Source organism: Rhodococcus sp. I2R (assembly GCF_020889545.1).
Taxonomy (GTDB): Bacteria; Actinomycetota; Actinomycetes; order Mycobacteriales; family Mycobacteriaceae; genus Rhodococcoides.
This window is the reverse complement of sequence record NZ_JAHUTG010000013.1, coordinates 1-56,837: the sequence shown is the minus strand read 5'-3', so window position 1 is coordinate 56,837 and position 56,837 is coordinate 1. Positions and strand designations below refer to the sequence as shown.

57 protein-coding genes, 2 tRNA genes and 1 other RNA gene (1 of these 60 running past the window's edge) are annotated in these 56,837 nt (G+C 62.8%); 24 read left to right on the top strand and 36 right to left on the bottom strand.

Annotation, left to right across the window (positions count from 1 at the left end):
- On the bottom strand, positions 1–109 hold the beginning of the coding sequence (locus KVY23_RS15210; protein ID WP_230557302.1) for a lipase family protein. The gene continues 1,211 nt to the left of window position 1, outside the view; the window shows 109 of its 1,320 coding nt (coding positions 1–109); it begins with the start codon at positions 107–109; the stop codon falls past the left edge of the window.
- A gap of 201 nt (positions 110–310) precedes the next feature.
- Positions 311–991: a TetR/AcrR family transcriptional regulator gene (locus KVY23_RS15205; protein ID WP_230557301.1), complete on the bottom strand. Its 681-nt coding sequence runs from the start codon at positions 989–991 to the stop codon at positions 311–313.
- A 104-nt stretch (positions 992–1,095) separates the two neighbouring features.
- Between KVY23_RS15205 and KVY23_RS15200 the strand changes: the two genes are divergently transcribed.
- Positions 1,096–2,616: an MFS transporter gene (locus tag KVY23_RS15200; protein WP_230557300.1), complete on the top strand. Its 1,521-nt coding sequence runs from the start codon at positions 1,096–1,098 to the stop codon at positions 2,614–2,616.
- Positions 2,617–2,665: 49 nt separating this feature from the next.
- Here KVY23_RS15200 and KVY23_RS15195 read toward each other — a convergent pair whose 3' ends face one another.
- Both KVY23_RS15195 and ffs read right to left on the bottom strand, forming a co-directional pair.
- On the bottom strand, positions 2,666–3,952 hold the full coding sequence (locus tag KVY23_RS15195; protein ID WP_230557299.1) for an aminotransferase class I/II-fold pyridoxal phosphate-dependent enzyme: 1,287 nt from the start codon (positions 3,950–3,952) through the stop codon (positions 2,666–2,668).
- A gap of 63 nt (positions 3,953–4,015) precedes the next feature.
- Positions 4,016–4,110, bottom strand: an RNA gene (gene ffs / locus KVY23_RS15190) — signal recognition particle sRNA small type.
- 332 nt (positions 4,111–4,442) lie between these two features.
- On the opposite strand from ffs, the gene KVY23_RS15185 reads away from it, so the two are divergent.
- Positions 4,443–4,530: transfer RNA gene (locus KVY23_RS15185), tRNA-Ser, on the top strand.
- 325 nt (positions 4,531–4,855) lie between these two features.
- On the opposite strand, the gene KVY23_RS15180 is transcribed toward KVY23_RS15185, so the two are convergent.
- The gene (locus tag KVY23_RS15180; protein WP_230557298.1) at positions 4,856–5,602 is read right to left on the bottom strand and encodes a 3-hydroxybutyrate dehydrogenase; all 747 of its coding nucleotides are present in this window, start codon (positions 5,600–5,602) and stop codon (positions 4,856–4,858) included.
- Positions 5,599–6,990: an MFS transporter gene (locus tag KVY23_RS15175; protein WP_230557297.1), complete on the bottom strand. Its 1,392-nt coding sequence runs from the start codon at positions 6,988–6,990 to the stop codon at positions 5,599–5,601. Before KVY23_RS15175 ends, KVY23_RS15180 begins: the two co-directional genes overlap by 4 nt.
- Positions 6,991–7,106: 116 nt before the next feature.
- Between KVY23_RS15175 and KVY23_RS15170 the strand changes: the two genes are divergently transcribed.
- The 7 genes from KVY23_RS15170 to KVY23_RS15140 all read left to right on the top strand — a co-directional run bounded on the left by KVY23_RS15170 (position 7,107) and on the right by KVY23_RS15140 (position 13,927).
- Complete coding sequence (locus KVY23_RS15170; protein WP_206508980.1) at positions 7,107–8,075, top strand: LysR family transcriptional regulator; 969 nt, start codon at positions 7,107–7,109, stop codon at positions 8,073–8,075.
- Positions 8,072–8,953: a tRNA glutamyl-Q(34) synthetase GluQRS gene (gene gluQRS, locus KVY23_RS15165; protein WP_230557296.1), complete on the top strand. Its 882-nt coding sequence runs from the start codon at positions 8,072–8,074 to the stop codon at positions 8,951–8,953. Before KVY23_RS15170 ends, gluQRS begins: the two co-directional genes overlap by 4 nt.
- 45 nt (positions 8,954–8,998) lie before the next feature.
- Positions 8,999–9,739 (top strand): queuosine precursor transporter, encoded by a 741-nt coding sequence (locus tag KVY23_RS15160; RefSeq protein ID WP_230557295.1) that lies wholly within the window; start codon positions 8,999–9,001, stop codon positions 9,737–9,739.
- Between the two features lie 143 nt (positions 9,740–9,882).
- Complete coding sequence (locus tag KVY23_RS15155; protein WP_230557294.1) at positions 9,883–10,719, top strand: SDR family NAD(P)-dependent oxidoreductase; 837 nt, start codon at positions 9,883–9,885, stop codon at positions 10,717–10,719.
- A 1-nt stretch (position 10,720) separates the two neighbouring features.
- Positions 10,721–11,641 (top strand): reductase, encoded by a 921-nt coding sequence (locus KVY23_RS15150; RefSeq protein WP_075838607.1) that lies wholly within the window; start codon positions 10,721–10,723, stop codon positions 11,639–11,641.
- Positions 11,638–13,146: an NAD(P)/FAD-dependent oxidoreductase gene (locus tag KVY23_RS15145; protein WP_230557293.1), complete on the top strand. Its 1,509-nt coding sequence runs from the start codon at positions 11,638–11,640 to the stop codon at positions 13,144–13,146. Before KVY23_RS15150 ends, KVY23_RS15145 begins: the two co-directional genes overlap by 4 nt.
- A gap of 34 nt (positions 13,147–13,180) precedes the next feature.
- Positions 13,181–13,927 carry a MerR family transcriptional regulator gene (locus KVY23_RS15140; protein WP_075838605.1) on the top strand — a complete coding sequence of 249 codons (747 nt, stop codon included), beginning with the start codon at positions 13,181–13,183 and terminating at the stop codon, positions 13,925–13,927.
- Here the strand turns inward: KVY23_RS15140 and tgt are convergent.
- From tgt to KVY23_RS15110, 6 genes are all read right to left on the bottom strand, one after another.
- A complete protein-coding gene (gene tgt, locus KVY23_RS15135) occupies positions 13,878–15,122 on the bottom strand; it encodes a tRNA guanosine(34) transglycosylase Tgt (protein ID WP_230557292.1) in 1,245 nt (414 codons plus the stop codon). The two genes, KVY23_RS15140 and tgt, sit on opposite strands and share 50 nt — an antisense overlap.
- Positions 15,123–15,201: 79 nt before the next feature.
- Positions 15,202–17,157 (bottom strand): ABC transporter ATP-binding protein, encoded by a 1,956-nt coding sequence (locus KVY23_RS15130; RefSeq protein WP_269418810.1) that lies wholly within the window; start codon positions 17,155–17,157, stop codon positions 15,202–15,204.
- Positions 17,154–18,884 (bottom strand): ABC transporter ATP-binding protein, encoded by a 1,731-nt coding sequence (locus tag KVY23_RS15125; protein WP_230557291.1) that lies wholly within the window; start codon positions 18,882–18,884, stop codon positions 17,154–17,156. Before KVY23_RS15125 ends, KVY23_RS15130 begins: the two co-directional genes overlap by 4 nt.
- Before the next feature lie 83 nt (positions 18,885–18,967).
- Positions 18,968–21,298, bottom strand: a complete 2,331-nt coding sequence (locus KVY23_RS15120) for an MMPL family transporter (protein WP_230557290.1) — start codon at positions 21,296–21,298, stop codon at positions 18,968–18,970.
- 3 nt (positions 21,299–21,301) lie between these two features.
- Positions 21,302–21,943 carry a TetR family transcriptional regulator gene (locus KVY23_RS15115; protein ID WP_083667529.1) on the bottom strand — a complete coding sequence of 214 codons (642 nt, stop codon included), beginning with the start codon at positions 21,941–21,943 and terminating at the stop codon, positions 21,302–21,304.
- A gap of 87 nt (positions 21,944–22,030) precedes the next feature.
- Entirely contained in the window at positions 22,031–22,492 is a 462-nt protein-coding gene (locus KVY23_RS15110; protein ID WP_075838603.1) for an Rrf2 family transcriptional regulator, read from the bottom strand.
- Positions 22,493–22,571: 79 nt separating this feature from the next.
- On the opposite strand from KVY23_RS15110, the gene KVY23_RS15105 reads away from it, so the two are divergent.
- Positions 22,572–23,480: a sterol desaturase family protein gene (locus KVY23_RS15105; RefSeq protein WP_230557289.1), complete on the top strand. Its 909-nt coding sequence runs from the start codon at positions 22,572–22,574 to the stop codon at positions 23,478–23,480.
- Here the strand turns inward: KVY23_RS15105 and KVY23_RS15100 are convergent.
- Positions 23,461–24,153 carry a YceI family protein gene (locus KVY23_RS15100; protein WP_230557288.1) on the bottom strand — a complete coding sequence of 231 codons (693 nt, stop codon included), beginning with the start codon at positions 24,151–24,153 and terminating at the stop codon, positions 23,461–23,463. The two genes, KVY23_RS15105 and KVY23_RS15100, sit on opposite strands and share 20 nt — an antisense overlap.
- A 136-nt stretch (positions 24,154–24,289) precedes the next feature.
- On the opposite strand from KVY23_RS15100, the gene KVY23_RS15095 reads away from it, so the two are divergent.
- Genes KVY23_RS15095 through KVY23_RS15080 form a run of 4 tightly spaced genes read left to right on the top strand, consistent with a single transcriptional unit; the run spans position 24,290 to position 27,370 of the window.
- A complete protein-coding gene (locus tag KVY23_RS15095; protein WP_230557287.1) occupies positions 24,290–24,976 on the top strand; it encodes a hypothetical protein in 687 nt (228 codons plus the stop codon).
- A gap of 9 nt (positions 24,977–24,985) precedes the next feature.
- The gene (locus KVY23_RS15090; protein WP_374108730.1) at positions 24,986–25,462 is read left to right on the top strand and encodes an RDD family protein; all 477 of its coding nucleotides are present in this window, start codon (positions 24,986–24,988) and stop codon (positions 25,460–25,462) included.
- A gap of 4 nt (positions 25,463–25,466) precedes the next feature.
- Complete coding sequence (locus KVY23_RS15085) at positions 25,467–26,471, top strand: PHP domain-containing protein (RefSeq protein WP_230557286.1); 1,005 nt, start codon at positions 25,467–25,469, stop codon at positions 26,469–26,471.
- Complete coding sequence (locus tag KVY23_RS15080; protein ID WP_230557285.1) at positions 26,468–27,370, top strand: S9 family peptidase; 903 nt, start codon at positions 26,468–26,470, stop codon at positions 27,368–27,370. The genes KVY23_RS15085 and KVY23_RS15080 overlap by 4 nt, the downstream gene beginning before the upstream one ends.
- 95 nt (positions 27,371–27,465) lie before the next feature.
- Here KVY23_RS15080 and KVY23_RS15075 read toward each other — a convergent pair whose 3' ends face one another.
- The 6 genes from KVY23_RS15075 to KVY23_RS15050 form a co-directional block, all read right to left on the bottom strand.
- Positions 27,466–28,446: a HEAT repeat domain-containing protein gene (locus KVY23_RS15075; RefSeq protein WP_230557284.1), complete on the bottom strand. Its 981-nt coding sequence runs from the start codon at positions 28,444–28,446 to the stop codon at positions 27,466–27,468.
- A gap of 8 nt (positions 28,447–28,454) precedes the next feature.
- The gene (locus tag KVY23_RS15070; RefSeq protein ID WP_230557283.1) at positions 28,455–29,069 is read right to left on the bottom strand and encodes a HEAT repeat domain-containing protein; all 615 of its coding nucleotides are present in this window, start codon (positions 29,067–29,069) and stop codon (positions 28,455–28,457) included.
- An 897-nt stretch (positions 29,070–29,966) separates the two neighbouring features.
- Complete coding sequence (locus KVY23_RS15065) at positions 29,967–30,641, bottom strand: HAD family phosphatase (RefSeq protein ID WP_230557282.1); 675 nt, start codon at positions 30,639–30,641, stop codon at positions 29,967–29,969.
- A 3-nt stretch (positions 30,642–30,644) separates the two neighbouring features.
- Complete coding sequence (locus KVY23_RS15060) at positions 30,645–30,908, bottom strand: phosphopantetheine-binding protein (RefSeq protein ID WP_230557281.1); 264 nt, start codon at positions 30,906–30,908, stop codon at positions 30,645–30,647.
- The gene (locus tag KVY23_RS15055; RefSeq protein ID WP_230557280.1) at positions 30,898–31,956 is read right to left on the bottom strand and encodes a beta-ketoacyl-ACP synthase III; all 1,059 of its coding nucleotides are present in this window, start codon (positions 31,954–31,956) and stop codon (positions 30,898–30,900) included. Before KVY23_RS15055 ends, KVY23_RS15060 begins: the two co-directional genes overlap by 11 nt.
- Positions 31,917–32,906, bottom strand: coding sequence for an AvrD family protein (locus KVY23_RS15050; protein WP_230557279.1), 990 nt, complete (start codon positions 32,904–32,906; stop codon positions 31,917–31,919). The genes KVY23_RS15055 and KVY23_RS15050 overlap by 40 nt, the downstream gene beginning before the upstream one ends.
- Positions 32,907–33,087: 181 nt before the next feature.
- Between KVY23_RS15050 and KVY23_RS15045 the strand changes: the two genes are divergently transcribed.
- On the top strand, positions 33,088–33,927 hold the full coding sequence (locus tag KVY23_RS15045; RefSeq protein WP_230557278.1) for an MBL fold metallo-hydrolase: 840 nt from the start codon (positions 33,088–33,090) through the stop codon (positions 33,925–33,927).
- Between the two features lie 71 nt (positions 33,928–33,998).
- On the opposite strand, the gene KVY23_RS15040 is transcribed toward KVY23_RS15045, so the two are convergent.
- The 10 genes from KVY23_RS15040 to KVY23_RS15000 all read right to left on the bottom strand — a co-directional run bounded on the left by KVY23_RS15040 (position 33,999) and on the right by KVY23_RS15000 (position 42,076).
- On the bottom strand, positions 33,999–35,468 hold the full coding sequence (locus KVY23_RS15040; RefSeq protein ID WP_230557277.1) for an MFS transporter: 1,470 nt from the start codon (positions 35,466–35,468) through the stop codon (positions 33,999–34,001).
- Between the two features lie 39 nt (positions 35,469–35,507).
- The gene (locus KVY23_RS15035; RefSeq protein WP_230557276.1) at positions 35,508–36,332 is read right to left on the bottom strand and encodes an ATP-binding protein; all 825 of its coding nucleotides are present in this window, start codon (positions 36,330–36,332) and stop codon (positions 35,508–35,510) included.
- Between the two features lie 28 nt (positions 36,333–36,360).
- Complete coding sequence (locus KVY23_RS25295) at positions 36,361–36,981, bottom strand: AAA family ATPase (RefSeq protein ID WP_363324677.1); 621 nt, start codon at positions 36,979–36,981, stop codon at positions 36,361–36,363.
- A gap of 86 nt (positions 36,982–37,067) precedes the next feature.
- Positions 37,068–38,162 (bottom strand): LLM class flavin-dependent oxidoreductase, encoded by a 1,095-nt coding sequence (locus tag KVY23_RS15030; RefSeq protein WP_230557275.1) that lies wholly within the window; start codon positions 38,160–38,162, stop codon positions 37,068–37,070.
- 371 nt (positions 38,163–38,533) lie between these two features.
- On the bottom strand, positions 38,534–39,379 hold the full coding sequence (locus KVY23_RS15025; RefSeq protein ID WP_075838622.1) for a helix-turn-helix transcriptional regulator: 846 nt from the start codon (positions 39,377–39,379) through the stop codon (positions 38,534–38,536).
- A gap of 220 nt (positions 39,380–39,599) precedes the next feature.
- Positions 39,600–40,379, bottom strand: coding sequence for a hypothetical protein (locus KVY23_RS15020; protein ID WP_230557274.1), 780 nt, complete (start codon positions 40,377–40,379; stop codon positions 39,600–39,602).
- A gap of 216 nt (positions 40,380–40,595) precedes the next feature.
- Positions 40,596–40,686 (bottom strand) — tRNA-Ser (locus KVY23_RS15015).
- A 57-nt stretch (positions 40,687–40,743) separates the two neighbouring features.
- The gene (locus tag KVY23_RS15010; protein WP_230557273.1) at positions 40,744–40,941 is read right to left on the bottom strand and encodes a CsbD family protein; all 198 of its coding nucleotides are present in this window, start codon (positions 40,939–40,941) and stop codon (positions 40,744–40,746) included.
- A gap of 110 nt (positions 40,942–41,051) precedes the next feature.
- Positions 41,052–41,504 (bottom strand): nucleoside deaminase, encoded by a 453-nt coding sequence (locus KVY23_RS15005; protein ID WP_075838592.1) that lies wholly within the window; start codon positions 41,502–41,504, stop codon positions 41,052–41,054.
- Between the two features lie 8 nt (positions 41,505–41,512).
- A complete protein-coding gene (locus KVY23_RS15000; RefSeq protein WP_075838591.1) occupies positions 41,513–42,076 on the bottom strand; it encodes a tRNA adenosine deaminase-associated protein in 564 nt (187 codons plus the stop codon).
- Between the two features lie 74 nt (positions 42,077–42,150).
- On the opposite strand from KVY23_RS15000, the gene KVY23_RS14995 reads away from it, so the two are divergent.
- Positions 42,151–43,137 (top strand): prephenate dehydrogenase, encoded by a 987-nt coding sequence (locus KVY23_RS14995; protein ID WP_206511783.1) that lies wholly within the window; start codon positions 42,151–42,153, stop codon positions 43,135–43,137.
- On the opposite strand, the gene KVY23_RS14990 is transcribed toward KVY23_RS14995, so the two are convergent.
- The gene (locus KVY23_RS14990) at positions 43,110–43,625 is read right to left on the bottom strand and encodes a putative glycolipid-binding domain-containing protein (RefSeq protein WP_139318032.1); all 516 of its coding nucleotides are present in this window, start codon (positions 43,623–43,625) and stop codon (positions 43,110–43,112) included. The genes KVY23_RS14995 and KVY23_RS14990 overlap by 28 nt on opposite strands.
- A 190-nt stretch (positions 43,626–43,815) precedes the next feature.
- Between KVY23_RS14990 and KVY23_RS14985 the strand changes: the two genes are divergently transcribed.
- Positions 43,816–44,139 carry a hypothetical protein gene (locus KVY23_RS14985; protein ID WP_230557272.1) on the top strand — a complete coding sequence of 108 codons (324 nt, stop codon included), beginning with the start codon at positions 43,816–43,818 and terminating at the stop codon, positions 44,137–44,139.
- A 28-nt stretch (positions 44,140–44,167) separates the two neighbouring features.
- Here KVY23_RS14985 and KVY23_RS14980 read toward each other — a convergent pair whose 3' ends face one another.
- Both KVY23_RS14980 and KVY23_RS14975 read right to left on the bottom strand, forming a co-directional pair.
- Positions 44,168–45,952 carry an ABC transporter ATP-binding protein gene (locus KVY23_RS14980; protein ID WP_230557271.1) on the bottom strand — a complete coding sequence of 595 codons (1,785 nt, stop codon included), beginning with the start codon at positions 45,950–45,952 and terminating at the stop codon, positions 44,168–44,170.
- The gene (locus KVY23_RS14975; protein WP_374108729.1) at positions 45,945–47,732 is read right to left on the bottom strand and encodes an ABC transporter ATP-binding protein; all 1,788 of its coding nucleotides are present in this window, start codon (positions 47,730–47,732) and stop codon (positions 45,945–45,947) included. The genes KVY23_RS14980 and KVY23_RS14975 overlap by 8 nt, the downstream gene beginning before the upstream one ends.
- Positions 47,733–47,949: 217 nt before the next feature.
- Here KVY23_RS14975 and KVY23_RS14970 point away from each other — a divergent pair, with 217 nt between their 5' ends.
- The 5 genes from KVY23_RS14970 to KVY23_RS14950 all read left to right on the top strand — a co-directional run bounded on the left by KVY23_RS14970 (position 47,950) and on the right by KVY23_RS14950 (position 51,150).
- A complete protein-coding gene (locus KVY23_RS14970) occupies positions 47,950–49,113 on the top strand; it encodes a DNA cytosine methyltransferase (protein WP_230557357.1) in 1,164 nt (387 codons plus the stop codon).
- Positions 49,110–49,937 (top strand): hypothetical protein, encoded by an 828-nt coding sequence (locus KVY23_RS14965; RefSeq protein ID WP_075838588.1) that lies wholly within the window; start codon positions 49,110–49,112, stop codon positions 49,935–49,937. The genes KVY23_RS14970 and KVY23_RS14965 overlap by 4 nt, the downstream gene beginning before the upstream one ends.
- A 10-nt stretch (positions 49,938–49,947) precedes the next feature.
- Complete coding sequence (locus KVY23_RS14960) at positions 49,948–50,352, top strand: very short patch repair endonuclease (protein WP_075838587.1); 405 nt, start codon at positions 49,948–49,950, stop codon at positions 50,350–50,352.
- Between the two features lie 74 nt (positions 50,353–50,426).
- Positions 50,427–50,651, top strand: a complete 225-nt coding sequence (locus tag KVY23_RS14955; protein WP_075838620.1) for a hypothetical protein — start codon at positions 50,427–50,429, stop codon at positions 50,649–50,651.
- A 10-nt stretch (positions 50,652–50,661) separates the two neighbouring features.
- Positions 50,662–51,150, top strand: a complete 489-nt coding sequence (locus KVY23_RS14950; protein WP_230557269.1) for a GAF domain-containing protein — start codon at positions 50,662–50,664, stop codon at positions 51,148–51,150.
- A gap of 7 nt (positions 51,151–51,157) precedes the next feature.
- Here the strand turns inward: KVY23_RS14950 and KVY23_RS14945 are convergent, their stop codons facing one another.
- From KVY23_RS14945 to KVY23_RS14935, 3 genes are read right to left on the bottom strand one after another with little or no spacing between them, the layout of a single operon-like run.
- On the bottom strand, positions 51,158–52,831 hold the full coding sequence (locus tag KVY23_RS14945; protein ID WP_230557268.1) for a dihydroxyacetone kinase family protein: 1,674 nt from the start codon (positions 52,829–52,831) through the stop codon (positions 51,158–51,160).
- A 29-nt stretch (positions 52,832–52,860) separates the two neighbouring features.
- Positions 52,861–53,505 carry a 3-oxoacid CoA-transferase subunit B gene (locus KVY23_RS14940; RefSeq protein WP_230557267.1) on the bottom strand — a complete coding sequence of 215 codons (645 nt, stop codon included), beginning with the start codon at positions 53,503–53,505 and terminating at the stop codon, positions 52,861–52,863.
- Positions 53,502–54,263, bottom strand: a complete 762-nt coding sequence (locus KVY23_RS14935) for a CoA transferase subunit A (RefSeq protein WP_230557266.1) — start codon at positions 54,261–54,263, stop codon at positions 53,502–53,504. Before KVY23_RS14935 ends, KVY23_RS14940 begins: the two co-directional genes overlap by 4 nt.
- A gap of 170 nt (positions 54,264–54,433) precedes the next feature.
- Here KVY23_RS14935 and KVY23_RS14930 point away from each other — a divergent pair, with 170 nt between their 5' ends.
- Positions 54,434–55,189: an IclR family transcriptional regulator gene (locus KVY23_RS14930; protein WP_230557265.1), complete on the top strand. Its 756-nt coding sequence runs from the start codon at positions 54,434–54,436 to the stop codon at positions 55,187–55,189.
- Between the two features lie 119 nt (positions 55,190–55,308).
- On the top strand, positions 55,309–55,986 hold the full coding sequence (locus KVY23_RS14925; protein WP_230557264.1) for a cutinase family protein: 678 nt from the start codon (positions 55,309–55,311) through the stop codon (positions 55,984–55,986).
- Positions 55,987–56,013: 27 nt separating this feature from the next.
- Here KVY23_RS14925 and KVY23_RS14920 read toward each other — a convergent pair whose 3' ends face one another.
- Positions 56,014–56,571, bottom strand: a complete 558-nt coding sequence (locus KVY23_RS14920; protein WP_230557263.1) for a gamma carbonic anhydrase family protein — start codon at positions 56,569–56,571, stop codon at positions 56,014–56,016.
- Positions 56,572–56,837: the final 266 nt, after the last annotated feature.

Genomic DNA, 56,837 nt, shown 5'->3' with positions numbered 1-56,837 from the left:
AACCGGTGGACGATCCCGACGGGGGCTGGGCGAGCGCGCCGGGCGTCGCCATGGTCGCCGTAAGCAAGGCAGCACCGATCGCTGCACCAAGAACCCGTGACACTCGCATGTAACCCCCGTTGATCTCTGTTCGGCGCCCGCGGACTTACCGGGCAGTAGTAACGCTCCGGAGGCACGTTACGTGAGGAAGCCCACAGCGCCAAGGCCAGGGTCGCGCCGATCACTACCGCACTGAGCACACTTGGGACCGTGCACAACGGGAGCGGCATGCACGATGAAAATCGGTCGTACTTGTTGTGCCGAACAACAATCAGCGACGGCAGCCGTGCATCGCAGCTTTGGTCTCCGCAATCTCCTCGCTCGTGAACGCTCGCCCCGGGAGCGGAGTGACGACCCCGGCCTCGGCGCGTAAACCGTCGAGCATGATCGTGAAGTAGCGCCGCCAGTTCGACGGTTCGATCACACAACTCAGTTCGGCGGCGGCGGCCACCATTGCGATGATCGCGAAGAAGTCGTTCACCTCGACATCCGCACGAAGGGCACCCGATTCACGTGCCCGAAGAACGATTCTCTCGATGAACGGGTCGATACGTTCGCGCATCCTCGCGATACCCATGCGCCCCTCGTCCGTGCCCATCAAGACGTCGTTGAGCCCCCGGTCGGCCGAGATCCCCTCACAGACCCTCTCGAGCAACATCGCGAGGCCATCCCAGGCGTCGTCGATCCCGAGACTTTCCTGAGCGATGAGCAGTACGTCCTCGAGACGCTGCTCGAAGACACCGTCGATGAGGTTCTCCTTGCACGCGAAACGTCGGTAGACCGTCCCTACGCCGACTTTGGCGTGGGCCGCTACCTCGTCGAGCGTGATGTCGATGCCGCGCGTGGCGAACAACTCGCGTGCCGCGTCGATGATGCGTCGGCGATTGCGTTCGGCGTCGGCCCGCAGCGGCTTGTCGACACCGATCGCCGATGTGTCCGCTCTCACAGTCATTGATGTCCGTTTCATCCGATAAGTGGAGGCGTCTCCTCCGGTTAGCTGCTACCTTCGTGGCATAAGCGGAGGATACACCTCCGAATAGTCGATCAGGGGACATCATGACCGCACTGACACCAGACGATGTGTCGTCGTCGGAACACACCGGGGACGACACCACCGCAGCCAAGTCGCACCGCAACCGCTGGCTCATTCTGGCCACCCTCGGCCTCGCCCAGCTGATGGTGGTGCTCGACGCCACCATCGTGAACATCGCACTACCGGCAGCTCAGCTCGATCTGGGCTTCGACGACAGCAACCGATCCTGGGTGGTCACGTCGTATGCCCTCGCGTTCGGAAGCTTGCTGCTCTTGGGCGGACGACTGAGCGATCTCTTCGGTCGCCGCAACACATTCCTCGTCGGCCTGGTGGGCTTCGCCATCATGTCCGCGGCCGGCGGCGCAGCGGTGAACCTCGGCATGTTGGTCGCGGCCCGCGCCGGCCAGGGCGTCTTCGGCGCTCTGCTGGCCCCCGCCGCGCTCTCGCTCCTCGCGACCACGTTCACCGACCCGAAGGAACGAGCACGAGCATTCGGTATTTTCGGTGCTATCGCAGGCGGCGGCGGTGCATTGGGTCTGCTGCTCGGGGGCATGCTCACCGAATGGGCGAGCTGGCGCTGGAGCCTCTACGTCAATCTGTTCTTCGCAGCCTTCGCTTTCGTGGCCGGGTTCATCCTGCTCGCCAAGCACAAAGTCGACGTCCGGCCGCGGCTCGACATCCCCGGCACGGTGACCGTCTCCGCCGCGTTGTTCGCCATCGTCTACGGTTTCGCTCACGCCGAATCCGACGGCTGGTCAAACAACGTCACCATCGCGTTCTTGGTCGCCGGTGTCGTGTTGCTCGGAGCGTTCTTCGCCATTCAGAGGCGCGTCGAGCACCCACTGTTGCCGCTGCGAATCATCCTCGACCGGACGCGCGCAGGGTCGTTCCTCGCCGTCTTCGTCACCGGGGCAGGAATGTTCGCAGTGTTCCTGTTTCTCACGTACTACCTGCAGAACACGCTCGGCTTCACCCCGATCAGCACCGGCTTCGCTTTCATGCCGATGATCGTCTCGCTCATCATCACCGCCACGCTGTCCACCTCGATCGTGCTACCGCGCTTCGGACCGCGTGTGCTGATGACCACCGGCCTCATCTTGGCGGCTGCCGGGATGGGATATCTGACGCAGATCGGAGTCGACAGCAGCTATACGACGCACATCCTGCCCGGCCTTATCGTGATGGGCGCCGGCTTGGGAGCCACGATGGCACCAGCCATGCAGGGCGCTGTCTCGGGAGTCGACCCCGACGACTCGGGAGTCGCGTCGGCGACCGTCAACACGATGCAACAGATCGGCGGCTCCATCGGCACCGCCCTGCTGAGCACCATCGGGGCCACTGCGGCAGCGAACTACGTCACCGACAACGTCGCGACGGCAACCGATGCGCTCGCGCTGCAGGCCAATGCCGAGATCGCCAGCTACACCACCACATTCTGGTGGGCAACCGGCATCTTCCTGCTCGGGGCTGTCATCTCCGCCGTTGTCCTCAAGCCGGGGCTACTACCTGAGGCCCCCGAGGGCGCAGTGGTCGTCGGGCACTAGGCGCTTCGCGCATGTGAGTGGAAATACATAGTGGGACACGTATTTCCACTCACATGCGAAGCAGCTTTTCCGTTGCGGCGAGGAGCACGCAGGTCGCCACCCCGTCCATCGACTTCTCGAGCTCATCGAGCGACGGGAAGCTCGGAGCCAGTCGGATATTGCGATCCTCGGGATCGTTTCGATACGGAAAGGCCGAGCCTGCCGCGGTCAGCGCGATGCCGGCGTCCTTCGCCAGCTCGATGGACCGAGTCGCGGTGCCTTCGAGCACGTCGAGGGAGATGAAATAGCCACCCTTCGGCTCGGTCCACGAGGCGATCTTCGACGCACCTAGGCGGTCGTCGAGGATTTCCAGTACCCGCGCGAACTTCGGCGCCAGGATCTCGCGGTGCTTGGCCATGTGCGCACGGACACCCTCGGCATCACCGAAGAATCGCAGGTGACGCAACTGATTGAGCTTGTCCGGACCGATGCTCTTCTTGCCCAAATGCTGCTGGTACCACTCGAGGTTCGCGTCGGAGCCGCCCAGGAAGCTGACGCCCGCGCCGGCAAAAGTGATCTTGGACGTCGATGCGAAGACGAATGGACGATTGGCATTGCCGGCCTCGGCGGCCCAACCGAGAATGTCGTACGAGGGCGCGAATTCCTCGGTCAGCGGGTGCACTGCATATGCGTTGTCCCAGAACAACCGGAAATCCGGTGCGGCCGCGGGCATCGTCGCCAGCGTGCGCACCACGTTCTCGGAGTACACCGCGCCTGTCGGGTTGGCGTAGTTCGGGACGGCCCACATCCCCTTGATCAACGGATCCGACGCCACCAGCGTGGTGATCTCGGCGATGTCCGGACCGTCGGGAAGCATCGGAATCGGGATCATGTCGATGCCGAAGCTCTCGGTGATCGCGAAGTGGCGGTCATAACCGGGGGCCGGGCACAGGAAGCGAATGTTCGGTTCGGCCGACCACGGCCGCGGGGAGTCGGGCACGCCATGTAGCAGCGCCCACACCACGAGGTCCTGCATGATCTCGAGGCTCGCGTTGTTGCCTGCCAACAGGTTCTCGACGGGAATGCCCAGGAGCTCACCGAAGATTGCGCGAAGTTCCGGCAGACCCGCCAGGCCACCGTAATTGCGGCAGTCGGTGCCCTTGCCGTCGCGGTAGTCGTCACCGGGGAGCGTCAGCAGGTCGGCAGCGAGATCGAGCTGCTCCGGCGAGGGCTTGCCGCGGGTGAGATCGAGAGCGAGGTTCTCGGACTTCAGCTGGGAGTACTTCGCCGTCTGGCGCTCATGCTCCGAGGCGAGCTCCTCATGGTTCATCAACCCCAATTGGGTTTGCGCTGACATGTGGAGCGGCCTTTCCGTGTCGGGGCAGTTCGTGCAGACCCCTGAGCGTCTGGTCCCTGAAAGTAAAGGGGACCCCGCGCACCCGGCAGAGCCCGTTGACCCTTGCTGCCTTCCGGCCCTGGGGGAGTTCACAGGATGCGCGCCGCGCGGGATCCATTGAAGAGTGTAGCCGTCCCCTCCCCGCGGCTCATCGGTCCCCCTCGGCGGCTGCACCCGTGCCGGTTCCCGCCCTACCCCGCCGCACCCGTCCTACCCCGCCGCACCCGTCCCATCCCGCCGCATGAGTCCCACCCCGCCGCATGAATGGCACATTCAAGCCGTCTGGGCGTATGAATGGACCATTCATGCGGTCGCGGCCACCCCCGATACGGTCGCGGCCACCCCCGATACGGTCGCGGCCACCCCCCGAAGCGGTCGCGAGCAGCACCGATGCGGTCGCCGGGTGAGCCCATTTGGGATCTGGAGGGGGTTACCCGGTATGGTGATCCACGGAGGATTCGCCTAGTGGCCTATGGCGCTCGCCTGGAACGCGGGTTGGGTTAACGCCCTCAGGGGTTCAAATCCCCTATCCTCCGCCAGAAACCCCCGCAACTCATCGAGTTGCGGGGGTTTTCTCATCCGCTGCTCTTGTCGGTGGCTGCGTCGACGGTCACCGGCGGCGGCATCCGAGCGTGCGGTCCCGAACCCGAGGCCTGGCAGTTCAAGTTTCAGCCAGGGGACGGAAGCTGTCGGAATTCGGTTCCGGCTGCGCGCCGCGCCGTCTGTAGACCCGCATGAATGTGCCATCACAACGCTCAGACAGTTGCAATGGTCCATTCATGCGGCAAACGGCAAACGGCAAACGGCAAACGGCAAACGGCAAACATCAAACCGGCCAACCGGCAAACAGCAAACGCCAGAACCTCAGCGCGCCGACCACCCTCCGTCCATGGTGTACGACGCCCCGGTGACCATCCCGGCATCCGAGGACGCCAGCCACCCGACCAGGGAGGCGACCTCGGAAGGCTCGACGAGTCGCTTGATCGCACTCTCGGTCAGCATGACCTGCTCGAGCACCTGATGCTCGTCGATCCCGTGTGCCGCGGCTTGATCGGCAATCTGTCTCTCCACCAAAGGCGTTCGGACGTAGCCGGGGTTGACGCAGTTGCTTGTGACACCGCGCCCGCCGCCTTCGAGGGCGGTCACCTTCGACAGTCCTTCGAGGGCGTGCTTGGCGGTGACGTAGGCGACCTTGTACTGCGAGGCTCGCAGGCCGTGCACCGAGGAGACATTGACGATTCGGCCGAACCCACGCGAATACATGCCAGGCAGCACTGCCCGAATCAGCAGGAACGGCGCCTCGACCATCAACGTCTGGATTCGTCGAAATGCTGCGGGATCGAAATCGACTATCGGCGCGACGGTTTGGATCCCGGCATTGTTGACGAGGACGTCGACGTCGAGCGTCAGCTCCTCCAGGGGGGCCGTTTCCAGCAGGTCCACCGCCCAGGCGTCACCGCCCAGTTCCGACGCGAGTTCTTTGGCTGCGACCTCGTCGACGTCGGCGATGGTCACCGTCGCGCCACGCGCAGCCAGTTCGCGCGCGCACGCGGCCCCGATACCGGACGCTCCGCCTGTGACCAGCGCGGAACGTCCGGAAAGGTTCGTCACTTGAGGCCCGCCTTCAACAATTCGGCTTCGGTTGCGAGGTTCTTGGCGTCGGCGAGGTCGATCGTTTCCAGCGCCAGGCCCTTCGTTTCACGCGCTGCGAGAACGGCTATTACGGTGATGGCGCAGGCCCCGGCCAGGTACCACGCGATCGGTACCGCGGAGCTGTACCTGTTCAACAGCCACACCGCGATGATGGGTGCGAGCGAACCGGCCACGATGGACGTCACCTGGTACCCGAGGGACACACCGGAGTAGCGCATCCGCGTCGGGAACATTTCGGCCATGATCGCCGGTTGCGTGGCGTACATGAAGGCGTGGCAGACCAGGCCGATGATGATCGCGGCCATGATGACGGCGTTGTGGCCGCTGTTGAACATCGGGTACGCGAAGAAGCCCCAGGTGCCGGCTGTGATGGCGCCGAACATGTAGACCGGTCGTCGGCCGATGCGGTCGGCCAGCTTGCCGACGAGCGGGATGACTGCGAAGTGCACTGCGTGCGCGACGAGCATCCACCACAGGATCGTCTGGGTATCCGTCCCGACCTCGACCTTGAGGTAGGTGATCGTGAACGTGACGACGAGGTAGTACATGACGTTCTCGCCGAACCGCAGGCCCATGGCCGTGAACACCCCGCGCGGGTAACGCTTGAGCACCTCGAAGACGCCGTACGACGCGGCCTTGATGACCTCGGCCTGCTTCTGCGCCTCGAGGAAGATCGGGGCGTCGGTCACCTTGGTGCGGATGTAGTAGCCGACGAAGACGATGACGGCGGAGAGCCAGAAGGCAACGCGCCAGCCCCAGCTGAGGAAGGCCTCGTCGGACAGTGTGGCGGTGAGGACAAGCAGCACGACGGTGGCGAGCAGGTTGCCGGCGGGCACCCCCGCCTGCGGCCAGCTGGCCCAGAAGCCACGTGATTTGTTGGGACTGTGCTCGGCCACCAACAGCACCGCACCACCCCATTCACCGCCGACCGCGAAGCCCTGGATGAAACGGAGCGCCACGAGGAGGGCGGGGGCCCAGTAGCCGATCTGGTTGAACGTCGGTAGGCAGCCCATGAGGAATGTTGCGCCGCCGACGAGGACGAGACTGAACTGGAGCAGCTTCTTGCGACCGTGTTTGTCACCGAAGTGGCCGAAGACTATTCCGCCGAGCGGTCGGGCGAAAAAGCCGACGGCGTAGGTGACGAAAGCGGCGAGGATGGCGTCGAGCTCGCTGGTGCCGGCTGCGAAGAACACCTTGGAGAAGACCAGGGTCGCGGCGGTTCCGTAGAGGAAGAACTCGTACCACTCGACGATGGTGCCGGCCATCGATGCCCCGACGACCTTCTTGAGCCCGGTGGGGGTGGCGTCCGGGTCCGGGCCTCCCGGTGTGTGTTGGTCGACGCTCATGCTGCTCCCTCAGTGATGTGGCTTCAGTGATGTGGATTCGCAGGCGTGGCGATTGTGACTGCGCCCACATCGAAATCGATAAGCCCGAGTATCGATGCATACAAGTGCGCACCACAATGACCAACAACGCACCCATGATCTGCAAGAATGCACACGTGACTTTCGGTCAGGCAGATTCCGGCAGGCTACCCAGCGCAGACGACCTGCTGATACTGCTCGCTGTCGGCCGTACGGGCAGGTACAACGCCGCGGCCGACATTCTCGGGCTCAACCACACCACCATTTCCCGACGGATCGCCGCCCTGGAAACGAGCCTCGGTGGCCGCGTCCTGGCCAGGTCCGGTAGCGGATGGGAACTGACCGCACGCGGCCGAGACGCGCTGACCGCAGCCGAGAACATCGAAGCGGCGGTCCGATCGTTGATCGGCCCGAACGAAGACGCCGAGGGTGTCGTGCGAGTCTCCGCGACGGACGGCTTCAGCGCGTTCGTGATCGCACCGGCCGTTGCGCAGGTCAGGCGTCGTCATCCGGGGATTTCCGTCGAGATCGTCGCCACCACGCGACGAGCCTCGCAGCAGCGCTCGGGAATGGATGTCGAGATCGTCGTCGGGGAACCACAGGTGCACCGGGCGGAAGCGGTCAAGCTCAGCGACTACTACCTCGGCCTCTATGCCTCGCAGACCTACCTCGACGAAAACGGCACGCCGGAATCCAAGGACGACCTACGCGCCCATCCCCTGGTCTACTTCATCGACTCGATGCTGCAGGTGGACGATCTCGATATCGCACCCGGTTTTGCGCCGTTCATGCGTGAATCGGTGACCTCGACCAATGTCTTCGTCCACGTCGAGGCGACCCGCGCGGCAGCCGGGATCGGCCTGCTCCCCTGCTTCATGGCCGACCGCCACGACGACCTGATCCGCCTGCTCCCACAGGAGGTGGCCGTGCGGTTGGACTACTGGCTGGTCTCGCGAGCGGAGACGCTACGACGACCCGAGGTGGCACACGTCGTCGACGCCATTCGGTCGTCCGCGGCGGCGCAGCAGTCCGCGCTACTCGGCCACCCGGAAAGGACACCGTCGTGACGTCAGGCCGCTTCGCTCCGAGTCCCTCGGGTGACCTGCATCTGGGCAACCTGCGCACGGCGCTGCTGGCATGGCTCTTCGCGCGTTCGACCGGCCGTCGGTTCCTGATGCGCATGGAGGATCTCGATCGCGTCCGCGAGGGCTCCGAGGCCCGGCAACTCGCGGACCTGCGGGCAATCGGGTTGGACTGGGACGGACCGGTGGTGCGTCAGTCGCAGCGCACCGCGCTCTACGAGAACGCGATCGCGTTCCTCACCGCAGCCGGCCTGACGTACGAGTGTTTTTGCACGCGTCGGGAGATTCTCGAGGCGGCGTCAGCTCCGCACGCTCCGGCCGGGGCTTATCCCGGAACCTGCCGGAATCTGACCGACGCGCAGAAATCAGCGCAGACCCGTCCGCCGGCCCTGCGTCTGCGCGCCGAGGTGACCGAATTCGCCGTCGACGACGTCGTGGTCGGAAGGTTTCACGGGCAGGTCGACGATGTCGTGCTCCGCCGTGTAGACGGCGTGCCCTCCTACAACCTCGCTGTCGTCGTCGACGACGGAGATCAGGGGGTTGACCAGGTGGTGCGCGGCGACGACCTGTTGTCGTCCTCGCCGCGTCAGGCATATCTGGCCACGCTGCTCGGCATCACGGTTCCGACCTACGCGCACGTGCCGCTCGCGCTGAACTCGCAGGGAAACAGGCTTGCCAAGCGCGACGGCGCAGTCACGCTCGAGGATCAAGCCGCGCTGGGATTGGGGCCTCGGGACGTGCTCTCGATCATGGCTCAGTCGCTCGAGCTCGCCGCTCCGGACGAGCCCGTCACGGTTGAGCAGCTGCTGCGACGCTTCGATCCCGCCGCACTTCCCCGCACCCCGTGGATTTTCGAGACATAAAGGACGCGATTCTCTCCTGGGGTTTTGTCGTGCTTGGATTGGCGAGTGACAGCTCAGAAATTCGAAGACGCACCCGGAGCCGTGGCGCGATTCGCCCACGTCAGCCGTGGTTACTATCCGACGCTCGTGGCCCTGTTCACGGCGGTCCTCATCATCTCGAATGTGACGGCGAGCAAGGGCGTCGCGTTCTTCGGTGATTCCAGTTTCTTCCTCGGCCCGTTCCAGGTGTTGCCGATCAATACCGACGGCGCATTCTTCCTGTTCCCTCTCGCTTACATCCTCGGCGATGTGCTCAGTGAGGTCTACGGCTTCAAGGCGACCCGACGTGCGATCTATCTCGGCTTCGGGTCGATCATCTTGACGGCGGTGTGCTTCTTCATCGTCATCGAACTCCCGGTGGCGGGCTTCTACGAGAATCAGGAAGCCCTCGAAACGGTGGTCGGGGTCGTGCCACGCCTCGTACTTGCAGGCCTGGCGGGCTATTTCGTCGGGCAGATGCTCAATTCGCTCGTCCTCGTTGCCATCAAGGAACGCACCAAGGAAAAGCACCTGTGGGCGCGCCTGATCGGGTCGACGATCGTCGGCGAGTTTTTCGACACGCTGATCTTCTGCGCCATTGCCGCGGGCGTCATCGGCATCACGACGTGGCACGACTTCATCAACTACGTCATCGTCGGATTCGTCTGGAAGACCCTCGTCGAAATTCTCGTGTTGCCCATTACCTACCAGGTCATCGGCTACATCAAGAAGCGTGAGCCCACCTACCAGCAGCCCGTGAACGCGTAACCACTTTCTCTTTCGAGCAGGGCCCGACCGCACAGCCGGTCGGGCCCTTATTCGTCGCCCGAGCGCGCGTCCCCGACACGTATTACGGCGCCGTCGAAAACTGCGCCATTGACAAATGGCATGGTTAGGGTGAGTCTGATCTCATGACTGAGTCCCACAACGCTCGCGCCGTCGTAACCGGCGCGGGCAGCGGCATCGGCCGCGCCTTCGCACTCGAACTGGCCAAGCGCGGAGGTGAGGTCGTCTGCGCGGACATCTCCCTTGCCCGCGCCGAGGAAACGGTTCGACTCGTCGTCGAGAACGGCGGCACCGCCCACCCCGTCGTCTGCGACGTCGCCTCTCGCGAACAGGTCGAGGACCTCGCCCTCTTCGCCGAACTGACCTTCGGCGCGGCACCCACCCTGGTGATCAACAACGCCGGAGTCGGGATCGGCGGCACACCCGTCGGTGACATCGGATTCGACAACTGGAACTGGGCCCTCGGCATCAACCTGTGGGGCGTCATCCACGGCTGCGAGATCTTCACCCCCGGCATGCGGGCCGCCGGGAAGGGCGGATTCATCAACGTCGCCTCCGCCGCAGGGTTCGCCGCGGCCCCGCTGATGGGCCCGTACAACGTGGGCAAAGCAGGCGTGATGTCGCTGTCGGAGACCATGGCCGCCGAGCTGTCCGGCACCGGCATTCGCGTCACCGTGCTGTGCCCTACGTTCGTCAAGACCAATGTCGCGATCGACGGCCGGATCACCGACACGGGCGCAAAGCTGGCTGGAAAGCTCATGGCGAGCACCGGTTTCAGCCCGGAACGCATCGCCGTGGACACCTTGAACAAGTACGACCGCGGACGCCTCTATGTCGTCCCGCAGATCGACGCCAAGCTCATCTGGCGTCTCAAACGCATCGCACCGGCCCTCTACACCCGCACCCTCGGGCTGCTGGGGCGGTTCGCACCACAGGAATCAACCGAGAAGGCAGGAGTCTGACATGGCGTTCGATTTCGACGACATGCTCGTCAAGATCAAGGACAAGCAGTGGGCGTTGGCCGATATCGACTGGGACGCACCGGGTGCCGAGACCATCAGTGACGAACTGTGGACCAAGCTCAAGCCGTTCATGGCTGACCTGATGTGGATCGAGAACGTCGGTGCGCGCGGCTTCGCGGCCATGGCGCAGAAGGCTCCGACCGACACGCTCAAGGAGATCTACACCTATTTCCATGCCGAGGAGCAGAAGCACGCCAATGCCGAACTCGCGCTGATGCGTCGGTGGGGCATGCTCGACGGCGACGAGATCCCACAGCCCAACGTCAACGTCAAACTCGTCATCGACTGGCTGGACAAGTACTCCGACCAGACCTCGCTGGCCGTCCTCGGCACCGTCATCCCGATGCTCGAGGTCGCGCTCGACGGCGCATTGGTGAAGTTCATCGTCGACGAGATCGACGACCCCGTCTGTCAGGAAGTGTTCAAGAGGATCAACTCCGACGAATCTCGCCATCTCGCAGTCGATTTCCAGGTCATCGAGCTTCTCGGCCATGCCAAGATGCGCAAGATCCTGGTCGAGACCGCCGGCGCCTGGATGAATCCGTCGCTGATCATCGGGACGTTGCGCTACATCCCACTGTTGAACAAGATGCGTGACAACATCGTGGCCATGGGCGTCGATGAGGAGCGCCTCTACACCGCAATGCGTCGATTCAAGAAGGTCGGCGAGAGAAGCGAATTCCCGAATCGCCTACCGATGTACCGCTTCATCAGCTGGCACTCCGGGGTCGTCATCAACCGGGCACATCCGTACCACAAATTCGCCGACTCCCTCGTCAAGATCACCGCCAAATATCCCAAGCGAATGCTGCGGCCCCAGCCGACCTGGTCCAAGGAACTCACCTACGAGCCGGTCGCATGAGCAAGACTGGCCCACTCCCACTTTCGGTCGCCATCATCGGCGGCGGCTTCGCCGGGATCGGCACCGCAATCAGACTCAAGCAGAAGCGCATCGACAACATCGCGGTGTTCGAGCGCGGAACGGCTGTCGGCGGGACCTGGCGCGACAACACCTACCCCGGCGCGGCATGCGATATCCCGTCCCGCCTCTACTCCTACAGCTTCGCGCCCAATCCCGACTGGTCGCACACCTACTCCGGCAGCGCCGAAATCCTGCAGTACATCGAGCGCATGGTCGAAGACTTCGGCGTACGTCCATTCCTGCGGCTCGGCCACAATGTCACCGGTGTGAGCTGGATCGACGCCGAACAGGTGTGGGAGCTCTCGTTCACCGACCAGGTCCCGGTACGAGCACGATCGGTGGTGATGGCCTCCGGCCCGCTCGCCAACGCGAGCTTCCCGTCCATCCGCGGCATCGAATCCTACGAGGGTCACAAGATCCACAGTGCCCGCTGGGATCACGACTACGACTTCACCGACAAGAAGGTGGCTGTCATCGGCACCGGTGCGTCCGGAGTCCAGATCGTGCCCGAGCTCGTGAAGGTCGCGAAATCGGTGAAAGTCTTCCAACGCACGCCCGGTTGGGCTCTGTCGCGTACCAATTTCGCAACCAGCCAGCGCACCAAGGACATCTACCGGCGCTTCCCCGCCACCCAGACGCTCGCCCGCAAGGCCTGGTTCTGGGGACACGAGTCCGTCGCGCTCGGGGTGGTCTGGAATTCGCCACTGACCCGCGTCGTCGAAGGCGTCGGAAAAATGCATCTCCGACGCCAGGTCAAGGACCCCTGGCTGCGACGCCAGCTCACCCCGGACTTCCGTGCCGGGTGCAAGCGGCTGCTCATGACGAGCGCCTTCTACCCCGCGCTGCAGAAGGACAACTGCACGTTGGTGACGTGGCCGATCGCCAGGTTGGCGCCGAAGGGAATTCGCACCGTCGAGGGCATCGAGCATCAGGCCGACGTCATCGTCTTCGCGACCGGGTTCGATGTGTCCAAGACGGGTACGCCGGTACCCGTCACCGGTCGAGATGGGCGCGTGCTCGCCGACGAGTGGAGCTCAGGCGCCAAGGCCTACAAGTCGATCGCGGTCTCGGGCTACCCGAACATGTACTTCACGTTCGGCCCGAACTCGGGACCGGGCCACAGTTCGGCGCTGGTGTACATGGAAGCTCAGATCGACTATCTCGTCGACGCGATCTCCTACGGACTCGCCCGCGAGGCCGTGTTGGACGTGCGAGCGGACCGTCAACTCGACTACAACACCGATCTGCAGCGACGCCTGCAGAAGACGACGTGGAACTCGGGCTGCTCGAGCTGGTACCTCACCGAGGACGGATTCAACGCGACGATGTTCCCCGGCTTCGCGAGCCAGTACGTCGGCCAGCTCGCCGAGGTCGATTACGACGATTACACGGTGACGCAGTACCTACCGTCGGCGTCGGCGTCCCGCCTGGACGCTACCGTGTAGCAAAGCAGTCGTGCCGGCGGGAGGGCCTTTTCAGGTGGAGTATCGGATCGATGAACTTGCCCAGGCCGCCGGCACGACCACGCGCAACGTCCGCGCGTACCGCGAGCGTGGCCTGCTGCCACCGCCCGAGAAGCGTGGCCGTGTGGGGATCTACGGCGACTCGCACCTGGCCAGACTGCGTTTGATCGATCTCTTGCTGCAGCGCGGTTTCACCACCTCACACATCGGCGACTTCATCACGGGGTGGGAGAATGGCAAGGATCTAGCCGAGGTGCTGGGGCTGCAGAACGCCGTCACCGAGCATTGGTCCACCGACGATTCGCTCGAGATTCCGATGTCGCTGGTAGATGAGTTCCTCGGCGGGAGCGAGCAGTTGGGACGTCTGGAGGCACTCGGTCTGGTTCGCATGGAAGGTCAGACGTGTGTGTTCACCGACCGTGAACTCCTCGAAGGCATCATGTCCCTGTCCGAGTTCGGCTTTCGTATCGGAGCGCTCATCGATGTGCACGAGCGGATCCACCGTGCGATCGACGGCATCGCCAAGGACATGATCGCCACCGCGAAGGGCCATATCGTCGACGAGCACGGCGACGGTTGGCTACCCGGCGAGGACGAGGTCGGCTCGACGACGGACATGCTCGATCAGCTGCGTGAACTCGCGGTGCGGTCGGTCAACTCGCTCCTCGCGCGCAGCCTCGACGACAACCTGCAGCGCGAACTCGGCGACTACCTCACCGTAGCGATGGAGTCGAATAGAAGCGGCCCAGAAACTCGTCCTTGAACTCGTGAAAACTGCCCTGCAGGATCGACGCTCGAATATCGTCGACCAGTTTCACTGTGAATCGTTCGTTGTGGATGGTGCACAGCGTGGAAGCCAACATTTCCTTCGCCTTGAACAGGTGATGGATGTAGGCCCTGGTGTAGTGCGCGCACGTGTAGCAGTCGCAGTTCTCGTCGATCGGCGTGAAATCTCGGCGGTGCTTGGCAGTATTGATGTTGAACCGCCCCGTCGGGACGTAGATTGCCGCATTGCGCGCCACGCGTGAGGGATTGACGCAGTCGAAGGTGTCGGCGCCGTTCTCGATGGCAGTGAAGAAGTCGTCCGGCTCGCTGATGCCCAGCATGTGCCGCGGCTTGTGTTCGGGCAGTTCCTCGTTCACCCACCGGGTGATGGTGCCGAGATTCTGCTTCTCGAGTGCTCCCCCGATGCCGTAGCCGTCGAAACCCCGCCCGGTCTCCCCGGTGATGGTCTCGAGATCGTGAGCGGCCTTGCGGCGCAGATCCTCGTACTGCGCGCCCTGCACCACCCCGAACAGCGCCTGATACGGCTTGCCGACGCGTTCGGCGGTGAGCCGCTCGTGCTCGAGCACACAGCGCTCCGCCCAGGCCTGGGTGCGATCGACCGACAACTCCTGGTACCCGCGGGTGTTCATCAGAGTGGTGAGCTCGTCGAACGCGAACATGATGTCGGCGCCGAGCCGATGCTGAATCTGCATCGACACCTCGGGGGTGAAGCGGTGACGCGAACCGTCCAGATGCGATTTGAAGGTCACCCCGTCATCGTCTACGTGTGCGAGCCGTTCCTTGCCCTCGGCGATGACGTGGTCGGATTCGACGCGGTCCACCTCCATCGAGATGACCTTCTTGAAGCCCACCCCGAGTGACATCACCTGAAAGCCGCCGCTGTCGGTGAACGTCGGGCCGTCCCAGTTCATGAACGCACCCAGACCGCCCGCCTCGTCGACGATGTCCGAACCCGGTTGCAGGTACAGGTGGTAGGCGTTGGCGAGCACGGCCTGGGCGCCGAGTTCCTTCATCGCCTCCGGCAGGACCGCTTTGACCGTCGCCTTGGTGCCGACGGCGATGAACGCGGGAGTCGCGATGTCGCCGTGCGGGGTGTGGATCGTCCCCGTGCGACCGAGGCGGTCGTCGAGGCGGGTGTCGATACTGAAGAACGGGTCGTTCGGGGAGCTCACGGGCCCACCCTATGCGCTTCGCACATGTGCGCGGAAATACGTGTCAGGTCATGTATTTCCGCGCACATGCGCGGAGCGCCTAACTGAACTGCGAGGAATACAGCCGCTGGTACGCCCCGCGCTTCCTGAGGAGCGAATCGTGGTCGCCCTGCTCGACGATGTGGCCGTCCTCCATGACGACGATGAGATCGGCGTCGCGAATGGTGGAGAGCCGGTGCGCGATGACGAAACTCGTCCTGTCGCTGCGCAGGGCCGCGGTGGCCTTCTGCACGAGCAGTTCGGTACGGGTGTCCACCGAGCTGGTGGCCTCGTCGAGGATGAGGATCAGCGGCTTGGCGAGGAAGGCCCGGGCAATGGTGATCAGCTGCTTCTCACCTGCACTGACATTGTTGCCCTCCTCGTCGATGAGGGTGTCGTACCCGTTCGGCAGGGAGTGGACGAACTTGTCGACGTAGCTGACCCGTGCGGCCTCGAGAATTTCCTCCTCCGATGCGCTGGGGTCGCCGTAGGCGATGTTGTCGCGAATGGTGCCGCCGAAGAGCCAGGTGTCCTGCAATACCATGCCGGTTCGCTCGCGCAGCTCGTCGCGAGTCATCTCGCGGGTGTCGACTCCGTCGATGGTGATACGGCCGGAGTCGATCTCGTAGAACCGCATGATCAGGTTGACCAGCGTCGTCTTTCCGGCACCGGTCGGGCCGACGATGGCGACGAGATGTCCGGGTTCGGCGACGAGGGAGAGGTCCTCGATCAGCGGCTGGTCGTCGTGGTAGCGGAAGGAAACGTTCTCGAACGAGACCCGGCCGGTGTCGACTGCGGGAACACGCGCGTCCGCAGGGTCGGGCTTCTCGTCCTCGGCGTCGAGCAACGTGAAGATGCGCTCGGCGGACGCGACGCCCGACTGGACGAGGTTGACCAGTGCACCGACCTGGGTGAGGGGCTGGGTGAACTGACGCGAGTACTGGATGAACGCCTGCACCTCACCCAAACTGATGGTGCCCGACGCCACCCGCAGGCCACCGACCACCGCGATGATGACGTAGTTCAGGTTTCCGAGGAACATGATGGTCGGCATGATCATCCCGGAGATGAACTGGGCGCGGAAGCTCGACTGGAACAGCTTGTCGTTGCGCTCGCCGAATTCGCGTTCGACCTCGGCCTGACGGCCGAACGCCTTGACCAGCTCGTGCCCGGTGTAGGTTTCCTCGATCTGACCGTTGAGCTTGCCGGTGTGCTTCCACTGGTCGACGAAGTGCGGCTGCGAACGTTTGGCGATGACCGCGGTGACGGCGAAGGAGGCCGGCACGGTCAGCAGTGCGACCAGTGCCAGCAGCGGCGAGATCCAGATCATCACACCGAGGATGCCGAGCACGGTCAGCACGCCGGTGATCAGCTGGCTCAGTGTCTGTTGCAGGCTGGTGGAGACGTTGTCGACGTCGTTGGTCACCTTGCTGAGAAGCTCACCGCGCGTGTGGGAGTCGAAGTATTTCAGCGGCAGTCGGTGGACCTTCTTCTCGACGCTGGCACGCAGGTTGCGGATGGTGCGCTGCAGAGCGATGTTGAGCATGTATCCCTGCGCCCACGCGAGCAGTGAGGACGCCACGTACAGCACCAGCACGAAGATCAGCACCCAGCCGACGGCGGAGAAGTCGATGCCGACGCCCGGAACGACGTCCATGCCGGAGACCATGTCGGCGGTGGTGTTCTGGCCGTCGGCTCGAAGTTCCGCAATCGCTTGGTCTTTGGACAAGCCAGCGGGCAGCTGTTCGCCGACCACACCGTTGAAGATCAGGTTGGTGGCGTGGCCGAGCACCGACGGCGCGGCGACCGTCAGCACGACGCTGGCGATCGCGAACACCAGAATCACACCGAGCAGCACCTTCTCGGGGCGAAGCAACCCGAGGAGGCGTTTGAGCGAGGGCTTGAAGTTCAATGCCCTCGTGCCCGGCACGGGCGCCTTCGGGGCAATGCTGGGGGCGGCCGGCGCACTGGGAGGTCCGGGGGCGCCCTGGGTGGGCGAGGCTACGGGGCGCGTCACGCTACTGCCACCGCATGCTGGGAGTCGACGATTTCGGCGTACGTCGGGCAGGTGGCGATCAGGTCCTCGTGCTTACCCAGTCCGACGGGCTTGCCGTCGTCGAGGACGAGGATCTGGTCGGCGTCGACGATCGTCGAGACACGTTGAGCGACAACGATCATGCAGGCATCTTTCATCACTGGCGCGAGCGCGGCTCGCAGTCTGCGGTCGGTGGTGAGGTCGAGTGCGGAGAACGAATCGTCGAACAGGTAGATGCTGGGCCGTCGCACCAGCGCCCGAGCGATCGCGAGCCGTTGCCGCTGGCCACCGGAGACGGTGGTGCCGCCTTGAGAGACGGCAGTCTCGAGCCCGTCGGGCATCTTCCGTACGAAATCCGCACCCTGGGCTATCTCGAGCGCGTCCCACAGTTCCTCGTCGGTGGCATCGCTCTTGCCGTACCGCAGGTTGGAGGCGATGGTTCCCGAGAACAGGAAGGGCTTCTGCGGGATCAGACCGATCTCGGCGCGCAGGGCGTCGAGATCGAGATCGCGTATGTCCGTTCCGCCGACTAGCACCTGGCCTGCGGTGACGTCGATCAGGCGCGGAATCAGGTTCACCAGCGTCGACTTTCCCGATCCGGTGCCGCCGATGACGGCGGTGACCTTGCCCGGTTCGGCGCGAAAATTGACGCCGGAGAGGACTGGGAATTCCGCACCCGGGTAAGAGAATTCGGCGTCGCGCAGCTCCACGATGCCCGGCGAGGTCGCGAACGGCTTCGGCTCTGTCGGCAGGACCACCGAGGATTCGGTGGCGAGTACCTCGCTGATGCGGTCGGCGCACACCGAGGCGCGCGGGACCATCATCGCGATGAACGAGGCCATCATCACCGACATGAGAATGAGCATGATGTAGCTGAGCAGCGCCGAGAGCGCACCGATCTCCATGGTGCCCTCGTTGATGGCATGGCCACCGAACCAGATGACCGCAACACTGGTGACGTTGCTGATCACCATCACGACCGGGAACATCAGGGCCATGAGGCGGCCGACATGCAGAGCAGCTGAGGTCAGCGAATCGTTCGCAACGGCGAAGCGGTCGATCTCGAAGCGCTCGCGCACGAAGGCACGGACGACGCGGATGCCGGTGATCTGTTCGCGTAGAACGCGGTTGACGGCGTCGATGCGTACCTGCATCGCCCGGAATCCCGGCACCATACGTGCCACGATGAGCCCCATCGACAGGGCAAGACCGGGGACGGCGATCAGCAGAATCCAGGACAGCCCCAGATCCTCGCGGAGCGCCATCACGACGCCTCCGATGCACATGATCGGCGCCATCACCACGATGGTGAAGCCCATGACGATCAGCAACTGCACCTGCTGAACGTCGTTGGTGTTTCGGGTGATCAGCGAAGGCGCACCGAACCGGCCGACTTCGCGCGCCGAGAAGGTTCCGACGCGGTGAAGAATCGCCTTGCGAAGATCCCGGCCTGCCCCCATTGCCGATTTGGCGCCCAGCAGCACCGCCGAGACCGAGCACACGATCTGCACGAGAGAGACGACGAGCATCCACGCGCCGGTGGAGAGGATGTAACCGGTGTCGCCCCGTACTACCCCGTTGTCGATGATGTCGGCGTTGAGGCTCGGCAGGTACAGGGCGGCGCCGGTGGCCACGAACTGCAGCGCGATGAGGCCTGCGATCGCGCGTTTGTACGGTGCCAGATATGTCTTCAGCAGCGGGATCAGCATGATGGCCGAAGATTACTCGTACACATGACTCACAGTCTCCACGTTTCTCGGTACGAACTCGAGTCCTCGGCCATCACGCCAGGTCACACGGTTGCGGGTTGCGCTGGGTCGGCGTCCGGTTCTCCCTTGGGAGCGGCCTTCTGCAGCTTCGCACCTTCGATGTCGACGTCCGGCAGGATCCTGTCGATCCATTTCGGCAGCCACCAGGCCTTGTCGCCGAGCAGAGCCATCACCGACGGAATGATGACCATTCGGACGATGAAGGCGTCGAAGAACACAGCCGCGGCAAGCGCGAACCCGATCGACTTGATGAACGAGTCCGGTTCGGCCATGAACGCTGCGAAGACGGACATCATGATGACCGCGGCCGAGGTAACCACGCGGGCCCCGTACTTGAAGCCGTTGACCACGGCCTCCTTGGCCGGCGCACCGTGCACGAACTCCTCACGCATGCGGGAGACCAGGAACACTTGGTAGTCCATCGCCAGGCCGAACACCACACCGATGAGGAAGATCGGCATGAAGCTGACGATCGGCTGCGGGTTACTGATCAACCCGAGCCCACCTTCCTGGAAGATGAACACCGTTGCGCCGAAGGTGGCGAGCACGCTCAGCAGGAAGCCGAGCGTCGCCGTCAATGGCACGAGGATCGAGCGGAACACCAGCATCAGCAGTAGGAACGCGAGTCCGACGACGACGGCAAGGTACGGCACGAGCGCGTCCTGCAGTCGTTCCGAGACGTCGAGTTCGAGCGCTGTCTGACCGGTGACTCCGTAGGTGACGCCGTCGGTCTCGGCAAAGCCCGGTTCGGCGGCCCGAAGATTGGCGACCAAGTCCTTCGTGGTGTCACTGTTGGGCGTACTCGCTGGGGTGACGAGTATCTGAGCGGTATCGCCCGCTTCGTTGACAGCAATGATCTGCGCGTTGGTGACGTCGTCTTCCTCGTAGATCGAGTCGACGAGGCGACCGAAGCCGGCCTCGCGATCATCGTCGGCGAGGCCGGTGGCATCGGCGATGACCAGCAGCGGTCCGTTCCTACCAGGCCCGAACCCGTCCTCGATGAGGTCGTATGCCTGACGCGCCGGGGTGGACGGGTCGGCGGTGGCAGTGCTCGGCAGCGCCAACGACAGCCCGGTGACGGGACCAGCGATGACTGCCAGCAGCACGACGCCGGCGATGAGACCGACCGCGGGACGCTTGACCAGTGCGCGAGCCCACCGCAGGCCGTTCGTCGGCGGTGCGTTGGGGTCTTCTGGATCGGTGGTGTTGACGAACTTGATCTTCCCGGCGAACGCCTTGCCCTTGAACAGCCCGAGCATGGCCGGCAGGAAGGTCAGTGCGATGAGCACGGCGATCAAGACGGCAAGACCAGCCGCGTAGCCCATCTGGGACAGGAACGGAATTCCGACGACGCGCAGCGCCACCAGGGCGATGATGACGGTGGCACCGGCGAACACGACTGCGGACCCGGCGGTGCCGACCGCACGACCGACTGCTTCTTCTCGGTCGTCGGTCAACGACAGTTCGTGCCGGTAGCGCGCGAGAATGAACAGGGAGTAGTCGATAGCGACAGCGAGACCGATCATGACAGCGAGGATCGGTGTGAATGACGTCAGGCTCGCGAATCCCGATGCGGTGGTGATCGTCAGGCTGGAGATGCCGATGCCGACGATGGCAGTGATCAGCGGCAGACCAGCTGCGACCGCGGAACCGAACATGATCAGAAGTACGACGGCGGCAACAGCGAGACCGACGAGCTCGGACGTGCCGCCCGGCGGAGATCCATCCTGGGCGACGGTGCCACCGATGGCCACTGTCAGTCCTGCATCGCGGGCGGGCGCGGCGGCGTCACCGAGCTCGGTGCGCAGTTCGTCGGTGACGTCGGCGAGGTCGCCGCTGATCGGAACGTCGATGATGCCGATGTTGCCGTTCGGGGAGAGCGGCGAGAGAGCCGCAGCGTTGGCAGCTGCGACGTCGGGGGCTGTGCCGGCCTCTGTCGCCTTTTCGTTGTATTGCTCGACGATGGACTCGTTGCCGGCCACCGGGTTGGCGAGCGGCTTTTCGCCACCGGGCTTCACCGACGGATTTACCTCGTCGATCTTGTCGATTTCGGCGATCGTTGCGTCGATCGCGGCTGTGTAGGCGGGCGTGTCGAGGCTTTCACCCTCGGGAGCGGCGAAGACGTATTGAGCCGAGACGGCATTGAGTGGATCCTCGGCGCTACCGAAACGTTCGCTCTGCAGGTCGAGGGCCGCCTGCGCCGGCGTGCCGGGGATGGAGAACGAGTTGGCGGTCGGGCCGGAGAGGGTCGCTGCTCCGACGCCTGCCAGGACCAGGATCGTCAGCCACGTGGCGAGGACGATTCCTTTTCGCCGGTAGGCGAGTTTTCCGATTCGATACAGATAGGTGGCCACGGGTCAGCTCCTGAAGTTGTTTCTCGGTGCGCGCGGGTCCGGGAGTCCGGCCTGCAGTTGATCGAATGCGTCCTCGACGAGCTCTTTGGGTGAAAGGTCTCCTTCTGGGTGGTTGGACCAGATGGTCAGAGCAGTAGTGATGGCGTTGCCCACCACTACCTGCAGGAGGTTCGGGTAGAGGTCTCGGTCGATGTCGGTGCCGGTGCGCTCGGCAATCGCCTCGCCGAGAACTCGGGTCAGTGAGTGGTGAACCTCGAGTTTGCGAGCCATCACGCCCGGGTTGGCCTCGACCAACTGGGCGACGGCGAAGGTCTCGGCCAGGTCGCGGTGGGGGTCGGTGACGATGGACAGTGCGACGTGTCGCAGTGACGCCCAGATGGGCTCGTCGGCCGGCCTTTCCCGCAGCATGTCGAACCACTCGAGGGCGGATGCCTCGATGTGGTGCAGGACTGCTTCTTCCTTGTTGGCGAAATAGTTGTGGAAGGTACGGGTGGAGACGCCCGCCGCCGCAGCGATGGCGTCGGCGGTGACCGCATCCAGTCCCCTGTCCTTGGCGAGCGTGACAGCCGCCAGGCCGAGCGCATCACGGGTGGCGGCCTTCTTCTGATCACGAAGGCCGGACGGGGGAACGGTCACGCATCCCACGGTACTGATCTTGCAGAGTTCTGCAATATTGCGTGAATGCGCATCATTGTAGATTGCGTCACAGTGCTGGCTACGTGGTAATGCGTGTCATAGCTGGCGACGTGCCCACGCCGACGGGTCGGCTGTCAGTTCGAGCACGAACGCGGGCACATCATCGGCGACGATATCGGCCAGCGAGACCTTCTCGAGCACCTCACGCATGTTCACCCGTACTGCCAGCCACACCAGCTGCAACTGTTTCGCCGGCGCCGAGTACTCCACATCCTCCGGACGCTGCCCACGCACCGACGCCAGCGGACCTTCGACGGCTCGAATGACGTCGGCTATGGAAATGTCGGCGGCAGGACGAGCCAGCCAGTAGCCACCGTCGGGCCCGCGCCGACTGCGAACCAGCTCGGTTCTGCGCAGATCCGCCAACACTGACTCGAGGAACTTGTGCGAGACCCCCATCGCGGACGCCAGCGCCTCCGCCTTCCCCGCAGCCCCGTCGGCGGCCGCCAGCTGGAGCAGCGTCCGTACGGCGTAGTCCGCTTTGGCGCTGATGTGCACTTCGGTGTCCTTTCTGCAACGCCATGACCTGAAGCCGCGTTACAATTGCAAGGCAAGTGTCACGAAAAGGAGCGGTCGGATGTTCGATTGGGTCGATTCTGCCTGGAACTCACTTCCGGAACCGCTACGCGATCCTGTTGCCCTCGCGATCCCCGCATTCGTGGTGCTCCTCGCTATCGAGTGGTGTGCTGCGGCACGCCTGGAAGACGGCGAACCTGGGAGCTACAAGGCCTCGGACGCCCGGGCCAGCCTCGGCATGGGAGTGGTGTCGATAGCCACGACAACAGCCTGGAAGACACTGGCCCTGTTCGGTTACGCAGCGCTGTACGCCTACGTCGCGCCGTGGCAACTGCCCGCAGACGCCTGGTACACCTGGGTGATCCTCATCCTCGGCGTCGACTTTCTGTTCTACGCCTATCACCGCATCGCGCACCGAACCCGCATCATCTGGGCAACGCATCAGGCTCACCATTCGAGCGAGTACTTCAACTTCAGCACCGCCCTGCGTCAGAAGTGGAACAACAGCGGCGAGATCGTCATGTGGCTTCCCCTGCCCCTCCTCGGAGTGCCGCCGTGGATGGTGTTCGTCGGGTTCTCCATCAACCTCGTCTATCAGTTCTGGGTCCACACCGAGCGAATCGGCACACTCCCCCGACCGATCGAGTTCGTGTTCAACACCCCCTCGCACCACCGCGTCCACCACGGGCGTGATCCGCAGTACCTGGACAAGAACTACGGCGGGATGCTCATCATCTGGGACCGCATGTTCGGCACGTACGCCGACGAGGTCTCCCGTCCCCACTACGGCCTCACCAAGCCGGTGAACACGTACAACATCTGGACTCTCCAGACACACGAATACCGCTCCATCGCAAGGGATGTAGCGGCATCGCGGTCATGGAAGAATCGGCTCGGGTTCGTCCTCGGACCACCGGGGTGGGCGCCGAACGAGTCGAGGACGAAGGAAGCTACTCCGAGTTCAAACTGATCAGGAAGTCGACCGATCCCGAATCCTCGACCGTGACGAATCCCAGCGACGGTGGTTCGATTCCGAAGTCGGCCCAGGTGGTGGGAATGCTGCCCGACGCGATCAGCGTGTCACCGGACTGCAGCACCTCCATCTCGACGGAGACCGGACGAGACTGATCCTTGAGCGTCAACGTCCCCTCGGCCGTCACCGTCGTCGTAATTCCGTCGTCGGGAATCGAGGACAGGTCGACGGGCGAGTCGAACGCGAACGTCGCCGTCGGATAGGTCGCGGTCTCGAAGATGTTGCCCCGGAACTGGCCGTCGCGGCGGTCATTGTCGGTGGTGATCGAGTCTGTCGTGACGAGAACCTCGCCCGCGGTGACGGTGTCGTTCTCGATCGTCACCTCGCCGCTCACATCGGTGGTCGATCCGACCACCGTCACCTCGGCTCCGTTGAGAACCTCGTCGACGGTGTATCCCGCCGCTGTTGTGTTGGCCTCATCGCCCGGCACGATGGTCCAGGTCCCGTCGATGTTGTCGGTCGTCGCGGCCTGCGCACCGGATGTCGACACGGTCGCCGCGGGGGCGTCGGATTCGGCGATGAACTTTCCGTAAGCCCACGGACCTACTGTTACACCAAGTGCGACAAGAACAACGACGATTGCGCCGACTATCCACCATTTCTTTGTCATGGCCGCCAATGCTAGTTGCACCTTCAACACGAGTGAAGATGCTGCGCCTGGCAACTTCCTGAGAGATTTGTCCGGGTCGGTCGGCGCGTGGGGCGACTTGATTGTCGGTACAGATCGCGTAGGAAGTGGAATGCTCGTGACAGTCGAACGAGGTGGTGACACGATGCCGGAAGACGCACGCCTGGTGCATCTCGCTATCGGCACGGCGGTGACGGCCGGAGCCGCGGCCCGTGGGGCTCTCCGGCTCATGACCCGACTGCCCGGAATGTCGGGCCCGATCGACACGATCGCCCGGCGCGGCGAACGCACCGTAGTTGCCGCAACCGTCGTCGCCGACGCGCTCCTCCGTGCGACCGTCGTCAAAATTGTTGCAGCCGCATTGGACGAGATCGACTTGACGCGGCTCATCCGCGAAAATGTCGACATCGACGCCATCATCGAAGGCGTCGACCTGGACCGAGCCGTCGCACAGGTGGATCTCGACAAGGCTGTGGCGCGAGTGGACTTGGATGCGGCCGTAGCCCGGGTGGACCTCGACAAAGCGGTGGCACGGGTCGACATCGAAGCGGTGGTCGACGGGGTGGATCTGGACCGACAAGTCTCCAGAGTCGACCTCGATGCGGCGATCGGACGCGTCGACCTGATTGCTCTCGCGAACTTCGTCATCGACGGCGTCGATCTGCCGGAAATCATAAGGGAGTCGACCGGATCGCTCTCCGCCGAGGCAGTGCGAGGCGTTCGCAGCCAAGGCATGCAGGCCGACGATGCAGTGACGCAGTTCGTGGGCCGACTTTTCGGGCGTGACGGCAGGCCGAGCACATGACGCATCCGCATCCTCGGATCGAGGAGTTGCGTCCGGCCCGGAATCGTCACTCGAGGCGTAGCCGCGGTGATCGATCTCGCAGTCGTTGGCGCGCTGATGGGTTCGGTGTACATCGGATCGGTGTTTGTGCAGTTGCTCTTCGATCCGCAGTCGTTCAGCTTCCAGACTCCGGCGGTGTTCATGTCGGTGTCGGTGCTCGTCATCATCTCGATCGCATATTTGACGACCTGTTGGGCAACGACCGGTCGCACGGTCGGCGCAATTCTGATGGGGGTCCGCCTTGTCTCCCCGCGCCACGGGGTGCTCCGGTGGCCGCTCGCCTTGCTGCGGGCAGTGCTCTGTGTGTTGTTCGCGTTCGGGCTGTTGTGGGTGGCCGTCGACCGCAGGAGAAGATCGTTGCAGGACATCGTGCTCCGGACATCAGTGGTGTATGACTGGCAACCCAACGCCGGGTTGATCGACCCGCACACCGCTATTGGACACTAGAGACATGGACCCGGTCGAAGCCCTCCGCGAGATCGCCTACTGGCTCGAGCGCTCGCGTGCCGACACCCACCGAGTCAAGGCGTATCGCAGGGCAGCCGAGGTGGTCGAATCTCTCTCCGCAACAGAACGATCGGAGCGCGCACGCACAGACACATGGTCTGCGCTCCCGGGCATCGGTGCGAAAACCTCGCTCGTCATTCGCCAGGCCGTAGCCGGTGGCGTCCCCGAATACCTCGCCGAGAGGCGCGCCGAGGCGCAACCGATCGGGGACAACGATCTCCGATCGGCTCTCAAAGGCGACCTGCACACCCACTCGAACTGGTCCGACGGTGGCAGCCCCATCGAAGAGATGATGCGGACCGCCGCCCGCCTCGGCCACGAGTACTGCGCGCTCACCGACCACTCCCCCCGGTTGACGGTAGCCAACGGTCTCACCGCGGAGCGGCTTCGCCGTCAACTGGACGTCGTTGCCGCACTCAACATCGAACTGGCGCCGTTCCGCATCCTCACCGGCATCGAAGTCGACATCCTCGACGACGGGAGCCTCGATCAGGACGAGGATCTGCTCGCGCAACTCGACATCGTCGTGGCCAGTGTGCATTTGAACCTCCGAGCCGATTCCGAAACGATGACGCGGAGGATGGTCAATGCGGTGGCCAATCCGCACGTCGACGTACTCGGCCACTGCACCGGCCGACTCGTGCAAGGTGGCCGCGGTACCCGCCCGGAATCGACCTTCGATGCCAACGTCGTGTTCGAGGGCTGCGTGCAGTACGGCACCGCCGTCGAAATAAATGCCCGACCGGAGCGTCAGGACCCGCCTAAACGGCTGATCGACGTCGCCCTCGAACGCGGTTGTCTGTTCGCCATCGACACCGACGCGCACGCTCCCGGTCAGCTCGACTGGCAGGGCTACGGATGTGTACGCGCGGAGGACCGCGGCGTGCCTGCCGAGCGCATCGTCAACACCTGGGCCGTCGACGACCTTCTCGCCTGGGCTGCCGCGTGAAATTTGGCCGTACCGCAGCCCTGTTCATGACCCTGATCACCCTCGTCGGATGCAGGACGGCCGCAGGAGTTTCCACACTCCCTGTCGAACCGCCGCTGCCACTCACTCTTGTGCCGGTACCGTCCGCCACCCCGATCCGGCTCGTCTACGGCCCCGACGTCGACAACGTCGGCGAGCTGTACCTGCCGGACAACGACGCCGATTCCGTCCCCGTGGTGGTGATGGTGCACGGCGGCGGATGGCTTTCGAAGCCCGACATGACTCACTTCCGACCCCTCGCGGAGGCCGTCGCCGAACGCGGGATCGCCGTGTGGAACATCGAATATCGACGCGAACGCAACGACTACAAAGACACCCTCACCGACATCGACAACGCCATCGACATCCTCGCGACCACCGCCCAGGAAGCAGCGGGCGGGCGGCTCGATCTCGACCGCGTTCAGGTTGCCGGACACTCGGCCGGCGGACAGCTCGCAGCCTGGGCCGCCAGTAGACACACGCTGCCCGCCTCGGCTCCGTGGGCGCAACCACGAGTCAAACCCCGCAACGCGACGATCATGGCCGGGGTCTTCGACATGGCCCGCGCAGCACGCAGCGAAGGCGACAGATTCGTTCCCCGCTTCCTCGGGGGCATGCCGGACGACATTCCCGAGCGCTACGCCCTCGCCTCACCCATCCGACATCTGCCTACGGATGTCACCATCACTGCCATCCACGGCGACACCGACAAGACAGTATCCGCGGGTCAGAGTCTGGACTACATCGAAGCTGCCCGGTTGGCCGGCGACCGGGCGGAATCGATCATCCTGCCGGGCGTCGGGCATGGCGACTTCCTCGATCCCCGCTCGATCGCTTGGTCGACCACCGTCGACACCATCACCGCGCACGCCGAATCCTAGCGCCGCTGCTGACGCGACCTCGCACCCTTTTTGCCGAGTGCGCACCCGCGCTCGGACCCGAGCGCGGGTGCTAGCCCAGCAGAAACGGTGCGAGCTCAGGAGTGCAAGCGGCGACCGAGGATGTACTGCGCCGTGAGCGCAACCGACCGGTCCTCGTCGTGAGTGAGATCGGTGAGCGCCCGAGTCGCTGCAGCTCCCGGGATGTCCGCGAGGCCCTGCGTCACGCGTAGACGTGATTGGCTTTCCACAGCTCGTTCGACCAGCCGCGAGACGATCCCATCCGCAGTCTCACCGCTCGCCAGCCCACCGAGCGCATCTGCCGCATCGACATCGTTGGTGCCCGCGATGACCATGTCGATCAAAGTCGGGATTGCATCGACGACACCCCGCGCCCCGAGCGCCAGCGCCGCGCAGCGCCGAACAACATCGTCAGCACTCGCCAGTGCGTCGTGCAGCACCGCGGTGGCGTCCTCGTGCGGGATCTCGGCGATCGTCTCGACGGCACGGCGTCGCACCTGCGGGTCCGGCGAGTCGAGGCCCTGACGCAGCAGCGCCAACCCGTCGCCATCCGACTGAGCCAACGCCCACCGCAGCGCGCCGGCGACGTTGGGTGCGGGCTCCCGCAACACCGCCTCCGCGAGCGCATCCGGCGCCAGGCCGGTCGAGGACAACGCCGCCGACTGACGTTTGCCGGCGCTCACCGACCCCAGGTCCTGCAGCAGAGCGACGACGCTCAGCACGTCCTCCCAGTCGGCGGGGTCGGCGTCGCCCACACGGCGCAATCTGGTCAGCAACTCAGTCTCCCTGCGCAGACGCGCTTCCGTCTGGCGGATCAACTCGTCGACGAGTCCCGAGGTCGCGAAGCCGGGGTCGTCGAGCGCGCGTCCGATATCGCGCAACGACAACCCCAGCGATCGCAATGACTCGACGTGGAAGATTCGACGGGTGTCTGCGTCCGAATACTCCCGGTAGCCGGTACCGCTGCGCCCCGACGGCCGAACCAGCCCGAGGGCGTCGTAATGCCGGAGCATGCGGGCACTGACACCCGATCGCCGAGCCACGTCACCGATCAACATCCCTGTATCTAACTATCTTGTCCGAGGGCGCTGACGCGCTTGGCCATCTCGATATCCAATTCGAATCCCGCGTCAGGATCTCGGAGCAACCTCTCGGTGGCGATGGCGTGAGCTCGGGCACGCACATTCCGATGAGGCCCTCGCAGCACCGGCTCGATCACATCCCCCAGCGCGAGGAGTGCCCGGCTGAGGCTCAGTTGCATTTCACGCGAGCCGCGCCCCAGCTGCGTCGACAGCATCGTGGCCAATGGCAGTCGCTGAGCTTGCGGAACCAGAACAACCGCGGCCCGCCAGGCGCTCCGCGCGACCTCGTCGTCGGGATCGGACAACAGGTCGGGCGTGATCACTGGCCAGGAGTTCGGACCCTTGATCTTGGACAGCGTGTGCAGCGCCTGACTGCGGGCCTGGTTGTTGCCGGACTGGACCTGCTCGACCAGGCGCGGAACCGTCAGAGATTCGGGGTGTCGCATCAACGCCCACGTGAGCGTTTCGCGGACGTTGAAGTCCGGTTCGACGGCGCAGCGCTCGAGCAGTTCACCGATGTACGACGGATCAGGAGTGGTCCCGATCGCGAGGGCAGCGCGCAGTCGGGCCGAGGGGTTGGTGTGCTGGAGTGACGTCATGCGATCGAGCCAAGCCCTTGCCACGGTGTGAAGGTCAAGCCCTAGAAATGACGGAGGTAAGTACATGGCATTCAAACCCCTCGACAGAGACGAGACGGGTGCTCGATAGGTGGTCTGAGGTGTAGCTTTAAGCGGCTGAGCTCTGCCCGTCGCTCCGTATTTGCGCCGAGTTCGGCTTTGAGGATGTCGCAGGTACGTTCAGCCGCCAACTTCCAGACGTCAGGGCGCACGGAGAGCGTAATGCGCCAAGCGTGGGCGCGGTGGTCAAGTCCATGATAGAAATCGCCCGTCTCACCTGGGCACGGAAGGTGATCCTCTGACTCGGGGATCAGATGGGGCAGGCCAAGTGACCAAAGTCGCTTAGGAAGGCGACACATGATCGATGATGTAGGCGCTGGTTCCGTAAAAGGCCGGAGCACTGCGGACTTGCGGTGAGCATCCCGATGTAGACGGAAGCTAGCGTCGAGTCGGGCGAGCGGCGGTTACCGAACGAGCGAATTGGTCATCGTACGACGCTTTTCTCACAGTGTTGGACGCCCTCAACGCAACCAAGGTTCCTTCTAGCGGCGCGAACCCCAGAATTCTCAAACGGTGGTTTGTTCATCGTCCGGCTTATCCCGTATCTCACGGTTGGCACCCCTTTCACGCGCGTAATTGCGCCAGACGGGACAGAACATGATTGCGAATGTCCGCCCCACACCCTCAAGCATCGGCGTGTCACACCACAAAAATCGCAGGTCGAACCGTGCGCTACTCCACTACGCCGGGGTCCCGGAATAGGGAGTGCGACTGACTTATGTTGGACGGGGCAGATCACCGCGTCGGACCGAAGCGGCCAGAGCACCTCAGGAAACTCAGATGAGTTTCGACATTGCCAACATCCATTGTTCGCCAGAGCTATATGATCTCCCAATTGCGACCTCTGGCCACGGCAACGAACGTGTCGTTAACGCCAGTCGCCACAGCGACTGGATTCCCAACCGCTTCCAACATCTCCAAATCGGATAGGTGGTCACCAAACGCATACGACTCTGTACCGTTCAATGCGTATGCACGTAAATGTAGTTTTACTGCGACTTGCTTTGCAGCGCCAACCATTGGTCGTTTCACGCGACCTGTATACACACCCTCCTCGCACTCAAGTTGCGTGCAGATCACATCGTCAGCGCCAAGCTCCATTGCGACATGCCGAACTATCTCGTCCAGTCCAGCCGAGACCAACACAACCCGATATCCCTCCGTCTTTAGTGCTCGCAACCGCTTGCAAACCACTTGCCTGTAAGCTGTCGCTTCACGCCGATCAAACCACTGCCGGACTCTGCTGTGCAATTCACCAGCATCTCTGCCCGCCCACCAGGTGAAGTAGTGGCGGTTGACTGTCTCTCGCGACTTGCCCGATTCCTTCATTTGTCGCAGATCCCGGAGAAAGTCCGACGCCAACTTGATACGCCCGTCTACCGCTGCGTCGAAGAGCATGAAATCAAATATCGTGATTCCCAGCGTAAGCGTCTCGTCCACGTCGAAGTATGCGCCGGCACGCACCTGAGCCGCGGACTCCCGGGCTTGGATCATGAATCAACGCCTGTCGGCCGACGCCACAACCGCCGCGCGTTCCTCGATCAACCGGTTCACCAGTTCTGCGGCTCCGCTAAAAGAATTCGCCGCGACAAGATCCTGCTCTTCGATGGCGACGCTGTGTATGCGGGAGAGCACTACACCGAGCTCGACCAGTACGAGAGAATCAAAGTCCAAGTCACTATAGGTCGTAGTAGGCTCAATTGTTCCTGCAAACTCGGGAAAATGAGTATTTACGACCGAAGCGATGTCCTTATATGTCACCGACATTAGATACTCCTTCTAGGGCGTAATTGTTCGACCATGTCAACGCAACGGAGCCCCAAGCGGTTCCGCCGCCGAATGCAGTTAATAAGAGCCGCTGTCCTTGTTGAATTCTCGGTGCCGCATAAGCCATTGCGAGCGGAATCGACGCAGCCGATGTATTCCCGACCTTGTCCAGGTGCAGAACTGCACGATCTCTTGAAATCCCAAGATTATCTGCGACTATATTCAGAATTCGCAGGTTGGCTTGATGTGCAATCAAATGATCGACGGTGTCGTTGGACCATTCAGCTCCTTTCAGCACTCGCTTGCTGGATTCGGTCATCGCTTTTACGGCCTCTGCGAAAACCTGCTTTCCTTCCATCTCGAAGTATGGGTTATCAAACATGGTGGGGTCCGAACTTGAGAACGCACGCGCGCCACCCGCAGGAACACGGATAAGATGGGCAAATGATCCGTCCGATCCCAGGTCAGTGGCTAAGATACCGCCACAGTTCCCGTCTGCTGCGCCTAAGACAACGGCACCGGCACCATCCCCAAATATGACAGCTGTCTTTCGATCATTGGGATCGACGATGGACGTGAAGGAGTCCGCCCCAATAACCAAAACTCGGTCGGCCATCTGGGATCTAATAACCGAGTTTCCGAGTGCGAGCGCATAGACGAATCCAGCGCACACCGCTGCTACATCAAATGCAGGCACAGTCCCGAGCCCAATCATCGCTGCCACGGATGGAGCTGTCGCTGGGCATCTGAAGTCCGGTGTGCTTGTCGCAAGAATGACCATGTCGACGGCTTGGACCCCTGCGTGAGCCATTGCGCGACGTCCAGCCTCTGCAGCGAGGTCACTCGTCGCACTGTCAACGCCATTATGATTGCGACTTTGAATTCCGGTCATCCGGCGAATCCACTCGTCGCTGGTGTCGAGCTGCTCGCTCAGTTGCGCGTTCGTGACGATAGTAGGAGGAATGTATGCGCCGACACCCTCGATCACCGCCACCCGGCACGTCACGCTGCCTCGTCCGAAACTCGGTGCGTCACGCTGCATGCAACGCTGATCTGGTCAACTTCAGCCTTGATTGTTGCTGCCCGCCAATTGCTTCCGCCGTACACCACCACTCTGGGTTGAGAAAGTTCGACGCGGAACGCGGCCTTGCTGGCCTGACGCAGAGGGCCCGGGGCACTGATCCTAGTTCGTCGCATCCACAACGTGTTGCTCTCCGCACGCTTGATGCCGTCGAGCTCGTATAGCAAGACCTGGCCGGCCTGCAGGGCAGCCACAAATGCATCGATGAAGGATGGAACCGCACCAAATTGCCCCTCGAGGCCAGTAAAGGGTGCCCGCGCTGCTCCGGCGCTTGGTCCGATTGACAGTGCACCGGACCCTTGTGTCCCTCCCGGTTCGACTAAAACGGTCTCGACATTGACCTCGTTGCGCTTGTATCCGTCGCGGTACAACTGGTCGCGGCTCTCAGCGAGAAGCCCCCTAGTAGCGGCCAAGTCCGGCTCCAACGCGTTAGTGCTGGTTGGCGGATGCACGATCTCTACCTTCACATTCAACGACGCGATTTTGACAGTCACCACCGAACTGACCATCGCGCTCCCGAAGCCTGCGGTCGACCGCAATAGACCAGCAACAGCCAGCGCCGACAGCGAATCCTCTACTGGTGATGCGCCGCCCGCAATCGAGGCAGATCGAACCCATGACTGTCGTCGCCCCGTCTCGGTGAGGCCATACCGCCCTACAAGGATCAACTCGGCGACTTGTACACCGAAAAGTAGTACGTCGACAGTACTAAGATGCGCCCGCTGGCTTGCATCGCCCTTCTTGGACCAATCATCTGGATAACTGACAGACGCAATTCCTTCCAAGGAATCACGTTGGTGGGCTAACACGTCCAGATCATGACGCGCTCGCTTGTAACCCTCGCCAAAGAAGCGCGTCTCGCGCGGGCCCAAGTACTCGTTTAGCTCGATCGTGTAAGCGACGGCACCCATAAAGATTCCTCTCCCACTAGCGGTTGCAATTCCTTGAAGCCGAGCCAGTTTGTGAATGCGATCATTTTAACCATATGTCCAACGAACTTGGCAGTGCGCAGCAACACTGTTGTTCGCACCAATACCCTCTTGCGTCGAACTGGGAATAGTAGTTACTGCAAGCTTCCGATACACTGAATATATGACAAACCGCTACTCTACATCCGGCGTACTGCGCAGCATTAAAACTGGGCATACCACAGTCACTTACATTCCAGACGGATTTGTCCAACTACACCCACGGAGTTGGTTTTTGGATGACGCAACATCGAACATCGATAGGTGGCTCGATCGTGAAGGATTTCTTGTAGGCTCGATAGGATCATTGCTAATTGAATCATCACTTCATGACGAGATTGTCCTCATAGATACTGGAGTCGGACCGGTCTACGCCGCGAAGGAAGAAACCGGTGGAGTCATCGGTGCAATATCGGGAGGTCTACTACTGGACAACCTACGCGCAATAGGAATTGAACCAACTGACGTCACGACCGTCATTTATACCCATTTACACGAAGACCACACAGGATGGACACGGAGTAGAGCTAGCAACGGCCAGAGCGTTTTCAGCAATACGCTTCACCGCGTCCACCAGTCCGAGCTGAGCACGGCCGCCGGCTCATACCTTAACGGGCTAAGGGTCGAACCATACTCCGACGAGGAGGTCGTGAGCCAGCACATCCGATCGGTCAGCACACCTGGTCATACCCAAGGACATTGCGTATTTGAAATCGAAACAGGCGGAACGCCAGTTCTCATTCTGGGAGATTCTTTTCATTCACCTATACAGATCACTGACTACCATCGTCGAGTGACAGTCGATCATGACCGTGTGCTAGGCGTTTCGATACGAAAGAATCTTCTAAAGAACATTGCAGATACACCGACCATTATAGTCGGCGGTCATTTCGCTGACGTCGTGTTCGGAAAAGTGGTCACGGTCGAAGGGAAGTACACATGGGTTCCTATTGAGACTGGCTAGAAGTTGATCTGTGCCCTCAATGCACCTGGAGCAGTACATGCCACAGATACATTGAGGGCGTATAGCCAGAACTATCGGGGTTGCACACCTTCTGATGCAGTTTCTACGGTGTCGAGCGAGCCCGCGGCGTCAGCACCGTTGACGGGCTCCGCTGGCGGTCGTTGCCGAAAATTCAATGTGACGAGAACAGTGACGGCGATCCCGATCGCGATAGCCCAGTACGCAACGGTCGTTTCGTGCATCACAGTGTTGCCGTCCCCACCGGAGTTCACGGACGTGGCGATGGCTATCAGCACTGCCAATCCCACAGCCCCGCCAATTTGCTGACCAGTTGTCGCAATTCCGGACCCGATTCCTTGATCTGCGGCTTCGACTCCTGTGGTGGCAGCGACGAACATCGTCGTGAAGACAACACCTTGTGCGACGGACAACACGACAAGCGCGGGCGCAATTGCCAAATAGCTCGATGTCGGACCGGCCACTAGAGCGAGCACAGCCGTACCAGCCGCTCCAACGGCAAGTGCTCCAACAAGAGTCGACCGCACACCAAACTTCGTGGACAACTTTCCACCCAGCACTGTACCTATCAGGACACTTGCTGACGGCAGTACGAATGCCAGGCCGGTCGTCCACGCGCTGTAGCCAAGTACTCCCTGCCAGTACCGTGTGAGGAAGTATGCCAATGCACCAAACGTGGCCATGAATGAAAAGGTAATCAGGGTGCCCGTCGAGAGGTTTCGGTTACGGAAGAGCCTCAAAGGCAGCATCGGTGCCGATGACCGAGCCTCCACCGCTATGAAGACGCCCAGGAGCAGCACTGCGACGGCAGCTGTTGTGAGTACAAACGACGAGGTCCAACCCCGGGCAGGAGCCTCGACCAACGCAAAGACCAGCAATGTGACACCAGCGGTGCCTGTTACCGCACCTGGAAGGTCGATCTTCCCACGCGCGGAAGGCGGATCGGCGGGGATGAGGACCCAGGCTGCTATCACACCGGCTCCGGCCAACAGAACGTTAACAAAGAAGACCGCAGGCCACCCGAAGGCGTCCGTGAGCACGCCTCCCAAGATCGAGCCCAGAACCATGCCTGACCCGCCCGCGGCGCCCCAGATCGACAGAGCCTGGTTGCGCTCAGCGCCCTCCTTGAACAGCGCCATGACGAGCGACAATGTCGCGGGTGCCAAGAACGCGCCGCCCAAGCCCTGGACAGCTCGTGCAACTACCAGTATCCAAGGTTCGGTAGCCAGACCACCGACGAGCGATGAGATCGCGTAGAGCGCCATTCCGACGATGAACATCCGTTTGCGACCGAACAGGTCTGTGGCACGACCGCCGAGCATGAGGAACCCACCGAATGCCACGGCGTATGCGGAGACCACCCATTGCAGGTTGTATTCGGAGAAGCCGAGACCGGACCCAATTTCTGGGAGCGAAACGAAAACAATGTTGTAGTCGATTGCGATAATCATCTGCGCAAATGCCAGCAGCGCCAGTACCGCACCGAGGCTCTTCAATTGGGTCGATTTAGCGTTGGTACTCATTTAATACTCCCTAGTCTGAAATCTAGCAGAAAAGCGGCATTAGTAGCGAAATGCGTACGATATTTGGCGTATGAGCGACTTCTTTCTCTGCGCTTCATGAAACCGTGCGTCTTCTTTCAGATCATCGAGGTCCGCTTTGACGCGTCGCTCTGCCTCCGCAATCGCATCTGGGATTGGCACCACTACCGGCAAGCCGAAAAGCTCGATGATCTTCTCTATTCGATCTGGGATCGGACCACCGACAACCCTGTACGGTATATCCATCCGATCGAGCGCTTCAATCAGCAAGTCGTCGGAAAGGCGACGAAATTCCTCCGACACAGGCCGATGTCCATCGGCTTCCATGTCGAACTCGACAGGCAGGTGGACATACGCATCATAGATTCTCTTCGCTCGATCCCTGGTTATGTCCCCGAGTGTGTCTGTATACCGCTGGTAAAAATGCTTGACCGGCAGGCCCATTATTTTCTTGACAGTTCTGAACCACCACTTCGCTCCTGGATTGATGCCAACACGCATACGTGCCTCAAAGTAGACCCATTCGTGAAACACGCCTCCGTCCGAGATGAATGCCGTTGTCCGAGACTCATTATGGACGCGCTCCTCAAAACGGCGCAATCCAAGCTTCACCAACTCCATTGCATTGAGTTCCATCACCGTCTTGCCTGGAACCAGATCGACAAGTAGTTGACGAGATGTCTTGGCGTGCGTGCGTGGAATGCCGGTTGCGATCGACAGTGCTTCCGTTGTGGTCGATTTTCCGGTGGAATACGTCCCCGAGATCGCAATTTTGAGGTTCGGATTGTCGGTGAAATCGGGGAGTGTTCTTGCACCCGGTTTTGGTGCTACAACCGTCTGAGTCATGAGATCTCCAGTTCTGAACGTGATCGGGTCAGCGGGCTTGCGAGTTCAACTTCGATGGAAGTAGTCGTCGCGCCTGGTCGATTCGTGCAGCAATCGATCCATGTAGGACATGGACAGGTATCCGGGTCTTTGAAACCGCGTCTAGTAGAAGCTTGTCAGATTTGATCCGAAACTCTTCATCGATCGGCCGATTGTCGTCCCGTAGTGGATATTCAATGGGGAGATGGAACAATATTTCGTAAGAGCCTTCAGCATGGACTTTTACGGCTTCTAGATGCGCGGAATTTATGTCCAGAAGACTCTCGGCATTTCCCGTGAGGGTCGACGGATCGACGAAGTTCTCGTCACTGGGATAAGATCCCCACCGCAGGCGGGTCTCAGTGTATGCCCAATCATGGAAAACTGTCCCGTCAGAAATAAATCCATGCTGATGGGATGACTCGGTCCGTAATCGGTCCGCAAACCGGAGAGTTGACGCCTGAATTAGATACGGCGGCGTCCATTCGTGGACTGACTGAAAGTTATGCGCCCCAGCCGGCCACATCTTTGCCATCGGCAAGACAGTTGAATCAATTGCATCTCCTAGTGCAGCTGCGAGCGATGTCTTGCCCGACCCGTATGCGCCGATCAATCCTATTCGAGTCACCATGTAGAGATAATCGACTGTCGCGGCGGCCTGTTCCAGTGCGCAGGTGTCATGGTGGTGGTACCAACACGAAGCTACATCCCGTCACCTCACGTTGGCATCCGTGCTGCTCGCCGATTGACTGACTCCATCCCGCGTTGAGTATTGCTATTCAGGTGAGGGGCTACCTCAGTGGCAAGCAACTCGTAGCTCCGTTTCGTTGCTTCCCATGGTGCCCAGTTCACGGCATATGCCAGGAACGTACCGAATCCGCCCGATCTGCCCTCAAGATCTTTGATGGCGTTCGATGCATCCTCGGGCGATCCAACAATGGCGCGGCCAGCGTCGACCATCGCCTCGAGCCTGTGCTCATCGTCGACCCCCTGCATACCGATGTCGCTTCCCACGCCATGCTCCCAGTAGTTGTGAAGCCAACGACCAAAGCCGTACCGAGCCTCTGCGAACGCTTGTTTTCGTGTTTCGGCAATATGAACTGGAACAGCAATTCGCCAGTTGGATCTTGACGACGGCTGCGCACTCGCGTTGGCGGAATCCTCGAGGATTTGCCACTGCCGTGCAAGGTCAACGTCTGGCCAGCCGGGTGGAGGCGCGCCAAAGGAGAGAAGCCCCAGTCCATGCCTTCCTGCCGTTTCTGGCCCATTAGGTGAACCAACGCTCGATATAGCCAGCTCAATCCCCAACGGGCTGTAGCGTGGCATCTGCATTTTCGCATCGTGCAGCTCGAACCATGACGTCTCGAGACTGACATAATCGTCACCATTAATCAGCTCCATGATCGCGGGGAGCGCCTCATTGAGGCGTGGCTTCAAATCAGCCATCGCGATTCCGAGCATCTCTGCATCCATGGGCGTCGCCCCAGGGCCCACACCCAAAATGTAGCGGCCGCGGGTCAAGTGATCTAAGGCGATAGCCCGGGTAGCGATGTGAAACGGGTGGTGGAATGGAACAGTTACAACACCGCTGGCCAGGCGGATCTGGCTCGTGACCGCGGCACAGGCCGCAATTAACGTCTCCGGCGCTCCAGAGAGCGGCCAGCCCAACGAGTGGTGTTCGCCGAACCAGCACTCATCGAAATTGAGTTCGTCAAGATGCTTCACCAGAGCGACATCACGACGGAGTGCGAGATGTGGGTCGGTAGTAGGGTCGTGAAGCGGCGACAGAAATACGCCCAGCCGAGAATGCACTACAAAGCCCCTTACTTGTTGAGGATGGATTAGGCTCGGTATAGAAATGAACCAACTCGGTTGCGAGCAATGGCCACGGTCTCGCGCAATTGTGGACCACCAACGTCTCGCAGCGTGCTTGGTATGAGCCAGAAGACTTGCCCTGCTAATAAATCACGAATGCGCGCGAAGTAACCAGAGTCTGAGTAACGTAGGCCTGACAGCAACAGGGAAGCCCGGCACTTGAGTATGGCCATGAACGACTGCGCATTGAGAGAAACGGAGCTAGGGATACGAACAGGAAGTATGCCGAATTTGGACGGAGTTCTTTAGCTCCACATGAATTCAGAAAGACGCACTTACCTCACGGCCAGAGCCCATGAGTAGTGCCGTTAGGAATCGAGACGGGCAAGCCGCCGAAGGGCATAGTCAGTATTGCTGCCGACCTGTGGATGAAAGAGCGTGATTCTAATTGCAACACGATCGGGAAAGTTGAGTGTTGCCCAGTGCAACGGCAGTTCGCCGACGGACGGATGAATTAGTAGCTCATCACCACATGCATCTTCGCGAACCTCATGCTTGACCCACAATGTTGCAAATCGCTCACTGCTATGGCTGAGTTGACTGATGACGTCCCGTAGCTGCTTATCATCCGGGTAGTACGCGACTTGGTTCCTGAAACGTGCCACAATTTCATGATCTTTTTGTTCCACGTTTGCGTAGAGAGCGCGATGCCGCGTATCCGTGAAATGGTGAACCAAGAAATTATGGGAACCACTGTCGAGGTTGAACAACCGCACCGCCGACACGTTTGCCACAATGACGTTCCATGTCCGATCAGTGATAAAGGCAGGGTTGTGGCCCCAGTTATCTACAAAGGGCTGAAAAACTTGTCGGTCGAAGTCGACCGACGGAGTTGAGTGCTTTGCTTCGAGGCCGGCGAGCCTTCTGACATACAGGCGTTCGTTCTCATCTAGCCGGAGGACACGAGCAATGGAGTCCAGCACTTCGCCGCTTACATTCTCAGCTCGACCTTGCTCGATCCACGTGTACCAAGAGACGCCGACGCCAGCGAGGAGCGCAACCTCTTCACGTCGCAATCCGGTTGCCCGACGCCTTCCGGACATGATGAGACCCACGTCGCGAGGAGTGAGTGAGGCGCGGCTTGCCGTCAAGAACTTACCGAGCTCCATGAGCTCAGCAGGTACTGCGGTCCGCCCTTGTTGCAGCTCTGTCATCACGGCCCCCTTGTGCGACGTGCGTGTCCGTTATGATCCCACAGACTCAGCTGCGACTGGTGGCGGATCATGTGGCTTTGGCAACACTGCCCGCCGTGGCCCGCGCTCGCATCCGCGAAGTCTGGTGCGTTCACAGAGTCGTTGTCAGCCCGTCATCAGGGATTTGGTGCCGGCCGGTACCATCCAGTTGCGGCACATTCGCAGCGAATGTCATGCACTCCTACGTTTCGCGATACCCGAGCCGCTCGTAGTACTCGACGTCGCTACTCATCGCGGACATGACGTAGGCGTCCATTGCCGACCATGGCCCTAGGCGACACGGCTCTATGAGTTCGGACGTTTCCCATGCCGTCAAGTCAGGCGTGCTGACATCCACAGCGACGCCGCGCGAGCCCTCGCGAACAACGACCACCAAGTTGTCGAGAGACGGACGCCTATCTTCAGGCAACGTTTGGAGATGTTCATCGACGTAATCGAACTCGGGCACCTCTGGCGATACGAAGTCCGCCGAAATCGCCCGGAGGCGATCTGACAGCAGAATTCCGCCGAATTTGGCGCGAAATCCATCGTGCACCTGGGTGTGAAACCGACGAAAGTCCTCCGAGAGTCGGGGCCAGAACTCCGGAAATTGGCTGGTCCCGGCCGGAAGATACCCAAAGCATGCGTCGAACAGCAGAGGCGACGCGTTCCGATGAATGGCGTACACGAGAACGACACAGGTCGGGTCGTCCTGGTACGGGAGTACACGGGCGAGAAAGACATCGAGGCCACGGTCACGAAGATTGGCAACTGTTCCGGGGAATCGCCCCGGCAACGCGTCTGCCCACATCTTCAGCGCCCGCTCAACTGCTCGAGTGCCGTCGAGTTCAGCGATCGCCAGCCACGCCGGAGGTAACGAGCGACGCTCGTCATCCGTCAGGTCACCAGGATCCACGAGGTCGAGCCGCTCGAACGGATTTCGCCTGGTGACGTATTCCTCGAAGTCGCCGCGCTGCGTCACGATACTTCCCTTCCTCACTGGCCATCTTCCGGTACCACCTCCGACAAATCCAAGGTCGCCCACGACACTTACGCGGATCTTGTCGACACGGACCTAGACGCTGTACGCCACGAATGGCGCGTACTCAACCGAGAATGTGGTCACGAGAGCGCGCTATGAGCGAGGTCGACGCCCACAAAAAAACTCCCCACCCGCATGAAGCAGGTGGGGAGTTCTTGGCGGTGGCGGAGGGATTTGAACCCTCGGACGGGGGTTACCCGTCACACGCTTTCGAGGCGTGCTCCTTAGGCCGCTCGGACACGCCACCGCGAAAAACTGTACCGCAGTGGCGCCCAGACGTTAAATCGCCTGGTAAGCATCCAAATCAGTTGCCGGTCAGCTTGTCCTTGATGTTGCCGGCGGCGTCCTTGACTTTCTCGGCGCCGTCCTTGACTGCAGACGAGACCTGATCACCCTTGCCCTCGGCTTTGAGGTCCTCGTCGCCCGTTGCCGACCCGGCGGCTTCCTTCGCCTTGCCGCCCAAGTCTTCGGTCTTGTTCGAGATCTTGTCATCGAGTCCCATGGAAACCTCCCGAGAGTTCGTGTATCGGACGCAAGTGCGCCCCCGTACTCCCGAGTAGTACCCGCCTCGTTTTCGAGCAAACCTGAGAGTTTCATGAGCGATGCAGAGTTTCATGAGCGATGCGAGGCGAAGAACTCTCGCAGCACGGCGCTGCACTCGTGTTCGAGGATTCCACCGCGTACCTCGGGCCGGTGCGCCAACCGCCGATCCCGGACGACATCCCACAGCGAGCCGACGGCGCCCGTCTTGGGCTCCCAGGCACCGAAGACCACCCGGGCAATCCGCGCCGAGACCAGCGCGCCCGCGCACATCGTGCACGGCTCGAGTGTCACAGCGAGGACGCACCCTTCCAGACGCCAACCATCACCGTGCACCCGCGCTGCCGCTCGTAGGGCAAGCACCTCGGCATGAGCAGTCGGATCGCCGGTGGCCTCGCGTGCGTTCGCGGCCCGAGCCAGCTCACGGCCGTCGGAATCGAAGACGACAGCGCCGACGGGTACATCGAGTTCGGACGCCTCCTCCGCGGCCGCCAGAGCGGCGCGGACGAGCTCCTCGTCCTGCACGCGTGGCCCTAGCGGGGAAGTTTGTCGAGGACCGCCGACAACTCGTCAGGAAAGCCGAGTCGCTGAGCGATCGACCCGAGTTGCTCGTCGGGGTAGAGATCTGTCTCGGCGACGATGATGCCCATCACGGCCTCGGGCAATCCGAGGTCGGCGAGCAATGCCATATCGCCCTCCGGCCACGGCTCGATGTCGTCGAGTTCATCGGCGTCGAAATCCGGCACCTCGACGTTGAGTCGGTCGAGAACATCCGCGGCGATGTCGTACTCACCTGCAAGGCTGGCGTCGGAAAGCAGGAGACGAGTGCCCGACGGCGCTGGCCGCAGCACCACGAAGAACTCGTCGTCGACATCGAGGAGGCCGAACACCGCACCAGAACTGCGCATCTCACGCAGCTCCGTCTCGGCTGCGGACAACGACGCCAACGCCTTCGTAGGTAGCGGCGTCACCGTCCACTTGCCGTCTTCACGGACAACTGCGACACCGAAGCCCTCGAGATCGTCGAAATCGTCGAGGTCGGGGCCGTCGAAATTCTTCGCCTTGGCGGAGTTGTTGCTCCCGCGCTGTGCTGCCATGCGCGCAACGGTAGTCGCCGTACGGCCCCAAAATGAAGTCCACTGCCTTCACCAACCGAAACACCTGTGCGCGGATGCTCACGGCAGTGTGCAAACCTGATCTCGTGACTACTGCTCCGGTTTGTGTACTCGGGCTCGGGCTGATCGGCGGATCGGTACTCCGAGCAGCTGTACGTGCTGGTAGAACGGCATGGGGGTACAACCGCTCGGCCGATGCCATCGCAGGATCCGCCGAGGCCGGGTTCGACACCGGTACCGATTTGGCCGCTGCACTGATCCGCGCCGCCGATACCGACGCGCTCATCGTCATCGCAGTGCCGATGCCCGCGGTCGATTCGATTCTCGACGCCATCGGTGAGTACGCCCCCGACAATCGGATCACCGACGTCGTCAGCGTCAAGGCAGAAGTGGCCGATGCGGTCGCCCGGCACGGTCTGTCGCCGCGGTACGTCGGGGGCCATCCGATGGCCGGCACGAACTTCTCCGGGTGGTCCGCCGCCGATCCTGACCTGTTCGTCGGCGCCGTCTGGGTGGTGGGCGCCGACGACGACGCCGACCCCGACGTGTGGCGTTCGGTGGCCTCACTCGCGCTCGATTGCGGATCGGTGGTGGTACCCGTCGAGAGCCGCGAACACGACAGAGCCGTGGCGCGCATCTCGCATCTACCGCACCTGCTGGCCGAAACGCTCGCGATCGTGGGCGCGTCGGGCAGCCCGCTCGCGCTGGGTCTCGCCGCCGGCTCGTTCCGGGACGGAACGCGGGTCGCGTCCTCCTCGCCCGATCTGGTGCGCGCAATGTGTGAGGGCAACGCCGAGGCGCTCACCGAGGCGCTCGACGATGCGCTGCTGCTGCTGCGCAGAGCCCGCGAGGAACTGGCCGACGAAACGTCGACGCGGACGCTGGTGACGGAGGGCCACCGGGCGCGCACCCGATACGAGGAGCACGAGCGCTTCGACATCACCGATGTGACGCCGGGTGATCCCGGCTGGCTCGCGGACCTACGTGCCGCCGGAAGAAGAGGCGGGGTAATCCGTCAGATTCGCGTGGCGAGCCCCGGGTAGTCGAGCACGAACCCTTCGGAATCCACCGTCACCGAGGAGCTGGACACCGGGGAGAGCACGTGAATGCCGTCGGGTCCGCTGCTGTAGGTCAGCGAGGATTCTTGGATGCTCAGGTCCAGCAGGTTGACGTACACGACGGGGACCTGGGTGTCGATCGAGTCGGTGTGCAATCCCAAGCGCCGGATGGGCAGGGTGTTGAAGAACGGACTGAGCACCACATCGACATCGAGCGCGCCGTTGTAGGTGGCCCGTTGGTGGTTGGACGAGTTCTCGATCATCCAGTAGCCCTCTTCGTCGCGGCTCACCGAGGCTTGCTTCTCTCCTGCTGCCATCGACGTGCGCATCGAGAGCCGACGTGTGATGCCGTTCTCGTCGGTCACGAGGTCGTAGGACGCACTGAACGCCGGGTGCTCCGCACACGCCGCACCGATGATCCGACCGGCCGCTTTGATGCGGTTGCCGTTGAGCTGGACACGGACCGATTCCATTCGGGGGGCCTCGTGCGCGCGCCAGGTCAGCACCGCTGGCCACGCGCGTACGGCCTGCGTCGACGCTGTTGGGTCAGTCGCGGGTGCGTTTTCTACGCCCGATATTGGAGTGGTCACCTGACTACGGTAAGCGACAGACGGGTACTCAGATCAAGCGGTGGTGACTTTAGTCCCACTACTGTGGGGTCCCGTGACAGCAGGTGGCTTCGACTTCGCGCACTCCGAGCAGGCGGCCAAGAGTCGACAGGACAAGGCGACGGCCCTTGCGCGCTACATCTGGGACCGCGGGATAGACGGCGGCGAACTCCTCGGGCTGTCCGACGCCGCCCGCCGCAAACTGGCGCGCGCCGCTGACATCCACCCGCCCAGCACCATGGAGACCTGGACGATCACCGCCGAACTGCTCGACACTAAGAATGCGTGGGCTGCGGCGAACCCCGATCACCCGTCTGCCACGCCGCAGCACACCGACGAGAAGATCATGTGGGTGAAGCCGCCGATCAAGCCCTGGTGATGCGGCTCCGCCGCCCGTGCGTGCATAGTTACCTTCCGCGGTCACTACGCGCGCACGGGCGGAGGGTGTCCTCGGCAATCACCCCGTCGTCCATCACGAGCACTCGGTCGGCGATCGCGATGGTGGAGAGTCGGTGCGCGATGATCACCGCGGTCCGGCCCTCCAGAATCGTCTCCAAGGCTTGCTGGACCAGTCGTTCGCCGGGGATGTCCAGGCTCGAGGTCGCCTCGTCCAGCACGATCACCGCGGGCGCGGCGAGGAACACCCGCGCGAACGCGACGAGCTGGCGTTGCCCCGAAGACAGCCGTCCACCGCGTTTGCGCACGTCGGTATCTATCCCGTCGGGCAGGGTCGCGATAAACTCCGTCATTCCGACGGCATCGGCTGCGGCCATGATCTCGGCGTCCGTCGCCGACGGCTTGCCGAGCCGAATGTTGTCGGCGATGGACCCGGAGAACAGAAACGCCTCCTGCGTGACCATGACGATGTGCTCGCGCATGTTCTCGTCACCGAGCTCGCGCAAGTCGACGTCGTCGAGCCGGACAGTCCCCTCCGTCGGGTCGTAGAACCGAGCGAGAAGCTTCGCCAGCGTCGACTTGCCCGCACCGGTTGCACCCACCATTGCCACCACCTGCCCCGCCGGGATGTGCAGCGAGAATTTCGGGAGTACGACGCGATCCTCGTCGTAGGCGAAACGCACGTTCTCGAAGTCGATGTCACCGCGGGCGCTGCGCAGCACGACCGGCTCGTCGGGCGCTCGGACCGACGGCTCCTCCTCGAGTACCCCGGAGATCTTCTCGAGCGCAGCGGCAGCCGACTGGTAGGCGTTGAACACCTGCGCGAGTTCATCCAGCGGGCCGTAGAACCGTCGCAGGTACAGCACGTACGCCGCGAGGACGCCGATCTCCATGTGGCCGTTGATGACCCGATAGCTACCGAACACCAGGATGATCGCAAGTGTGAGGTTGCCGATCCACCGAACGATGCCGGTGTAGCTCGCCATTCCGCGCAGGGCGGCGGTGGTCGCGTCGCGATACTCGGTGTCGTCGACCGCGAGGATGGCGTCGTTTCGCTTCTCACGCCGGAAGACCTGAACAGCGCGGATGCCGCCCATCGATTCGACGAAGTGCACCACCACCTTGGCGATCGCCACGCGGGTTCGGCGGTAGCCGGTACGTTGCCGACGTTGCGACCATCGCGTCACCAGCACCAGGGGCACGAATCCCGCGAGCACAACGAGCGCAAGTGGAGCATCGAGGTACACCAGGATCACGGCGATGGAGACGATCGACAGAATCGCCGTCAACGCGTCGTTCAACGCGCTCTCGAGAAGCGTCTGCAGCGATTCGACATCGCTGGTCAACCTCGAGATCAGGCGACCCGAGGTGTACTTCTCATGGAACGACAAGCTCAACCGCTGCGCGTGTTCGAAAACTCGCTTGCGCAGGTCGAACAGGATCGCCTGACTGAGGCGGCCCGAGACCATCAGGAACGTGTACGTCGTGATTGCGCCGAGCAGCCCGAAAGCGATGTAGCCGAACACTGCCCACGCCAGCGGCGACCAGTTTCCGTCGATTGCCGCGGTCACACCGTGGTCGACGGCGTAGGCAATGAACAGCGGCCCGGCGACGTACGCGATGTTATCGACGAGGATGATCGCCAACGCGAGCAACGCCTGCTTTCGATGCGGGCGAACCAGTGAGGCAAGAAGTCGACGCGAGCGGCCGGCGAGCACGAGATTGCCGATTCGGTCGACGTTCGACTCCTCGTTCCCGGTTCCGCGCCAGTCGGTTTCGGTACTCTGCTCAGTCATCGATCGACCCCATCACGTAGCGGTACTTCGACGAGGTCGCCAGCAGGCGTTCGTGCGGGCCCTGTTCCACGATCGTTCCGTTCTCGAGATGAAGCACTCTGTCTGCCAGTGCCGCGGTGGACGGCCGATGCGCGACCAACAGAGTTGTCGAGTGCGTCAGAACTCGCCGCAGATTGTCGTGAACGACGGCCTCGGTGTGCACATCGAGCGCCGAGAGCGGGTCGTCGAGCACCAGGATGCGCGGCTTGCCCAGCACGGCACGCGCGAGAGCGAGTCGCTGACGCTGCCCACCGGACAAGCTCATGCCCTGCTCACCGATCCGTGTGCTCAGTCCCCATGGCAGACGTTCGACGAACTCGCGGGCACAGGCGATATCGAGCGCTTGATCGATATCGGCGTCGGACGCACCCGGACGACCGAGCGCGATGTTCTCGCGGACACTTGCCGAGAACAGCACCGGATCCTCGAACGCCACCGACACCGTCGACCGCAGATCCGACAGAGCCACCGTTGCGATGTCGATTCCGTCGATCGTGATCGAACCGGATGTGACGTCGTAGAGCCTCGGCACCAGATTGGTCACCGCGGTCTTTCCACTACCGGTCACCCCGACCAGCGCGACGATCTCGCCTGGATCGACGCGGAAGTCGACGCCCCTCAGCAGTGGCGAGGCGTCGGGAAACGCGAATCCGACGTCGTGGAACTCGAGCACACCCCGCGGGTTTCGCGGGACCGGCACCGGCCGAACGGGATCGGTGATCGTTTCCGGGGTGTCCATGATCTCCCAGTAGCGATCGGCCGCCGTCCGCGCATTGTTCAGCTCCGCCAGTAGGAAGCCGAAAGATTCGATGGGCCAGAGCAGGAACGCGACGATGGCCATTGCCGCGACGAGCATGCCGACCGTCATGGTGCCCTCGACGATGGCGTACGCGCCGTAGGCCAGCATGGCGCCGATCCCGACGGGCGGTATCCCGACGATGAGCGTCCACAGGATCGCCAGGTAGCGGACCTTCTTCATTTCCGTCCCGCGCAGGGTCGCGGCTTCGCGGATGAATCTGTGGCCCAGATGTGCGCTACGCCCGAACGCCTTCAGCACACGTATGCCCTGGACCGATTCCTCGACGGTGGTGGTGACATCGCCGGCCTGATCCTGCGCGTCACGGGCCACGACGCGGTAGAGCGCTTCGAAGCGGGCGCAGACGATCACCAGCGGCACGGCCGTCACCGCCAGGATCGTGCCGAGCTGCCACGACTGAACGAACAGCACGCCGAGTCCGACCACCAATGTGACGGCGTTGACGAGAAGGAACGGGCCGATGAAGGCGACAAATCTCCGCAACGACGAGAGATCTGCGATGGCGCGGGAGAGCAGCTGACCGGATTCCCAGCCCTCGTGCGCCGAGACCGAAAGCCGTTGCAGCTGGTCGAAGACTGCGGCGCGGGCCGAGATCTCGAACTGGCTCGACGGCCCTGCCACGAGGTGGCGGCGAGCCCAGATTCCGAGCGCATCGACGGCGCCCAGGAACAACACCAGTGCGGCGGGCCACCACACGCCGGCGAAGTTGCTCGCGGCGATGGGGCCGTCGATCACCTGCTGCATCACCAGCGGGATGGCCAGACCGGTGAGCGTGGCGATCAAGGCGAGAACGATCGACGCGGTGAACTGCCACCGGTAGGGCGCGATGAAGGGGAGGAATCGGGCCAACGAACTCGGCGGGGTGGTCTGCGGGTTCGGCTCCTCGCGAGTGGTCTTGCGAAATTCGAGCACACCCGTCGACACGAGATTCTCCTTCACTGCTGGCGAGTGAATGGTTTCACTCCTCAGCTCTTGCGCCAACCGATTTTCTCTCTGACGAATTCCATGATGAAACCTCGAGCATTGTTCAGGTCAAGCGTGTCGATCGGCTCGGTGAGCGAACCTGTCGGAGTTCTCGAGTAACGTTCTGCCCGAGAGTGAAGAGTTCTTGGAAAGAAGGGTGTCCGTGGGTTCGCGATCGATGGTCGGGCTGTTCGCCGGAATCGGCGGGCTCGAGTTGGGGCTCGCGGAGCAGGGTTGGTCGACGGAACTGCTGTGCGAGATCGACCCGGGTGCCGGTGCGGTGCTCGGTGCCCGCTTCCCTGATGTGCCGTTGCACACCGATGTCACGAAGCTGCGCGCCTTGCCGTCGGGAACCGAGCTCGTCGCGGCCGGTTTTCCGTGCCAAGACCTCTCGCAGGCCGGGCGAACTGCAGGCATCACCGGTACCAGGTCGGGCTTGGTAGACGAGGTGTTCCGTCTGGTCAAACGCCGCAACGGACCGCGTTGGCTGCTGATCGAAAATGTGCCGTTCATGCTGCAGCTCGGTCGCGGCGCGGCCATGCGGCACATCACCGACGCGCTGTCCGATCTCGGCTACATGTGGGCCTACCGCGTCGTCGATGCTCGGTCTTTCGGGCTGCCGCAGCGCCGTCAACGGGTCATCATGTTGGCTTCCCGGACCGAGGATCCACGGGAGGTGCTGTTCTCTCAGGATGAGGGCCCGGTGCCCGACGGCGACCCGTCCGAGCAGCCGTGTGGCTTCTACTGGACCGAGGGCACTCGCGGACTCGGCTGGGCCGTCAATGCAGTACCGACACTCAAGGGCGGGTCGTCGATCGGCATTGCCAGTCCCCCGGCTGTGCGGTTGCCCTCCGGTGAGATCGTCACCCCGGGCATTGTCGGCGCGGAGCGGCTGCAGGGTTTCGATCCGGATTGGACGGCGCCCGCGCTGGCGCTGCCCGGCGTCCGGGCCGGACATCGGTGGAAACTCGTCGGCAATGCCGTGAGCGTGCGGATGGCGTCCTGGGTGGCCTCGCAGATCGAGCGCCCACAGCACTACGACGCACACGAGGACGAGGAGATTCTGCCGGGGCAAGCGTGGCCGACCGCCGCGTGGGGCGCGCGCGGCTCGGTGTTTCGGGTCCAACGCTCGACGTGGCCGGTGCACGAGCCGTACGAGAACCTGAGCGATTTCCTCGACGACTCGCGGTTGCTGTCCGCGCGCGCGACCGCCGGCTTCCTCAAGCGGGCCCGGACGGGCAACCTGCGTTTCGTGCCGGGATTCCTCGACGACATCGAGACGCATCTGGACCGCATGGGCGGGCACCCCAGCAGGAGTTCTGGAACAGCACCGGCCGCATGACCGAGCATCTGTTTCCCGACCCGCCTGCGCTCGCGCGTCCGCTGGCGCTGGCCGGCGACAAACCTGCGCCCGACGCCGATCGCAGCGACAAGAAGAATTATGCGCAGCGACTGTCGAATCATCTGGCGCAAACTGTCGCCGACGCGCTGCGGCCGCACTACCCGAACATCACTCCCGACGCGACGGGCGCCGGGCAGGAAGCGCAGGTCGACGTCGCGAAGGGGCGCAAACGTCTCGATGTCAAAGCGCTCGACCCAACGCTGGGTCTGATTCTGTGCGTGTCGATCAAGACCTACAGTTTCCGGGATTTCAGTCCTCGGTCCGGCAAGTTCGGTCGCTGGACCAAGAACATCGTCCGCAATGATCATGAGCTGCGCGGTGAAGCGATGGTGCTGCACCAGCGTCAGCCGTACAGCGTGCTGGTGGCTGTCCTGTTCACCCCGTTCGCCACCTGCGAGGACGGGGATGCCGCAAAGGCGAGCGATATCGGTAAGTCGTCGTTCGCACATCACGTCACGACTCTGTCGAAACGGTCCGGACGCGGTAAGCGGGCGGTGCTCGGCGGGAGCGGCAGGATGTGGGTGGACCTCGGCGCCGAGGACACCCGCTACGACCTGTTCGAGAAAGTGTTCATCGGGTTGTACGACACCGATGGTGTGGTGCGCTTCTTCGACGTCGACGAGTCGCCTCCCCGCAACGGCCGTCCGTCGGTTTCGCAGACGTTGTCGTTCGAGGAGTTCGTTGCCGTTGTCCACGGTGAGGTCACCCGTCGCAACAAGTTCGCTCCCACCTGGTCCGAGCCCGAGGACAGCGAGGACGGGTAGCTTCGCTGTTATGTCCAGGCCGCTTACTGATGCTGCCACCAGCGCGCGGCTGAGCAAGCAGCGCAGGCGCGATACCAAGCCGGAGGTGGCGCTGCGACGTGAGCTGCACCGCCGCGGCCTGCGATATTTCGTCGATCGGGCCCCGCTGAAGGGCATGCGGCGGCGGGCGGACGTGGTGTTCCCGCGGCGCAAGGTCGCCGTCTACGTCGACGGGTGTTTCTGGCACAGCTGCCCGATTCACGCTACGCAGCCGCGCAACAACGCACAGTGGTGGGCGGACAAGCTGTCGGCCAACGTGGCACGAGACCGCAACACCGACGAACGCCTCGAAGCCGAGGGCTGGACGGTGGTGCGTGTGTGGGAACACGAGCCCGCCGCCGATGCAGCAGAAAAAGTTGCGCAGGCGCTGGGTTGAAGCGAACGACACATCCGAATCAGTCAGTGCGGTTCGGATCCGAGAACCACTGGTCACCGAGTAGTTTGCTGGGTATGTCGGGAAAAGATCGAACAGTGGGCTTTCTGAAGACGAACTGGGTACCGATTCTGCTGGTGCTCCTCGCGGCGGTGTTCATCGCGCAGAACAGGTACAGCACGACGATCGAGATGTTCTGGTTGACGGTCACATCACCACTGTGGCTGATTCTGCTGGTGCTGTTCGCGGTCGGTTTTGCGGCCGGGCGGCTCAGTGGCCGAAGGAAAGCAGCAAAGAAATAGACTCGGCCACATGTCGTTCTCTGCCGCTGCTCTCGAAGGCACCAAGACCGAGCAGTACACGCAGCTGACCCAGCAGGCGAGCGCGCTCGTCGCCGGTGAGTCGGATCGAATCGCCAACGCCGCGAACATCTCCGCCCTGGTCTACCACGCTCTTGCCGAGGTCAACTGGGTTGGTTTCTACTTTTTCGACGGCACCGAGTTGGTGGTCGGACCGTTCCAGGGTCGGCCGGCGTGTGTGCGTATCGCGTTGGACAAGGGTGTGTGCGGCGCCGCTGCGAAAACAGGTGAAACGCAGCGAGTGCCCGATGTGCACACTTTTGCCGGGCACATCGCGTGCGACGCGGCCACCCGCTCGGAGCTGGTGGTTCCGCTCTACGACGGGCAAAGATTGATCGGGGTGTTCGACCTCGACAGCCCCGCCGTCGATCGGTTCGACGCGGACGATCAGTCCGGGCTCGAAGCTGTAGCCCGCGTCTTCGTGGATTCGGTTCGCGCGTAGCGCGGGGTCAGTGCGCGTCTGAGGCGGCCTCGAAGAACCAGGCGATCACCAGCGCACCCGGATCGACGACGCCTTTTGCCGCGTCGCCGACGTAGGACGCGCGTCCTCTATTGGCGGTGAGATGCTCGGTCGAGCGGACACCCTCGTGCGCGGCGGCCGCGGCGGCCCGCAGACCCTCGCCGAGATCGGTTGCACCTTCGAGTGCCTCAACGGCCGGGGCGATGGCGTCGACCATGGTCTTGTCGCCGGTGCGCGCCCCGCCGAGTTCGGTGATCTTGTCCAGGCCGCCGCGGGCAGCAGCGGTGATGTTCGCGAGGTCGACCGTGGTGAGCGAGTTGTAGAACTGCCGGAACCATATCCCGAACAGAGCTCCCGAGGTGCCGCCTGCGTTCCCCAAGTACGAATCGGACACGGCTTCGAAGATTGTCCGCGCAGAGTAGCTGTCACGGATCGCGGCCAAGTCGACCTGCCCCAGCGCGGCAACCATATTGGTACCGAAGTCACCGTCACCGGCACGCCGGTCCAGATCGGTCAGCGATGGCTCTTCTGCCAGCACCCGCTCGACCCAGCTCGCCATCCATGCGGAGATGAACTCGTCTCGGACACTGTCGGTTTCGGTCGGGGAGAAACTGGGGCCGAAGCCGCCCCGTTCCGGGAGGATCGAATCATTGCCGGCACTGACATTCGGCCATGCCGGCGCGTCGGTCGGGGCGTCGGTCGGGGCGTCGAAAAGTTCGAGGATCTCGTCGTCCACGCGAACGAGCGTGATCGACGCACCGCCCATGTTCAGCGCTGTGACGAGACTACCCACCAGCGGCCTGGCGATCAGAATTCCTTTGTCGGACAGAAACTCTGCCAGTTCGCCGTAGAGAAGCTGCAGCTCCATCGGGTGCGTGGCACCGAGTCCGTTGACGAAAGCAATGACGGATTCGCCCCGTTTCAGTCCGAGCGAATCGATCACCGGCTGAGTCAGCGCTGCGACGAGGTCCTGCGCAGGCATCGCCGGCACCCGCTCGGTTCCGCGCTCCCCGTGAATACCGATGCCGAGTTCGATCTCACCCTCTGGGAGGTCGAACGACGGCTCGCTCGCACCGGGCAGCGTGCACGGACTGACTGCCACAGCCATACTCCGCGAATTCTCCGCCACTCTTCGACCCACCGAGGCAACCGCACCGAGCGTGTCACCGCGTTCGGCTGCAGCACCACAGATCTTTTCGACGATGACGGTCGCTGCTGTTCCGCGCCGACCGGGTCCGTCGCCATCGGCTCGCTCGGATGCGACATCGTCGTCTACGAGGACATGATCGGATTCGATGCCGTACTCGTGCAACAGCTCTCGCGCGATGGAGAAGTTCATGACATCGCCGGTGTAGTTCTTGACGATGTGCAACACACCGCCGCCGACGCTGACGGCCCTGGAAGCCTCGTGCACCTGTAGCGCGTTCGGCGAGGTGAACACCAGTCCCGGGCAGACACCGGTGAGCATTCCTGCACCGATGAATCCGGCATGCATCGGCTCGTGACCCGACCCGCCGCCCGAGAGCAGAGCCACTCGCCCCGACTTCAGTGGCTCCTTTCGCGTCAGGAAACCGGGATCGGCGTGCCAGGCGATGTCCGCGGTGGATGCGACGAGACCGCGGAGTGCGTCCGCGACGAATGTGGTGGCGGAGTTGACGAACATCTCTCCACCCTAACCAGAGTGCGCTCGATTCAGGCGAGTGGAACTGAAGTCGCGGCCGCTACTTGCTCGCGAGTGACGCCGGGTGCGAGTTCGACCAGCGCCAGAGTTCCGTCGCCCACCACATCGATGACCGCCAGGTTCGTGATGATTCGGTTCACGACGCCTTGGCCGGTCAACGGCAGTGTGCAGGCGTCGAGGATTTTCGGATTGCCCTCGCGGTCGGTGTGTTCCATGACGACGATGACTCGGCGGGCGCCGTGCACGAGATCCATTGCGCCGCCCATGCCCTTGACCATCTTGCCCGGCACCATCCAGTTGGCCAGATCGCCGGTGCGCGAGACCTGCATGCCGCCGAGCACAGCTGTGTCGATGTGTCCGCCGCGGATCATCCCGAACGAGAGCGAGGAATCGAAGTACGACGCCCCGGATTCAACGGTGACGGTTTCCTTGCCCGCGTTGATGAGGTTGGCGTCGATGGTCGCCTCTGTCGGGTACGGCCCGGTGCCGAGAATGCCGTTCTCGGAGTGGAGAACCACTCGCACCTCAGCTGTCAGGTATCCGGGAATCATTGTGGGCAAGCCGATTCCGAGGTTGACGTACTCGCCGTCGATCATCTCGGCGGCGGCCCGCTCGGCCATGTTCTCGCGGGTCCACCCTGCTACTGCCGTGCTCATGCTCGTCCTCCTGCATTGACGGTGCGCTTTTCGATTCGCGTGTTCTGCGGTCCGGTGCACACGATCCGCTGCACGAAAACCCCTGGCAAATGCACTGCTCCCGGATCGATCTCACCGGGTTCGACGAGCCGCTCCACCTGCGCGAGAGTCACTTTCCCTGCCATCGCTGCCAACGGATTGAAGTTCATTGCGGTCTTGTCGAACACCAGGTTGCCTTCGGTATCGCCGAGCTCGGCGTGCACCAGCGCGAAGTCCGCATTGATCGCCTCCTCCAACACGTACCGCCGAGCTCCGAAGACCCGGGTTTCTTTCGGCGGCGACGCGATGGCAACGGTTCCGTCTGGGTTGTAGCGCCAAGGCATACCACCGTCGGCGATGGGGCTGCCGACACCCGCGGGCGTGAAGAACGCCGGGATGCCGGTACCTCCGGCGCGCAGACGCTCGGCGAGAGTGCCCTGCGGGGTCAGTTCGACCTCGAGTTCACCTGCCAGGTACCGCCGGGCGAATTCCTTGTTCTCCCCCACGTACGAGGCCGTGACCCGTCGAATGCGACCGATCGAGAGCAGAATCCCAAGTCCGTGGTCGTCGACGCCGCAGTTGTTGGAAAACACCTCCAGATCGGTGGCCTCCGTGTCCGCGATGGCCTCGATCAAGGCGTCGGGAATCCCGCAGAGGCCGAAACCGCCGACTGCGATCGTGGCACCGTCGCCGATGTCGGCGACGGCCGACGCCGTCGAATCGAACACTTTCCCTGGCACGATGTTCTCCTCACGTGTTCATTCAGCAGACGCTATGCACTGTGGGCACCAGTAGACGTTGAGGTGCCGCGATCCGATAGGTCGGTGCGTAAAACCGCCTGATTTTGCTCGGCCTGCGAACACCAGCGGTGCAAATGTTCACTGAGCGAACGCGTGGGTACCGTTGCGTCATGACTCCGAACGTCGTCGCCCGCGCGACCGCCCTCCTGCGGGCCGTCGGTGCGGCGGAACCGTCGGGCGCGTCGACAACCGAGCTGGCTCGGGCCGCGGATCTGGCCCGGCCGACCGCCCACCGCCTGCTCACCTCCCTCGCGGACGAGGGCTTCCTGGACCGGGATTCGGCAACCGGGGCCTGGACCCTGGGGCCGGAGATGTATCTGCTCGGCTCCGCTGCCGCCAGCCGCTACGACATCACCAGGCATGCGAGAAGGACCGTGCACGCGCTGGCCGCGGCAAGTGGCGAGAGCGCATTCCTCTCGACTCGTCGGGGCGACGAGACCGTCTGCCTGGTGCGTGAGGACGGCAGCTTCCCGCTGCGCTCACACGTGCTGTATGAGGGCATCCGCCTACCGCTCGGGGTCGCCTCTGCCGGGTTGGCAATTCTCGCTCACCTACCGGACCGCGAGATCGACGACTATCTTTCCCGGACGGACCTACGACCCGACTGGGGCACTGCGCATGCACCCGACGCCGTGCGTGAGCGCATCGCGGCGACTCGCCAGACCGGGTACGCCGTTAACCCGGCACTGCTCGTGGAAGGCAGCTGGGGAATCGGCGCGGCGGTGTTCGATCGAACCGGCGCGCCTGCCTGGGCGCTCAGCCTCACCGGCGTCGAAACCCGCTTCCGTTCGGACCGTCACCTCGAACTCGGGACGCTCCTGCTCGAGCACGCACACGCACTGACCCGCATATTGCAGCCGCGCTGAATGATTGGGAGATCTCACCACCGCGGCGCGACTGTCGAAGAAAAATGCACAATTGTCGCGCCCTCTCGCCCGCCCTATGGTGAATGAGCCAATCGTCGACGCCCGTGAAGGAATCATCTATGCCGCGCATTCTCGAGTCCTTCCGCCGGTCCACCTCGGCGGGAGTTCTCGCGCTCGCGACTGTCGGCTCGGCATTGACGTTCACCGCTCCCGCGTCGGCTCAGCCCGCGCTCGACTGCCCAGACGTTCAGCTCGTGTTCGCACGCGGCTCCGGTGAGCTACCCGGACTCGGAATCGTCGGGGACCCGTTCTCCACCGCACTCACCGCTGCACTGCCAGGCCAGTCGGTCGAGACCTATGCGGTGCAATACGGCGCCGATTGGAATCAGAGGACCGCGCCGGACGGCGCTGCGGATATCACGCGGACGGTCACCGACATCGCCGCGCGATGCTCGGACACGACCTTCGTCCTCGGTGGGTACTCACAGGGCGCGTCGGCGACGGCCATCGCGCTCGACGTGCCGACGAACTTCGGCGTTGCCGATACCATCCCGGAAGAGTTGGCGCCGCGCGTGGCAGCCGTGGTCACCTTCGGCGACCCGCTCGGGCTACGCGAGGAGACCATCGAGGGTCAGAGCATCCTGTACGGCGATCGCGCTGTCACGTTCTGCAATATGGGCGACCCGGTCTGCGACGCCGGAGTGAACGTGCTGGCACACCTCGCCTACCCGTTCAACAACACCGTTCCCGACGCCGCCACCTTCGCGGCGGCGAAGGTGAGGGCCGTTACCGATTGATTCTCAGCTGCGCTGACGGTCGTTCTGTCAGGCCGGCCGGGCGGACCGGTGCTGTTTGGCAAGTTCGACGTAGACCGCGGCGTTGAGCCCGTTGCGGTTCACTTCGTCCTCGCTCAGTTCACGACGGATCTTCGCGGGCACACCAGCCACCAGCGAACGCGGCGGAACCTGCATACCCTCTGTGACAAGCGCGCCGGCCGCGACGAGACACCCTTCTCCGACAACGGCCCCATTCATCACGACCGCGCCCATCCCGACGAGGCTGCCCGCGCCGATGGTGCATCCGTGCAGCACAGCATTGTGCCCGACACTGACGTCAGCGCCGACCGTGAGGGGAAAGCCCGGATCGACGTGCGCGACAACGCCGTCCTGCAGGTTGCTTCCCGCGCCGACCGTGATGTCCTCGAACTCCGCGCGCAGCACTGCGCCATACCAGATGCTGGCCGAAGCAGCGATGTTCACGCGGCCCACCAGCGTCGCCGTCGGGGCGATCCATGCCTCCGAATCGACCGACGGACTACCCCCCTCGAGTGCCCAGAACTGTCCAGTAGTGGTCTCATCGTTCGACGTTCCATCGTTCGACACTGTCGTCCTCCTCGGTGCTGCGGGTTGAATCACGACACTACGGGAGGCCACATTCAGGGTCGCTCGCACGTCGTCATCGTCGAATTCCAAATCCGCGCAGCGCAACTGGTATTGCTTGACCGGGACAAGACTTGGAGCTAGTATCGAACATACGTGCCCCTCCTTACCTTTGTGTGGGTAGCTTGACCTCGATTCCGCCGAGGTTGAGATAGATCATTGCTTTCAGCGATGCGGCAGAATGGTGGCCGTAGCCTCGGGCGTTGATC

Excerpts from the sequence above, each read along its gene's own strand:
- KVY23_RS25295 (WP_363324677.1), bottom strand. The coding sequence starts at position 36,981 with ATGGTGACTCGAATAGGATTGATCGGCGCATACGGGTCGGGCAAGACA.
- KVY23_RS15040 (WP_230557277.1), bottom strand. The coding sequence starts at position 35,468 with ATGAGTACCAACGCTAAATCGACCCAATTGAAGAGCCTCGGTGCGGTA.
- KVY23_RS15200 (WP_230557300.1), top strand. The coding sequence starts at position 1,096 with ATGACCGCACTGACACCAGACGATGTGTCGTCGTCGGAACACACCGGG.
- KVY23_RS15195 (WP_230557299.1), bottom strand. The coding sequence starts at position 3,952 with ATGTCAGCGCAAACCCAATTGGGGTTGATGAACCATGAGGAGCTCGCC.
- KVY23_RS15125 (WP_230557291.1), bottom strand. The coding sequence starts at position 18,884 with ATGCTGATCCCGCTGCTGAAGACATATCTGGCACCGTACAAACGCGCG.
- KVY23_RS15170 (WP_206508980.1), top strand. The coding sequence starts at position 7,107 with ATGACCAACAACGCACCCATGATCTGCAAGAATGCACACGTGACTTTC.
- KVY23_RS15075 (WP_230557284.1), bottom strand. The coding sequence starts at position 28,446 with ATGTTGATCGGTGACGTGGCTCGGCGATCGGGTGTCAGTGCCCGCATG.
- KVY23_RS15065 (WP_230557282.1), bottom strand. The coding sequence starts at position 30,641 with ATGATCCAAGCCCGGGAGTCCGCGGCTCAGGTGCGTGCCGGCGCATAC.
- KVY23_RS14930 (WP_230557265.1), top strand. The coding sequence starts at position 54,434 with ATGACTCCGAACGTCGTCGCCCGCGCGACCGCCCTCCTGCGGGCCGTC.
- KVY23_RS14945 (WP_230557268.1), bottom strand. The coding sequence starts at position 52,831 with ATGTTCGTCAACTCCGCCACCACATTCGTCGCGGACGCACTCCGCGGT.
- KVY23_RS15035 (WP_230557276.1), bottom strand. The coding sequence starts at position 36,332 with ATGACTCAGACGGTTGTAGCACCAAAACCGGGTGCAAGAACACTCCCC.
- KVY23_RS14980 (WP_230557271.1), bottom strand. The coding sequence starts at position 45,952 with ATGACTGAGCAGAGTACCGAAACCGACTGGCGCGGAACCGGGAACGAG.
- KVY23_RS15105 (WP_230557289.1), top strand. The coding sequence starts at position 22,572 with ATGTTCGATTGGGTCGATTCTGCCTGGAACTCACTTCCGGAACCGCTA.
- KVY23_RS15045 (WP_230557278.1), top strand. The coding sequence starts at position 33,088 with ATGACAAACCGCTACTCTACATCCGGCGTACTGCGCAGCATTAAAACT.
- KVY23_RS15150 (WP_075838607.1), top strand. The coding sequence starts at position 10,721 with ATGGCGTTCGATTTCGACGACATGCTCGTCAAGATCAAGGACAAGCAG.
- KVY23_RS15050 (WP_230557279.1), bottom strand. The coding sequence starts at position 32,906 with ATGGGTGCCGTCGCTTACACGATCGAGCTAAACGAGTACTTGGGCCCG.
- KVY23_RS15205 (WP_230557301.1), bottom strand. The coding sequence starts at position 991 with ATGACTGTGAGAGCGGACACATCGGCGATCGGTGTCGACAAGCCGCTG.
- KVY23_RS14990 (WP_139318032.1), bottom strand. The coding sequence starts at position 43,625 with ATGGAATCGGTCCGTGTCCAGCTCAACGGCAACCGCATCAAAGCGGCC.
- KVY23_RS14955 (WP_075838620.1), top strand. The coding sequence starts at position 50,427 with ATGTCGGGAAAAGATCGAACAGTGGGCTTTCTGAAGACGAACTGGGTA.
- KVY23_RS14995 (WP_206511783.1), top strand. The coding sequence starts at position 42,151 with ATGCTCACGGCAGTGTGCAAACCTGATCTCGTGACTACTGCTCCGGTT.
- KVY23_RS15000 (WP_075838591.1), bottom strand. The coding sequence starts at position 42,076 with ATGGCAGCACAGCGCGGGAGCAACAACTCCGCCAAGGCGAAGAATTTC.
- KVY23_RS15055 (WP_230557280.1), bottom strand. The coding sequence starts at position 31,956 with ATGCAGCGTGACGCACCGAGTTTCGGACGAGGCAGCGTGACGTGCCGG.
- KVY23_RS14940 (WP_230557267.1), bottom strand. The coding sequence starts at position 53,505 with ATGAGCACGGCAGTAGCAGGGTGGACCCGCGAGAACATGGCCGAGCGG.
- KVY23_RS15100 (WP_230557288.1), bottom strand. The coding sequence starts at position 24,153 with ATGACAAAGAAATGGTGGATAGTCGGCGCAATCGTCGTTGTTCTTGTC.
- KVY23_RS14965 (WP_075838588.1), top strand. The coding sequence starts at position 49,110 with ATGACCGAGCATCTGTTTCCCGACCCGCCTGCGCTCGCGCGTCCGCTG.
- KVY23_RS15155 (WP_230557294.1), top strand. The coding sequence starts at position 9,883 with ATGACTGAGTCCCACAACGCTCGCGCCGTCGTAACCGGCGCGGGCAGC.
- KVY23_RS14925 (WP_230557264.1), top strand. The coding sequence starts at position 55,309 with ATGCCGCGCATTCTCGAGTCCTTCCGCCGGTCCACCTCGGCGGGAGTT.
- KVY23_RS15145 (WP_230557293.1), top strand. The coding sequence starts at position 11,638 with ATGAGCAAGACTGGCCCACTCCCACTTTCGGTCGCCATCATCGGCGGC.
- KVY23_RS15175 (WP_230557297.1), bottom strand. The coding sequence starts at position 6,990 with ATGAGCGTCGACCAACACACACCGGGAGGCCCGGACCCGGACGCCACC.
- KVY23_RS15010 (WP_230557273.1), bottom strand. The coding sequence starts at position 40,941 with ATGGGACTCGATGACAAGATCTCGAACAAGACCGAAGACTTGGGCGGC.
- KVY23_RS14950 (WP_230557269.1), top strand. The coding sequence starts at position 50,662 with ATGTCGTTCTCTGCCGCTGCTCTCGAAGGCACCAAGACCGAGCAGTAC.
- KVY23_RS14960 (WP_075838587.1), top strand. The coding sequence starts at position 49,948 with ATGTCCAGGCCGCTTACTGATGCTGCCACCAGCGCGCGGCTGAGCAAG.
- KVY23_RS15025 (WP_075838622.1), bottom strand. The coding sequence starts at position 39,379 with ATGACAGAGCTGCAACAAGGGCGGACCGCAGTACCTGCTGAGCTCATG.
- KVY23_RS14970 (WP_230557357.1), top strand. The coding sequence starts at position 47,950 with ATGGTCGGGCTGTTCGCCGGAATCGGCGGGCTCGAGTTGGGGCTCGCG.
- KVY23_RS15070 (WP_230557283.1), bottom strand. The coding sequence starts at position 29,069 with ATGACGTCACTCCAGCACACCAACCCCTCGGCCCGACTGCGCGCTGCC.
- KVY23_RS15085 (WP_230557286.1), top strand. The coding sequence starts at position 25,467 with ATGGACCCGGTCGAAGCCCTCCGCGAGATCGCCTACTGGCTCGAGCGC.